This is a genomic window from Embleya sp. NPDC050493 (assembly GCF_044458105.1).
Taxonomy (GTDB): Bacteria; Actinomycetota; Actinomycetes; order Streptomycetales; family Streptomycetaceae; genus Embleya.
The window spans coordinates 533,423-589,010 of record NZ_JBITHP010000002.1; the positions used below are offsets into that span (position 1 = coordinate 533,423).

Here is a 55,588-nt window from a genome sequence, read left to right on the forward strand (position 1 = left end):
GCGGCGCCCCCGCCCCCCCCGCCCCCCCGCCCCCCCCCCCCCCCCCCCCCCCCCCCCCCCCCCCCCCCCCCCCCCCCCCCCGCTCTCGTGATCGGGTGGGGACGGGTGGTGCTGTTCGCGTCGCGTGGGGGGCGGGCCGCGAAGTGTCAGCCGCGCGGGCCGCGCGGCATGCGCGCGCCCTTCGGCATCGGGCCCTTGGGCACCGGCATGTTCTTCATCAGGTCGCCGACCGCGCGCAGGCGGTCGTTGACCACCGCGACCTCGGGCTTGGCCATGGTCGGCGTCAGCTTCATGATGTGCCGTTGCAGCTTGAGCAGCGGGACCTGACCCTCGTCGTTGCCGACGATGATCGTGTGCACCGTCGTGTTCGCCACCAGACGGGACATCCGCTTCTTCTCATCGGCCAGCAGTCGCGTGACGCGACCGGGCTGGCCCTCGCCCACCAGGATGATGCCGGGGCGACCCACGGCGCGGTGGACGACATCCTGCTGGCGGGTGATGGCCACGGTGGGGGTCACGACCCAGCCACGCTTGAGTGACTGCATGACCGCCAACGCGGCGCCGGGCTGGCCCTCCATCTGGCCGAGCACCGACTTCTCGGCCCGTCGTCCGAAGATGAAGGCCGCCGCGAGCAGACCCACGAGGGCACCGAAGATGCCCAGGTAGATCGGATGTCCCCACCAGAAGCCGATGGCCAGGAGTACTGCGAATACGCCCAGGCCCCAGGCCGCCACAATCAAGCCGACCCAGGGATCGGCCTTCTTCGTCTGCTGGTAGGCGAGCCGGATCTGCTTCAGCCGGCCGCTCTTCTCGGTTGGTTCCTTGCTCGCCATGTGAAAAGGATACTGGCGTGTCGTGCACCCCGGACAATGCCTGCCGACAGCTTGTCCGAACCTTCATGCGAGCGGCGCAGCGATACGGCCGTCCGGCCGGAGGTGAACCTCCGGTGAACGGCCGTACGGCGCAACGCGCGTCAGTGCGAGCCGGTGCCCGGGGCCGGGTTGACCGGGGCGAGCCGGGCCAGGATGTCGGAGGCCTCGGCGCGGGCGCGGGCCCGGTTGCGGTCGGCACACACGGCCGCCCACGCGTTGCGGCGCGCGGTGCGCTGACCGCCCTCGAACATCAGCACGGTCTCGACGGCCCGGAAGACCCGGCCCACGGTCGCCCTGCGGGCTGCGAAACCGCGATCGAACGCGCCTCGCAACACCGAGGCGTTGCCCTGCTGCGTGTCGTGCATGAACGTCGTTCCCCCTACCTGTTTTCGGTGCGAAGGTTCACCGCACTGCGGTCGACTCTCGCAACAATGTGTTACCAAACGATGACGTCCGGGTCAAACCGACGTGAAAGTCTGCATACCTTCGCCCGAAGCGGAGCGGGAGTCGCGCACGTCGAGAGCCTGGCGGTACAGCCGGCCCGCGCGGTACGAGGAGCGGACCAGGGGGCCGGAGAGCACACCCGCGAAGCCGATCTCCTCGGCTTCCTCGTTCAGCTCGACGAACTCCTCCGGGCGCACCCAGCGCTCGACGGGGTGGTGCCGCACGCTCGGCCGCAGGTATTGCGTGATGGTCAGCAGCTCGCAACCGGCGTCGTACAGGTCCTGCATGGCCTGGCTGATCTCGGCGCGTTCCTCGCCCATGCCCAGGATCAGGTTGGACTTGGTGACCAGGCCGTCCGCCCGGGCCTGGGTGATCACGTCGAGCGAGCGCTCGTACCGGAAACCCGGGCGGATGCGCTTGAAGATCCGCGGCACCGTCTCGATGTTGTGCGCGAGCACCTCGGGACGGGAGGAGAACACCTCGGCCAGCTGGTCCGGCTGCGCGGTGAAGTCCGGGATCAGCAGTTCCACGCCGGTGCCCGGGTTCAGCTGCTTGATCTGGCGGACCGTCTCCGCATACAGCCACGCACCGCCGTCGGGCAGGTCGTCGCGGGCGACGCCGGTGACGGTCGCGTACTTCAGGCCCATCGCCTGGACCGACTCCGCGACGCGGCGCGGCTCGTCACGGTCGAGCTCGGCCGGCTTGCCGGTGTCGATCTGGCAGAAGTCGCAGCGCCGGGTGCACTGGTCGCCGCCGATCAGGAAGGTCGCCTCGCGGTCTTCCCAGCATTCGTAGATGTTGGGACAACCGGCCTCCTCGCACACCGTGTGCAGCCCCTCGCGCTTCACGAGTTGCTTGAGCTCGGTGTACTCGGGGCCCATCTTCGCCCGGGTCTTGATCCACGAAGGCTTGCGCTCGATGGGAGTCTCCGCGTTGCGGACTTCCAGGCGAAGCAGCTTGCGGCCGTCGGGTGCGACAGCGGACACGCGCGACTCCCTTTGCTCGGGGCAGCCTGCGGGGCGGGACAGACTGCGGTGGGCCCGACTGGATGGTCCGGGCCCGTGGTGGGGCGGTACGTCCAGAGTACGCCGAGGGATTCGGGCCTCCGGACGGCCCATCCGGTGGCAACCGGGGCGAACCCGGGTGGATTCCCCGGATGCCGGATTCGGTACGAGGCGTGCGTCACGCGGCCGACGGACTCCGCGTCACGCCGAGCGGCGGCGGGCGTCACGCGGAGCACGATCCACGCCTCACACGGGCACGTGCGCGAACACGTCGGCCAGGTGCTTCTCGGCCAGCGGCAATACCTCGGCGACCGTCACCTCGCGGCCGAGTTCGCGGCTCAGCGAGGTGACGCCGGCGTCCTTGATGCCGCACGGCACGATCCGGTCGTAGTACGTCATGTCCGCGTCGCAGTTGATCGCGAAGCCGTGCATGGTCACCTTGCGCGAGACCCGGACGCCGATCGCCGCGAGCTTGCGGTCGTCGCCGCGCTGGCCCGCGTTGGAGGGCGCGTACTCCGGGCCGGCCAGGCGCGGGTCGAACTCCGGGTGCAGGCGCGGGTCGGGGCCGGCCGCCAGGCGGCTGTCCAGCCGCAGATCGAGCCCGCCGACCGGGGCCGGGCTCGGCGGCACCGCGTCGCCCAGGACCCAGACACCGCTGCGACCCTCGATCCGGGTGGTCTCCAGGCCCAGGTCGGCGCAGACCCGGATCAGCGCCTCCTCCATCCGGCGCACGTGCGCGACCACGTCGACCGGCTCGGGCAGCCGCACGATCGGGTAGCCGACGAGCTGCCCGGGGCCGTGCCAGGTGATCTTGCCGCCCCGGTCCACGTCGACCACGGGGGTGCCGTCCATCGGGCGCTCGGAGGGGTCCGTACGGCGGCCCGCGGTGTAGACAGCGGGGTGTTCCAAGAGCAGGCAGGTGTCCGGGGACTCGCCGCTCACCACCTGCTCGTGGACGCGGCGCTGCTCCTCCCAGGCGGCCTCGTACGGAACGGCGGCGGCGCCGAGGCCCAAGTGCACGAATCGCAAGAAGCTGGTCACGCCGACCAGCGTACGACGGGGGCGAACGTCACCGATGGCCGGCGTCGAGCCCGCGGACGGTGCAGGTGACGCCGGTGAAGGTGCAGCCGATCGCCTCGACCCGGCCGTACAGCCCGAACTCGATCACCGCACTGGCTCCGGGGGCCAGTGGGCCGTTGCCGCGCGCGGTCGCGATGCCGCGATCGGTGCTGGTGCGCATGCCCTCGCCCCAGAGCATGGTGAAGCCGCTCCCCCGGCCGGACGTGGTGAGGGTGAGGTCCCAGGCCGGGAGCGGGCGCGCGGTGCGGTTGGTGATGACCACCGTGCCGTCGGCGCCCCAGCCGGAGTCGGTCACCTTGGCGTCGACGGAGATGTCCTTGGGCCCGGTGGTGGCCGGCGGAGGCGGGACGGGCGGCGTGGTCGTCGCCGGCGGCGCGGTGGTGCGGGGCGCCGTGGGCCCGGTACTCGCGGTCGCGCTCGCCGAGGCGGAGGGGGAGCGGCCGGCCGATTTGGTCGGGCTCGCGGTCGTCGACGTGGTCGCCCCCGGGCTTGCCGAGCCGATGCCGGGCAGCGGGTACGCGGGTGCGGGCAGCGGCAGGTTCAGGTCGTTCGGGAGCGCGCGATGACGGCTCTTGTCGTCGTCCGAGCCGGAGAACAGGAAGACCCCACTGGTGAGCAGCAGGCACACGAGCGCGACCACGGCCAAGGGGATCACGATCCCACGAGCGGTGTCGTCGGGCTGGCGGGTCACGCGTGCGTTTCCTTCGAGTCGGGGCGAGCCGCAGGGGGCGGGCGGGTCGGCCGTGTGGTGCGGTTCGGGTTCCGCCACGTGGGTGTTGATCACCCCATCGGGTGAACTGACTCGCGCATGTTCCACCACGGCTCCGCGCACCGCAAGCGACGCACCGGTGGTGACGCCGCATCGGATCGGTCCCGAGGGTTCGGCAGGTTCTGCCGAACTCGGCCACCACGGACCGCCGTCGGGCCGGATTCGCCACTCGATTGGCCGGACTCGGACCGGTAACTCGAAAGGGTCATTGTTGCGAGCGTTCGGGTTGTAGCGCTCCAGAAATCGCTAGATTCTCGCGCGATCACCCACCCACACCGAACCACCGCACCAGCGGGAGGCGTTCATCTCCATGGCAGCCAGGGTCGAGCGGCGCCCCAATCACCGGCTGGCGGCGCTTGTCGAGGAAGCCGGCTTCTCGCATGCCGGTCTGGCCCGACGCGTTGACCAACTCGGTGCGGAACAGGGCATCGATCTCCGGTACGACAAGACCTCCGTGGCGCGCTGGCTGCGTGGCCAACATCCGCGCGGGATCGTCCCGATACTGCTTGCCGAGGTCTTCACCCAGCGACTCGGCCGCAAGCTCAGCGCCGAGGATCTGGGCATGGCCGGTTGCCGGCCGGACTATGCCGGGCTCGAATACGCGTCGGGGCCGCCCGAGGCGGTCGAGATCGTCACGGGCATGTGGCAGGCCGACTCGGCGCAGCGATCGGCGCTGGTGGAGGCCGCGTTCACGCCCGGGGCGCTGGTGGTGCCCAGCCGGGACTGGCTGATCGGCGCCGGCGACGAGCGGCCGGCCCGGCAGGACGGCGATCGGGTCGGGCTCGGCGACGTGGCCGCGGTGCGCGCGGTCGGCGAGGCGTTCCGGCGGTTGGACAACTCGTTCGGCGGCGGGCACGGCAGACAGGCGCTGGTGCGCTACCTCGACACGGAGGTGACCGCGATACTGCGCGGGACGTACGACTCGCGCACCGGCAGCGCGCTGTTCGGCGCGGCGGCCACGCTCACCCGGCTGGTCGGCTGGATGGCGTACGACGTGGGCGTGCACGGGATGGCGCAGCGCTACTTCGTCCAGGCGCTGCGGCTGGCCCAGGCGTCCGGGGATCGGGCGCTGGGCGGCTTCGTGTTGTCCACGATGAGCCGACAGGCGGTCTACCTCGGCCACGGGCGCGAGGCGGTGCAACTGGCGCGCGTGGCCCAGCAGGGCGCCTCGGTGGTGGCCACGCCCCGGGTCCGGGCGTTGTTCCACGCGGTCGAGGCGCGCGGGCACGGGCTGCTCGGGGACGCCCGGGCGTGCGGCGCGGCGCTGCTGCGTGCGGAGCAGGCGTTGGAGTGCGTCGCCCCGGGGGACCAGGAGCCGGAGTGGGTCGCGTTCATGGACGAGGCGCAGCTGACCGACGATCACGCGCACTGCTACCGGGACTTGGAGGACTACGACAAGGCCCGCGAATATGCCGAGCGGTCGCTGCTGTTGCGCGGCAGCGAGTACACCCGCAGCCGGCTGTTCTGCCAGACGATCCTGGCCACCGCGTTGTTGGAGTTGGGCGAGGTCGAACAGGCGTGCCGGATCGAGGCGGAGGCGACGGAGCAGGCGGAGGGCCTGCGCTCGTCGCGGGCGGTGGACTACGTGCGCGAGTTCACGCATCGGTTGGCGCCGTATCGGGATGTGCCGGCGGTGCGCGAGTTCGAGGCGCGATCGGGGTGCTTCGTCCACACGGCCTGAGGGCTTTCGTGCGGAACGTTGGAGCGCGAGTTGCGGGCGTCGTCCCGGTCGGCTCGCGCCGTCGGCGCCCACCCGTTGCCCAAGGCTCGGATGCCGCGGAATTCGGGCCTCGGGTGGGCGCGTTGGGGCTGCTCCTAGGCCGCCAGGACGCCCAGGTCGGCGAGGGCGGAGCGGGCGGCTCGGCGGCCGGAGGCCAGGGCGCCCTGGATGGAGCTGGAGTCGCGATGGTCGCCGCAGACGTACAGGCCGCCGATCAGGCGGACCGGGCGGCGGAAGTTGTGGCCGGGTTCGACCACGGGGACGGCGCGGGCGATGTGACAGGTGGTCAGGTGCGCCCACTCGGTGGTGGGCGTGTCGTACACGACGGCCAGCCGTTCGCGGACCCGCAGTTCGAGCTTGGCCGGCTCCGTGCCGTCGTGGCCCAGGACGGTCGTGGCGATCAGGGCCCGGCGGTCCGGCGCGTAGGTGGGCGCGACCTGGCTGACCACCGTGGTGTGGGTGAAGGGGCTGCGGGGGTCGGCGTCCAGGAGCAGTGACGGGTCGGGACGGGGGGCGCCGCGGGCCACGTGGTACAGCGTGGTCACCGGGTGGAACGCGGGCATCCGCAGGCCCGGCAGCAGCGCCACCGCCGTGGTCGGATCGGTGGCCACGATCACCGCGCCGGCGCGGATCTCGCCCGCCACGTCGGTGAGTACCCGGTCGGCCGAGACGGACAACACCCGCACGCCGTGGCGCACCACCCCGGCCGGCAGCCCGGCCGCGAGCTGCGCCGGCACGGCCGCCATGCCGCGGGCGGGCAGCGCCACCCGGCCGCGCAGGAACGAACGCAGCATCAACTCGGCGAACCGGCTGGACGAACACAGCGCGGGATCGTGCAACAGCATGGTCAGCAGCGGGCGCAGCGTACGACGGGCCAACTCGGGCGGCAGCGCGCGCATCGTCGGCGCGTCGGCGACGGCCAGTTCCGGAGCGCTCATCACCCGGGCCACCGGAGCGGACGCGGTCCGGGCAAGCAACGCGGCCACCCGGGCCCGCTCGGTGCCGCTGCCGTTGCGCAGCCCGCCGATCGCGTCCCGCACCCGGCGGACGTCGCCCAGCCGATGGATGCGGCCGTCGTCGTGAAGCAGTACACCGGCCTGGAACGGCCGCAACCCGAGTGCGGCGACGTCCAGTTGCCGGCTCACCTGCGGCCACGAGGTGGTCAGCGACTGGAAGCCGTGGTCGACCCGGAACCCGTCCACGAGATCGGTGCGCACCCGCCCTCCGGGTCGCTCCGCAGCCTCCAGAACGGTCACCGGAACCCCCGCCGCGGCCACGCTCCGTGCCGCACTCAGACCGGCCAGACCGGCCCCCACCACGATCACCTCGGTTCGACGCACGTCGACCACGGTCGTCCTCCCGTCCCCCTGCCCACGGCCGCAGGCGCCGCGGAGTCGGTTTCGTCGCCTACAGGTCATACCCAGGGAAATTGCCGTAATCGCCCTGTCACGCACGGGAGTTGACCCAAAAGAACCCAATCACGAACCACCCGCCCCCGGCACCCCCCGCCAACCCGATCCACACCGCCCGAGCCCGAGCAACGCCTCACGGACCCGGGAGACCCCGAGGCCGCGTCTCGGGGCCGCCCGCTGTGCTGCGGGACCGTGAATCTCCGTCCACGGGTGTGGCACCCGAGCCTGCCCCGCTGTAAGACTCGGTCGATGAAGATCGGGGAACTGACTCGCGATGCCGTGCTGGAGGCCTTGGCGGAATGCGATCGCCTCGGAACCGCGGAGTTTCTGAAGACATACGGCTTCAAACCGGCCGTGAAGTACGTGCTCGTGCACGAGGGCAAGGAGTACGACTCGAAGGCAATAGCGGGCGTGGCCCACTGGTACTGCCAGGGCAGGGCCTTGACGTCCGACGAGTTCAGTGGGGGCAAGGCCGCTGCGGCCGGTTGGTTGCTGAAGCTCGGATTCGACGTGCGGACGCCGAAACGGAACCCGGACTGGGTCTGGGACGAATTGGTGCTTGCGTGCGCTCTCCTGGCGGAGAACGGATGGGCACAGCTCGATGCGGGCGACAAGCAGGTCGTCGAGCTGTCCCGGCTGTTGCAGAAGCTTCCGTTTCATGACAAGGCCACCCGAGGCGACACGTTCCGCAATGCCAACGGCGTCGCCCGCAAGATCGTCGACATCCGGACCTGCCATCCGGACAACATCGGCAGGTTGACGCGAACCAACGGCAACAGGCTCGACTACGAGGTCCTGGCCGCTTTTCTGGCAGCACCTGCGCGGATGGCTGCGGCTGCGGCGCGCATCAAGGCCGGGCTGCGTTCGGGCGAACTGCTCAAGCTTCCCAAGGCGCCCCTGGAAGAACTCGAGGAATACAGCGCTCCCGAAGGTCGCATTCTCGCTCGACGACACCTCTATCGCGAGCGCAACCAGAGCTTGCGAGAACGCAAGCTCGCCGAGGTTCTCGGTGAGCGAGGGCATCTGGGCTGTGCGGTGTGCGACTTCGACTTCGAGGCGAAATACGGCGCGCACGGGGCCGGGTACATCGAGTGCCACCACGTCGTTCCGCTGCATGTGGCCGGAGAGGGTGAAACCAGGCTGTCCGATCTTGCGCTTGTTTGTGCCAACTGCCACCGCATGGTGCATCGCACGAATCCGTGGTTGACCATCGACGAACTCCGGGCCCTGCTGGCTCGGTAGTCGGCGCCGGGTTGGGGTCGGTGGTGGGTCAGGGGGTCAGGGCGGCGGTGAGGGTGGATTCGATGGTGGGGTGTTCGAAGGTGAAGCCCGAGGTGAGGAGGGCCTTGGGGAGGACGCGTTGGCCGGTGAGGATCTCGTTGCCGAAGTCGCCGAGGACGGTGCGGAGGGCGAAGGCGGGGACGGGCAGGGCGGTTGGGCGGTGCAAGGCCTTGCCCAGGGCCCTGGTCGCCTCGGCGTTGGTGACCGGGTGCGGTGCGGTCAGGTTGACCGGGCCGGCGAGGTCGGGGTGGTCCAGGGCGTGCCGGATCGCGGCCACCTCGTCGGTGAGCGAGATGAAGCTCCAGTATTGCCGGCCCGAGCCGAGCCGGCCGCCCAGACCGGCCTTGACCAGCGGGATCATTCGGCGCAGCGTGCCGCCGGAGCGGTCCAGCACCAGGCCGGTGCGCAGGTGGGCGACCCGGATGCCGGCCTCCAGGGCGGGTGCGGTGGCGGCCTCCCACTCGGTGCACAGGTCGGCCAGGAAGCCGCGGCCGGGCGGGGCGGACTCGTCCACCTCGCGGTCGCCGGTGTCGCCGTAGAAGCCCATCGCGGAACCGGACAGCAGTACCCGCGGCGCCGGTTCGAGGGCCGCCAGCGCGCGCGAGACGGCCGCGGTGCCCAGGACCCGGCTGTCGCGCAGTTCGCGCTTGTACGCGGCCGTCCAGCGCTTGTCGCCGATGCCCGCGCCGGCCAGGTGCACCGCCGCGTCCACCGGGCCGAGGGCGGCGGTGTCCACGGTGCCCGCGTGCGGGTCCCAGCGGACCTCGTCCGGTCTGCCGGGAGCCCGGCGGACCAGCCGGACCACCTCGTGGCCGTCGGCGGCCAGCGAGCGGACGAGAGCGGAACCCACGAGGCCGGACGAACCGGTGACGGCGATGCGCATGCCGCCATCCTTGCCCACCGGACGCCGGACATGCCGAAGGCGGCCCGGACGAGGTGTCCGAACCGCCCTCGGGACGTGCCCACCGTTGCGGAACGGGTCCGCCGCGGCATGTCCTACAGGCCGAGGTCGCCTTCGAAGGCGCCTTCCTCCAGGCGGGTCTTCACCGTCTGCAGGAAGCGGGCCGCGTCCGCGCCGTCCACCAGGCGGTGGTCGTAGGACAGGGCCAGGTACACCATCGAACGAACCGCGATGACCTCGCCGAGCGTCGGGTCGTTGACCACGACCGGGCGCTTGACGACCGCGCCCGTGCCGAGCATCGCGACCTGCGGCTGCGGGAAGATCGGCGTGTCGAACAGCGCGCCGCGCGAACCGGTGTTGGTCAGCGTGAACGTGCCGCCGGCCAGCTCGTCCGGGCTCACCTTGTTGGTGCGGGTGCGCTCGGCCAGGTCGGAGATCTTGCGCGAGAGGCCCGCGATGTTCAGGTCACCCGCGTTGTGGATGACCGGGACCATCAGGCCGCGGTCGGTGTCCACCGCGATCACCAGGTGCTCGGCGTCGTGGTAGGTCACGGTGCCGGCGGCCAGGTCCATCGACGCGTTCAGGACCGGGTGGATCTTGAGCGCCTCGACGGCCGCCTTCGCGAAGAACGGCATGAACGACAGCTTGACGCCCTCGCGCGCCACGAAGTCGTTCTTGGCCCGGTCGCGCAGGCGGGCGATGTTGGTGACGTCCACCTCCACGACCGTGGTCAGCTGGGCCGAGGTCTGCAGCGACTCGACCATGCGCTTGGCGATCACCGTGCGCATGCGCGAGAGCTTCTCGGTCCGACCGCGCAGCGGCGACGGCTCGACCGGGGCCGGGGCCTTGGCGGCGGACGCGGCCGGGGCGGCGGCCGGAGCCGATGCCGCGGCGGCGGCCTGGGCCGCCTGCTGCTTGCGGGCCGTCTCCAGGACGTCCTGCTTGCGGATCCGGCCACCGATGCCGGTGCCCGCGATCGAGCCCAGGTCCACGTTGTGCTCGGCGGCCAGCTTGCGCACGAGCGGCGTGACGTACGCGCCGTCCGCCTCGGCCGGCGGGGTGAGCTGCGGGGCGGCCGGGGCTGCCTGCTGCGCGGCCGGTGCCGGGGCAGGGGCGGGAGCGGGCGCCGGAGCGGGCTTGGGCGCAGGTGCCGGGGCCGGAGCCGCCGGTGCCTGCGGAGCCGGTGCGGGAGCCGCCGGAGCCGGTGCCTGCTGCGCCGGTGCCTGCTGCGCCGGAGCGGGAGCCGCCGGAGCGGGAGCCGCGGCCGGTGCGGAACCGGGCGCGCCGATGACGGCCAGCTCGGCGCCGACCTCCACCGTCTCGTCCTCGGCGACGCTGATCTTCAGCAGCACGCCACCGATCGGCGCCGGGATCTCGGTGTCGACCTTGTCGGTCGAGACCTCCAGGAGCGGCTCGTCGGCCTCGACCGTGTCACCCTCCTGCTTGAGCCAGCGGGTGATGGTGCCTTCCTGCACGCTCTCGCCGAGCCCGGGCAGCAGCACCGGGGTGCCCTGCACGTCGCCGGCGGGGGCGGCCGGAGCCGCGGCCGGCTCGGCGGGGGCGGCCTGAGCGGCCTGGGCCTGCGCGGGCTCCGCCTGTGCGGGCTCCGCCTGCGCGGGCTCGGCCGGGGCGGCCTGAGCGGCCGGCGCGGCAGTCTCCTGCGCCGGCGAGCCGGCCGTGGCCGGTGCCTCGGCACCGGTGCCGTCGTCGATCACGGCCAGTTCGGCGCCGACATCGACCGTGTCGTCTTCCTGGGCCTTGATGGACACCAGAATGCCGGCGGCGGGGGAGGGGATCTCGGTGTCGACCTTGTCGGTCGAGACCTCGAGCAGGGGCTCGTCCAGCTCGACGCGCTCACCCTCCTGCTTGAGCCAGCGGGTGATGGTGCCCTCCTGCACGCTCTCGCCGAGCGCGGGCAGTGTTACGGAGACCGGCATGGGTCAATGACTCCTTCTCAACGCTTCAAGGCGTGTGTCTTGGATGACGGTGCGCGATTGGGGGCGCGTCGTCAGTCGTGGACGTGCAGCGGCTTGCCCGCCAACGCGAGGTGGGCCTCGCCAAGCGCCTCGGACTGCGTCGGGTGCGGGTGGATGAGCTGGGCGACCTCGGCCGGGAGGGCCTCCCAGTTGTAGATCAGCTGGGCCTCCGAGGTCAGTTCACCCATGCGGGCGCCGACCATGTGGATGCCGACGACCGGGCCGTCCTTGACCGAGACGACCTTGACCTGGCCGGTCGTCTTGAGGATCTGGCTCTTGCCGTTGCCGCCGAGGCTGTAGCTGATCGTGGCGAGCTTGTCCGAGCCGTAGCGCTCGACCGCCTGCGCCTCGGTGAGGCCGACCGAGGCCACCTCCGGGTCGCAGTAGGTCACGCGCGGCACGCCCGCGTAGTCGATCGGCACCGGGTTCAGCCCGGCGATCCGCTCGGCGACCAGGATGCCCTCGCCGAAACCGACGTGGGCGAGCTGGAGGGTGGGGATGAGGTCGCCCACGGCCGAGATCGTCGGCACGTTGGTGGCGCAGTACTCGTCGACCAGGACGTAGCCGCGGTCCATCGCGACGCCGGCCTCCTCGTAGCCCAGCCCCGCCGAGACCGGGCCGCGACCGACGGCGACGAGCAGCAGCTCGGCCTCGATCTGCTTGCCGTTCTCCAGCGAGACCCGGACGCCCGCGTCGGTGTACTCGACACCGGCGAAGCGCGCACCGAGCTCGAACTTGATCCCGCGCCGGCGGAAGGCCCGCTCCAAAAGCTTGCTGGACGCCTCGTCCTCCAGGGCCACCAGGTGCGGCAGCGCCTCGACGATGGTCACGTCCACACCGAAGGACTTCCAGGCACTGGCGAACTCGACGCCGATCACGCCGCCGCCCAGGACCACCGCGGACTGCGGGACCCGGTCGAGCACGAGCGCGTGGTCGCTGTTGATCACCCGGTTGCCGTCGATCTCCAGGCCGGGGAGCGACTTGGGCACGGAGCCGGTCGCGAGCACCACGTGTCGACCCTCGTAGCGCTGCCCGTTCACCTCGACCGAGGTCGGCGACACGAGCTTGCCGGCGCCTTCGACGACGGTGATCTTCCGGCTGTTGATCAGCCCGGTCAGACCCTTGAACAGGCGCGAGATGACGCCGTCCTTGTATGCGTGCACGGCCGAGATGTCGATGCCGTCGAACGTCGACTTGACGCCGAACTGCTCGCTCTCACGGGTCTGGTCCGCGACCTCGCCCGCGTGGAGCAGCGCCTTGGTCGGGATGCAGCCGTTGTGCAGACACGTGCCGCCGAGCTTGCCCTTTTCGATGAGGACGACCCGCATACCGAGTTCGGCCGCGCGAAGGGCGCACGCATAGCCGCCGCTCCCGCCTCCGAGAATGACTACATCGAAAACGGCTCCGGCGTCGTTCGCCACGTCACGTCCTCCTGTGATTGCGATGCCCACCCGCGCGGGACGCGGCGGGTAGCACCCCCTTCTTGTGGAAGGTCTCAAGTGCCGGTACAACATCCTCCCACTTGTCGGGAGCGACCGAGCACTCCGCCCCGGTGTTGCCTGTCCCACAAGGGCCGCGCCGAAATGGCGGATCGGGGGCACAACGTGCCGTTGCGACTCGTTGTTCCGACACGATCACGACCTCCGCGCGGCGGACCGACGCGGATGACATGCGCGTATGACAGGAAGGAAATCCCCGTGGGGTTGTTCCGACGCAAACGCGGTGCCGGCGCGGATGCGCCCGATCGCAGGCAGGCCGCCGCCGCGGCGGCGCACCTGAGCGAGTTCGCGCGCAGCCGCAACGGAGTCGAGGCCTACATCGAACCGGTGACCACGCTGAGCGGGACGACGGTGGTGTTCATCGCCGACACCGGCGAGTGGACCCGCCGTCGGGTCGCCGATCCCGGTGCCGCGCGCACGCTCGCGCGCAAGCTGGGCATCCCGGTGTACGAGGCGGCCCTGGTGGGCTACCCCAAGCGCATGCGCGAGTGGACCCGCCGGCAGTCCGCCGACGGATCCTGACGCACTGCGGTCGAACGGGACCCGAGCGACCGGGGCCGAACAGGCCCCGACCGACCGGGTCGTACGGATGGCGACCGACCCGGATGCAACCGCCGGCTCGGCCGGGGCGCGAGGGCGCCCCGGCCGAGCCGGACCGAACCGTGCCGAGCGGATACCGGGAATCGGGTCGGCAACGCCCCGGTTCCCGACCGCGGCACCGGTCCGGGGATCAGATCCGGTTGTCCGCCACGTCCTGCGCGACCTGGAGCAGCGAGCGCACGGCCACACCGGTGCCGCCCTTGGGCCGGTAGCCGCCGGCCTCGCCCTCGTGGAACGCCGGGCCGGCGATGTCCAGGTGCGCCCAGCTGACGCCGTCGGCCACGAACTCCTGGAGGAAGATGCCGGCGAGCAGGCCGCCGCCCATCCGCGAGTTGCCCATGTTCTTCAGATCCGCGATCGGCGAGTCCATCTGCTTGCGCATGTCCGCCGGCAGCGGCATCGGCCAGGCCTGCTCGCCCGCCCGCGTCGCGGCGTCGTACACCGCGTCGCGGAAGGTGTCGTCGTTGGCCATGATCCCGTACATGTCGTTGCCCAGGGCGACCATCATCGCGCCGGTCAGCGTCGCGACGTCGATCAGCATCTGCGGCGACTCCTCGCACGCACGGGTGATCGCGTCGGCCAGGACCAGCCGGCCCTCGGCGTCGGTGTTGAGCACCTCGACCGTGCGGCCGCCGTACATCCGCAGCACGTCACCGGGGCGGGTCGCGGTGCCGGAGGGCATGTTCTCGGCCAGCGCGAGCCAGCCGGTCACGTTGACCTCCAGGCCCAGCCGGGCCACGGCCGCGACCGCGCCCAGGACGGCCGCCGCGCCGCCCATGTCCATCTTCATCGTCTCGTTGGCACCTGCCGGCTTGAGCGAGATGCCGCCCGAGTCGTAGGTGATGCCCTTGCCGACCAGCGCGATGGTGCGCTTGGCCTTGGGGTGCGTGTAGCCCAGCCGGACCAGGCGCGGCTTGTTGGCCGAGCCCTGGCCGACGCCCAGGATGCCGCCGAAGCCGCCCTTGGCGAGCGCCTTGTCGTCGAGCACCTCGACCTTGAAGCCGGCGTTCTTGCCGGTGTCCACCGCGATCGCGGCGAAGTCCTTCGGGGTCAGGTCGTTCGGCGGGGTGTTGACCAGGTCGCGGGCCTGGTTCACGCTCTGCGCGGTGATCGCGGCGCGCTCCACGGCGGCCTTGGCGGCCTTGTCCCGGCCCTTGATGCCGAGCAGCACGACGTCCTTGACCGCGTCCTTGCGGCCCTCGCGCGACTTCTCCCGGTAGGCCTCGAACGAGTACGCGCCGAGCAGTACGCCCTCCCCGAACGCACCCACCGCCTCCGCACCGGCCAGAGGCAGGGCCACGCCCGCCTTCTTGACACCCGCGAGCGCCCGGGCCACGGTGCCGCCGGCCCGCCGCAGCGTCTCGTGCGTGAAGCCGTCGGCGGGCCGCTCGCCGAGGCCGATCACCAGCACGAGCGGGGCCTTGGCCGCGCCGAAGGTCGGGACGCGGTGTAGTTCGCCCTCGGCGCCCGTGGCGTCGAGCGCGGACAGAGTGTCGGTGAGTCGGCCGTCGAACGCCGCGGCGATGCTTTCGCTGCCCTCGGCGACGACGGCGCCGTTCTCACCCTTGACGGCGCCGATCACGAGAACGTCGGCGCGCAGGGAAAGGGCCGCGGTGGAGCCGATACTCAGTGTGGTCACGAGTGTCCTGTCTCTCATCTCTCGGGGGTGCTGAATGCCCGCACGATCGGTGGGGCACCGACGCGGCGATCCTTGCTCGGGATGCCTCGTCGAGCGGTGACGAGCCGTATGGAAGATACGTTCGCGGTCAGCATTTCACGCCTTCCCGGCAAACGTCTCAGCCAGTGGACACGACCAGCAGCGCGACGCACCCCGAGATCTCCACGACGGCGCCCAGCACGTCGCCGGTGATCCCGCCGAATCGGCGGACGGTGTGCCGCAACAGCAGGGCGCCGGCGGCGAGTCCGGCGGCTGCCGCGCCGAGTGCGCGCAGTCCTTCGGCGGGACCCTGGATCGCGCCGTACAGCCCGGCGGCCGCGAGCAGGACCAGCGACCAGGCCAGGAGCACACCGCGCCCGACGGTGCCGGCGACCATCGCGCCGAGCCCGTCCGGCCGGGCCGAGGGCACCCCCGGGCCGCAGGCGAGCGACAGCGCGGTGCGGCCGGTCACCACGGCCAGCACCAGGCCCGCCGCGGCCGGGGCCGAGCCGTGCTGCTGGAGCCGGACCAGCGCACCGATCTCGATCGACACCAGGAACAGCAGGCTCAGGACACCGAACGGGCCGATGTCGGACGCCTTCATGATCCGCAGCGCGTCCGGTGCGGGCTTGGCCGAGCCGAGGCCGTCGGCGGTGTCGGCCAGACCGTCCAGGTGCAGCCCGCGGGTGAGCAGCGCCAGGGTGCCGACCGCGAGTGCCGCGGCGGTGAACGCGCCGGTGCCGGTCCACGCGGCGAGCGCCAGCACACCGGCCGCCAGGCCGCCCAGGACCAGGCCGACCAGCGGTGCGCAGGCCATCGCCCGGCCGGCCACCGGGCGGTCCACCCGATCGACCCGGACCGGGATCACCGACAGGATGCCGAACGCCAGGCGCAGACCGGCCGAGGTGGTACCCGCGCTCACGGGGCGGGGTGCACCCGGGCCACCAGGTCGACCGCGGCGCGCAGCACCGGCAGCGCGAGCAGTGCGCCGACCGCCTCGCCGTCCCTGACCCGGTAGTCCAGGACGGGTTCCAGGGCCAGCCGGTCCAGCGCCTTGACGTGCCCCGGCTCGGGGGTGACGTGGCCGGCCAGCCACCAGTCGGGGGAGCGGTACGAGATGCGCTGCGCGACCAGCGCGGACGCGGCGGTGGCCACGTCGTCCAGCAGCACGGGGGTACGCCGGATCGAGCACTGGAGCAGGAATCCGGTCATCGCCGCGAAGTCGGCCCCGCCGGAGACGCCGAGCAGGCGCATCGGGTCGCCCAGCACCGGCCGGGCCCGGCGCAGCGCGTCGCGGATGGTGGCGCACTTGCGGATCCAGGTCGCGTCGTCGATGCCGGAGCCGCGACCGATCACGGCCGCCGCGTCCATGCCGGTCAGCGCACCGATCAGGACGGCCGCCGGCGTGGTCGCGGCAGCGCCCAACGAGCCGAGCAGCAACATGTCGGCGCCGGAGTCGATCTCCGCGTCGGCGGTGGCCATGCCGATCCCGAACGCCCGCTCGGCCTCGCCGGGGGCGAGCGCGTCGGCGGTGTCCACGGGCGCGGACGCGCGGCGGATCCGGTCCCGCGAGACATGTTCGGGGAACGCGTCGGGTTCGGCGTCGACGGCGATGTCGACGATCCGGACCGGCGCGCCGACGGCCGCCGCGAAGGTGGCCGCGGCCGAGGTGCCGTCGAGGGTGGCCAAGACCTCGCGCGCGGTCCAGCCCGGACGGCGGACCGACACGTCGTGGGCGGCGACGCCGTGGTCGGCGGCGAACAGCACCACGCGGGGTGCGCCGATGGGCGCGGTGGTCTTGCCGCCCTGGACCGAGGCGAACCAGATCGCGAGATCTTCGAGTCGGCCGTAGGCATTCGGCGCGCCCGTCACGGCGATGAGGTGTTCGCGCACGCGGGCACGGGCGTCGTCGTCGGGGCGCTCCACCTGTGCGGCCAGGGAGTCGAGGTCGATTGTCACCCGGTCAGGGTAGTTGTGCGGTCGGGCGGGCGGCGACGGGTCCGGCGCCGCAGTCCCGGCCCGGTGGGTCCGAGTCGTGGCCCCCCGGCCGCTCCGGCCGCTTCGGCGCCGTTGGCCCCTCGGCCCGCACCGCCCGCGGCGTGCGATGGGTGCGCGGGCAGCGGTTGCGCCCGGTGGGGGAGCCGACCGGGCCTTCGGGTCGGTCTCGGGAGTGCCTGCCGGCTACGACGCCGCGTGCCTTGCCCTGCGGGGGAGGCTGCGCAGGGTGAGGACCTGACCGGCGACGACCAGCAGCACCTCGTCGGATTCGCCGGCGATGGTGGCGTTGAGTCGGCCGAGTTCGTCGCGGAAGCGGCGGCCGGCCGAGGTCGGGGGCACCACGCCGCTGCCGACCTCGTTGCTGACGCCGACCACCGGGACCCGGCAGGCCCGCCAGGCGGCGGCCAATGCGGTGATGTCGGCCCGTACCGCCTCGCGCGCCCCCGCCGCCCACCGGGCGTCGTCCCACGCGCCGTGCGTGTCCATCACCGCGGTCAGCCACAACGACAGGCAGTCCACCAGGAGCGGTTGTCGGGCCTCGGCGAGCAGCCGGGTCAGCTCGACCGTCTCGGCGGTGCTCCAGGTGTCCGGGCGCCGATCGCGGTGCAGCGCGACCCGCTCGGCCCATTCGGCATCGCCCTCGCGGGTGCCGCCGGTGGCCACGTAGAGCACGTCCGGGCAGGCCGCCAGGCGGCGTTCGGCCTCCGCCGACTTGCCCGAGCGGGCGCCGCCCAGGACCAGGGTGCGATGCGGACGCGGCGCGGGCGAGGCGTCCGCGCCGACCCGGACCAGGCCGCCGTCGGGTACCGCGCGGGCCCCCCACGCGGCCAGCCGACGATGCAGTTCCTCGCCCGGCGGCGACTCGTGCGACAGGTGTATCGCCAGCACGTCGGTGTCCTCGGTGACCGCACCGTCGCGGCGCAGCGTGGCCAGTCGCTCCGGCCACGAGACCACGTCCAGGAGCACCACGTCGTAGTGCCCGCCCTCGCGCGTCCAGGCCCGGGTCGCCTCCGCCTCGGGCGGCAGCGCGGAGGGCGGCGCGTACAGCAGCCGGGTTCCGTCGGTGCCGGTCACCTCGTAGGCGACACGCCCGGGGGTACCCCCCGGCAACACCCGTATGCGGTGCCCGTCCAGGTCGAATGTGTCCTCCTCGGCGACCTGTCGCCAGTGCGGTCCGCCCGCCGGGGGCGCGGGCAGCCAGGCCGGCGGCCCGGACGGCGCGACCACCTCGACCAGCCCGGCCGCGGGCAACCAGGCCAGCGGCGCGGACTCGGCCGGACCGCTCAGGAGCAGTCGCCGCACCCCGGTCAGCGGGTGTCCGGTCCGCGCGGCCGCGTGCGCGGGCTCGGGCCCGCAGTCGAGCAGCAGCGTGCCGTCGAGCAGCACGCAGGCGGGCCCGCGCACCACCGGACCGGTGCACCCCAGACAGGAGGCACAGGTGCAGAACGGCTGGGGCCAGCCCTTGGGACCGGCCGTGCCGAGCAGCGTCAGCTCCATGGGTGTCGTCGTGCTCCTGGCTATGAGGTGGTCGGGCTTGATCTACTGTGCAGGTCTTTTGACGGTCCGAGATCCCGAGGTGAGGAGCCCGACATGTCGTGGGTGTGGCGGTATGAGGACGCGGACGGTGCCCCGGTCGACGGACCGCAGGCGGAGGACTTCACGAACCAGTCGGACGCGGAGAGCTGGCTCGGCGAGACCTGGAAGGACCTGCTCGAGGCCGGCATCGAACAGGTGAGCCTGCTGGAGGACGATGCCGTGGTCTACGAGCACATGAGCCTGCGCGCCGCCGAGGGCTGATCCCTCCCGCGACCGAGCATGCGAGAGGCGCGGCCGAGCCGTGTCCGGCGGAGGCCGCGCCTCTCATCATCCCAAGCGAGTGCTACGGGCGCGTCGTCGGGCTCAGGGTGAGCGCCGGGTCCCGGCTGACCACCGGGTCCAGGATCACGTCGATCTTGGTCAGCAGCCCCTCGTCGAGCGTGACGCCGGCCGCCTTGACGTTCTCGTGCACCTGCTCCGGACGGGACGCGCCGATGATCGCCGCGGACACGTTCGGGTTCTGCAGCACCCACGCGACGGCGAGCTGGGCGAGCGAGAGCCCGGCCTCGTCGGCCAGCGGGCGCAACTGCTGCACCCGGGTGAGCACGTCGTCGGTGAGCATCCGGGACACGAAGTCCTGGCCGCCCTTGTCGTCGGTGGCGCGCGATCCGGCCGGCGGCGGTCGGCCCGGCAGGTACTTGCCGGTGAGCACGCCCTGCGCGATCGGCGACCAGACGATCTGGCCCAGTCCCAGCTCCTCGGAGGTCGGCACCACCTCGGCCTCGATCACCCGCCACAACATCGAGTACTGCGGCTGGTTGGAGATCAGCGGCACCCGCAGCTCGCGGGCGAGTTCGGCGCCCGCGCGAATCTGCTCGGCATTCCACTCGGAGACGCCGATGTACAGCGCCTTGCCCGAGCGGACCACGTCGGCGAAGGCCGACATGGTCTCTTCCAGCGGCGTCGCGTAGTCGAAGCGGTGCGCCTGGTAGAGGTCGACGTAGTCGGTGCCGAGTCGGGACAGCGAACCGTCGATCGACTCCAGGATGTGCTTGCGCGACAGACCCCGGTCGTTGCGACCGGGGCCGGTGGGCCAGTAGACCTTGGTGAAGATCTCCAGGCCCTCGCGGCGCTCGCCCTTCAGCGCCCGTCCCAGCACCGATTCCGCGCGCGTCTCCGCGTACACGTCCGCGGTGTCGAACGTGGTGATCCCGCAGTCGAGCGCGGCCCGCACACAGGCGAGCGCCGCGTCCTCTTCCACCTGGGAGCCGTGGGTGAGCCAGTTGCCGTAGGCGATCTCGCTGATTTCGAGACCGCTGCGGCCGAGGTGTCGGAATTCCATGCGAACACCCTATGTCGGCCCCCCACGCGGCCACGGCCGCACCACCGCCCACAACACTCCCACCGACCCCGGGCGCCACCGGTCGGCCCGGGGCGCCGTCACCGGCGAGGACCGTTGCTCAGCGCACGGTCTTCTCGCCGACCAGGTGCAGGATCGGCGCGATCGACCGATACGGGTCGCGGCGGGACGCGTCCTCCTCGCAGGCGAGCAGGTTCGTCCAGGCCTTCTGGCCGCGCGGCGGCTCGGCGTCGTCCGGCTGGAGACCACTGAAGACGCCCACTCCGTACCAGTCCAGCACCGGCGCGCCCAGGTCGGCGAGCACCGTGCACAGGCCCTCGACGGTGTCCGCCCGCAACGTGCCGCCGGCCGGGTTGGGGTACGTGGTCGCGGACAGGCCCTTGAGCGTCGCGGTCCACTGGGCCGCGGCGCCCGCGCGCATCGCCAACGAGCCGGCATTGCGCGAGGTGACCGAGATCAGCCCGCCCTGGGTCATCATCCGGGCCAGCGCGGCGAGCATGCCGTCCGGTTCGGGCTGGGCCTCCAGCACGTCGTGGCAGATGGCCAGGTCGAAGCTGCCCGGCGGGAAGTGCCGGCCGGCCTCGGCGCCGTCACCCTCGACCAGGCGCATCCGGCCCTGGACGTCGGTGCCCTCGTGGACCAGGTCCTCGTGCAGCTGGGTGAGCACGTCGGTGTCGGTGTTCACCGACGTGACGATGTGTCCGGCGCGGGCGAGCAGGATGCCGGGCGAGGCCGGTCCGCAGCCGACGTCCAGGACCCGCAGCGGGCCCCGGTCGCGCAGTCGCGTCATGTGTTCGGCCAACTGGCGGGCCACCAATTCGCGACGGACCTGGGTGTGCAGGTCGCCGGTCAGCCCGGTGATCGTGGTCATGTGACCTTCTCGCCTCGTTTGACCTGCGGCTTGGGCAGCCGCAGCCGACGGAGCTGGAGACTGCGCATCAGTGCGTAGGGCGTGACGCCCTTGAGGTTCTCCTTGGGGAACTTCGCCCGCAGGGCCTTCTTCAAGCCCAGGTTGACCCGGATGGAGTCGAGGATGATCAGCAGGATCACCGCGATCCACAGGAAGAGCGAGAAGTTCTTCACCGCGAGGCTGGGCAGGATGCTCAGGATCAGGATGATCACGGCCGAGGGCAGGAAGAACTCGCCGACCGTGTAGCGCGCGTCGACGTAGTTGCGGGCGAACCGGCGCAGCGGTCCCCGGTCCCGAGCCGGCAGCGCCCGCTCGTCGCCGGTCAGCAGCGCCTGGCGCTGCGCCTCGCGCTCCTCGCGCATCCGCATCCGCGCCTGCTTACGCGCCTGCTTGGGGTCCTTGGCGACGGACACCTTGGTCCTGCGGTTGGCCTGGGCGTCGCTGCGCTTGGGCGTGGGCCGGCCCTTGGGGGCCTGGGGGTCCCGGACGGCCTGCGAACCCTGGAGACGCTCCAGGGACTGCTCGGCGGTCTCGGGCTCTGCGTGGGAACGTCGTCGGAACACGCTCAAAGCCTACGTGTTGGAGCCGGCCGACATTTCAAGGCTCCCCGGATCCGGTGCGAGAGGGATGCGGAACTCTCACGGGCGGGAACACGTCAAGTGAGGCAAAGCCCTGCTGCCACAAGGTCGCTTGGGCATTTAGGCTTCAGGGAGCAGCACGGGTTGCCTACGAAGGGGGCACGCGAGGCCCATGAGCGGTGTAATGAAGCGAATGGCGATGATCTTCCGTGCGAAGGCCAACAAGGCCCTCGACAAGGCCGAGGATCCACGCGAGATGCTCGACTACTCGTACCAGAAGCAACTTGAGCTGTTGCAGAAGGTGCGCCGGGGCGTGGCCGATGTGGCGACCTCCCGCAAGCGGCTCGAATTGCAGATGACCGGTCTGCAGCAGCAGTCGGGCAAGCTCGAGGACCAGGGCCGCAAGGCGCTGGCGCTCGGTCGCGAGGATCTGGCCCGCGAGGCGCTCATGCGCCGCTCGGGTGTGCAGCAGCAGATCTCGGACCTCGGTACCCAACACCAGAACCTCCAGGCGGAGGAGGAGAAGCTCGTCCTGGCCTCGCAGCGACTGCAGGCCAAGGTGGACGCGTTCCGTACCCGCAAGGAGACGATCAAGGCGACCTACACGGCCGCCGAGGCCCAGGCGCGGATCGGCGGCGCGGTCGCCGGCATCTCCGAGGAGATGGGCGACGTCGGGCTCGCGATCCAGCGGGCCGAGGACAAGACCGCGCAGATGCAGGCCCGGGCGGGCGCGATCGACGAGCTGCTCGCCTCCGGTGCGCTCGACGACCCGACCGGGATGGCGAAGGACGACATCACCGCGGAGCTGGAGCGTTTGTCCAGCACGTCGGACGTGGAACTGGAGCTGGAGCGGATGAAGGCCGAGCTCTCCGGTGGCACCCCGCCGCCGGCGATCGGCCCCGGACAGCCCCGGCCGCGTTTCGACAAGCAGGGAGACGGCACATGATCGTGCGGATCGTGGGTGAGGGCCAGCTCGACGTCGCGGCGGAGCACCTGGATGTGCTCAACCGGTTCGACGACGAGCTTCAGGTCGCGCTGGAGAGCGGCGAGGACGCCGCCTTCCGCGCGGCGTTGACCGCGCTCCTGTCCAAGGTCCGCGAGGTCGGCACCGCGGTGCCGGATGACGAGATCGTGCCCTCGGACCTGCTGTTGCCGGCCGAGGACGCACATGTGGACGAGGTCAGGAAGATGCTGAGCGCGGACGGTCTGATCCCGGGCTGACGCGACTACCGCTCCTCCGTGCTGCGTGTGGGCGGGGGGGGGGGGGGGGGCGCCCCCCCCCCCCGCCCCCCCCCCCCCCCCCCCCCCCCCCCGCTCATGCGTCACGGCAGCGCCGCCGGCGGCTACGGCAGGGCCAACATGCGGTCGAGCGCGACCTTGGCGAACTTCTCGGTCTCCGCGTCCACCCGGATCCGGTTGACCACGTTGCCCTCGACCAGCGACTCCAGCGTCCACACCAGGTGCGGCAGGTCGATCCGGTTCATCGTCGAGCAGAAGCACACCGTCTTGTCCAGGAAGACGACCTGCTTGTCGGGGTGCGCCGCGGCCACCCGGCGGACCAGGTTGAGCTCGGTGCCGATCGCCCACGCCGAACCCGGCTCGGCCGCGTCCAGCGTGTTGATGATGTATTCGGTCGAGCCGACGTAGTCGGCCGCGGTGACCACCTCGTGCCGGCACTCCGGGTGCACGAGCACGTTGACCCCGGGGATCCGGGCGCGCACCTCCTCGACGGAGCTCACGTCGAACCGCCCGTGCACCGAGCAGTGTCCGCGCCACAGGATCATCTTGGCCGCGCGCAGCTGCTCACGGGTGAGGCCGCCGCCCGGCTTGTGCGGGTTGTACAGCACGCAGTCGTCCAGGCTCAGCCCCATCTCCAGCACCGCGGTGTTGCGGCCCAGGTGCTGGTCGGGCAGGAAAAGCACCTTCTCGCCCTGCTCGAAGGCCCAGTCCAGGGCCCGCCGGGCATTGGAGGACGTGCATATCGTGCCGCCGTTGCGGCCGGTGAACGCCTTGATGTCGGCCGACGAGTTCATGTACGACACCGGCACGGTGACGTCGGCGATGCCCGCGTCGGCGAGCACGTCCCAGCACTCCTCGACCTGCTCCGAGGTGGCCATGTCGGCCATCGAGCAGCCCGCGGCCAGGTCCGGCAGGATCACCTGCTGCTCGTCGGAGGTGAGGATGTCGGCGCTCTCGGCCATGAAGTGCACACCGCAGAAGACGATGTACGGCGCGTCCGGACGGGCCGCCGCCTCGCGTGCGAGCTTGAAGGAGTCGCCGGTCACGTCGGCGAATTCGATCACCTCGTCGCGCTGGTAGTGGTGCCCCAGGATGAACACCTTGTCGCCGAGCCGCTCCTTCGCCGCCCGGGCCCGGGCCACCAGGTCCGGGTCGGAGGGCGAGGGCAGGTCACCGGGACACTCGACGCCCCGTTCGCTGCGCGGGTCGGCGGCGCGCCCGAGCATCAGCAGCGCGAGCGGCGTCGGCTGCACCCCGGGCGGCAGGTCCAGATCGTGTGTCGCGGTCACGGCGCGCACCTCTTCTCGTCTAATTGACACTAATAATCCTATCCTGTTCGTGTCAGGCTGACGAGAGTGGGGGTGTGCGACCATGAGTAAAACGCGAGGGCCCGAAGCATGATGTGGGAATAGGGCCGAGCCACCGTCGGTTGCCGAGGGTGGAAGTGGCGTACGACTGACGAACCACCACGTGGGAGCTTGCAGATGACTGTCCAGGACGAGACCACCAAGACCGGTGGCATCCTCCTCAGCGATGAGGCGGCGGCCAAGGTCAAGACTCTGCTGGAGCAAGAGGGTCGCGACGATCTCGCGCTGCGCGTGGCCGTCCAGCCCGGCGGTTGTTCCGGCATGCGGTACCAGCTGTTCTTCGACGAGCGTTCGCTCGACGGCGACGTCGTGGCCGACTTCAACGGTGTCTCGGTCGTCACGGACCGGATGAGCTCGCCGTATCTGAGCGGCGCCACGATCGACTTCGTGGACACCATCGAGAAGCAGGGCTTCACGATCGACAACCCGAACGCGGCCGGCTCCTGCGCGTGTGGCGACTCGTTCCACTGATTCGCCGCCTCGCACCCCGCTGAACTCCGACGCCGCGTCGACCCGAAAGGGTCGGCGCGGCGTCGTCGTGCGTGGGCTCGGTCGGGCGCCGGTCTCAACCGGCCGAGAAGGGGTTGCCGCCCGGTGTGATGCGGGCGCCGGTCTCGGCGTCGACGAGCGTGCGGGTGCCCAGGGGTGTGGGAAGCGTCACGTCGGCTTTGTTCTCCACGGCCATCTCCGTGCACACGTCGCCGGTGCGGGTGACCTCCACGCGGATGGCGACCTGCGTCGCCGACTCGCTCGCGACCAGGAGGCGGTTGGTCTCGCACTGACCGCCCCACAGCCAGGCGGTCAGCGTGCGGCCGTCGGGGGCCACCGTGTAGCGGCTGAACCGGGTGTCCTGCTGGGCCGGGTAATAGGTGTGCGGGGTGCCCGGCGACAGGTTCGGGGACGACGTCGAGGTGTCCGGGCCCGCGCCGTTGGCGGATGCGGGCGCACTCGGTCGGTCCTGCGCGGGGTCGGCGGATGGTGCGGCCGGCCGGGTCGCCGCGGAGCCGGCCCGGTCGGCGGTATCGGAACGGGGCGACCCGTCGTCGCCGAGCACCGCCCAGGTGCCGCCGCCGATGCCGAGCACCGCGACGATCGCGAGCCCGACGACCAACGGCCGCCGGCGTGCGGTGGGTTCGGGTCGAATTCCTTCGTCGTGCTCACCGTGGGTACGCATGACGATTCGACGCGGGTCGAGCCGGCGCGGTTCCCCCGGGCGGTGGTCAGTCGCCGTATTCGGACATGCCGGCCACGAGCGTCGCGCCGTGCGCGGGAACGTCGGTGGCGGGGGCGTGCGAACCGGCGGGCGCGGCCTTGATGGGCATGCGTTCCGGGCCCGGAGTGGTCCACGACGCGTCGATGTGACGGCAGTCACCGCGCAGGTCGTCGAGCGTCTCGGGCTCGGCCTGGGACGGCATCACGGGCATCGGGGACATTTCACGACTCCTTGTACCGGGGATCTTCAGCGTAAGTCGCACGGAGCGTGACGGCACGGTCTACCGACCGGTAGTTTTCGAGGGAGACACGACCGAGGTGGGATAACGTGTGCGAGTTTTCCCTTTCTCGTACCTCCCGTACGCCACTCTCCCCGTCCTCCACATAGGAGACACGCGCCATGCGCATTGCCGTGACCGGGTCGATCGCCACCGACCACCTCATGACATTTCCCGGTCGGTTCTCCGACCAGCTCGTCTCGGACAAGCTGCACGTGGTCTCGTTGTCCTTCCTCGTCGACAAGCTGGACATCCGGCGTGGCGGTGTCGCGCCGAACATCTGCTTCGGGATGGGGTGCCTGGGGTTGTCGCCGATCCTGGTCGGCGCCGCCGGGGCGGACTTCGTCGACTATCGCTCGTGGTTGGACCGCCACCACGTGGACACCGAGTCCGTGCACATCTCGCCGACCCACCACACCGCTCGGTTCGTCTGCACGACGGACGAGGAGCACAACCAGATCGCGTCCTTCTATACCGGCGCGATGAGCGAGGCCCGCGAGATCGAACTGCGGCCGGTGGCCGACCGGGTCGGCGGCCTGGACCTGGTCGTGATCGGCGCGAACGACCCCGAGGCGATGTTGCGGCACAGCGACGAGTGCCGCGATCGCGGCTACCCGTTCGCGGCCGACCCCTCGCAGCAGCTCGCCCGGATGGAGGGCGAGGACATCCGTCGGCTCATCGACGGCGCCGCGTACCTGCTCACCAACGAGTACGAGAGCGCGCTGATCGTGCAGAAGACCGGCTGGTCCGAGGCCGACATCCTGAAGAAGGTCGGCGTGCGGGTCACCACGCTGGGCCCGAGCGGGGTCAAGGTCGAGCAGGAGGGCGCGGAGCCCATCGTCGTGCCGTGCCCCGCGGAGGACGCCAAGGTCGATCCGACGGGTGTGGGCGACGGGTTCCGGGCCGGGTTCCTGTCCGGGATCTCGTGGGGGCTGTCGCTGGAGCGGTCGGCGCAGGTCGGCAACATGCTGGCGACGCTGGTCATCGAGACGGTCGGGACGCAGGAGTATTCGCTGCGGCGGACCTCGTTCCTGGGGCGGTTCGCGCGCGCGTACGGGGATGCGGCGGCCTCCGAGGTTGCGGCGCACATTCCGACCTGACCTCGGGCCCGGCGGCACTCGGGCAGGGGGCGCGAGGTTGGCCTCGAGCGCCGGCCGGGCCGGACCCCACCGGCCCGGCCGGCGCTCGGGGGTCAGGTTCGGCGGCGGACCACGTAGGCGTGGCCCCGGGGGCGGGGGTCGGTGCGGATGAATTCGTGGCCGGTCATTTCGCACCATGCGGGGATGTCGAGGGCCGAGGCTTCGTCGTCGGAGAGGACCGTGACCAGCGTGCCGTCCTCGACGTCGAGGATGCGTTTGGCCAATTCGATCACCGGGATCGGGCAGCGGCGGCCAAGGGCGTCGACGATCACGCCGGTCTCGGTCGCCGTCGGCGCGGATGCGGGGGTGTGCGCGACCACCGCGCGGAGCCGGGCGACCAGGCCCGGGAGGAGGGCCAGGAAGCGGTCCACCTCGGCCTCGGCCGTGCCCCGCGGCAGCGACACGCGGATGTTGCCGTGGGACAACACGCCCATCGCCTCCAGGACATGGCTGGGGGTCAGCGTCGAGGACGTGCACGAGGAACCCGACGACACCGCGAAGCCCGCCTTGTCCAACTCGGTCAACAGGGCCTCGCCGTCGACGTACAGACAGGAGAACGTGACGATGTGCGGGAGTCGGTGGAGCGGATCGCCGACCACCTCGACATCGGGCACGGTCTCCCGAACGCGGGTGCGGATGCGATCGACCAGCGCGGACAACCGCCGATCCTCGTCGGCCGACTCGGTGCTCACCGCGCCCAGCGCGACCGCCGCCGCGACGATCGCCGGCACGTTCTCGAAGCCGGGCACCCGCCGCGCCTCGCGCTCGTCGTAGGGCAGCGCCGACGCGTAGCGGGTGCCCTTGCGCACCACGAGCAGGCCGACCCCCGCCGGACCGCCCCACTTGTGCGCACTCGCGGTCAACACCGACCAACCGTCCGGCACCGACATCCGGCCCACCGACTGCGCGGCGTCCACGAGCAGGGGCACGCCCGCCTCCTGACACGCCGTCACCACCTCGGCGATCGGCTGCACCGTACCCACCTCGTGGTTGGCGCTTTGCACGCACGCGAGTGCGGTATCCGAACGAAGTGCCGAGGCGAACGCCGACATGTCGAGTCGGCCCGTACGGTCCACCCCCGTCCGGGTGATTTCCGCGACCGTTCCGCGCTGCTCCGAACGGGCCGCGTGGGCATCCGCGGTGTGCAGTACACAAGAGTGTTCGACCGCGCCGACGACCAGATGCGCGCCCACCCGGCGGCGGCCGGCGAGCACGCCGAGCATGCCCAACTGCACCGCCTGTGTCCCGGATGTGGTGAATGACACTTCGTCGGATCGGGCGCCCAACACGGAAGCCACGGTCTCCCGCGCGGCGTCGAGCAGCATTCGGGCTCGTCGACCGTCGTAATAGCCGCGTGCCGGATCGGCCCAGCCTTCGTCGAGGGTGCTCAGGAAGGCCGCTTTCGCAGCCGGGTGCAGTGGTTCGGTGGAGGCCGCGTCGAAATACGCCATGGGTCGGACGGTAGCCAATACCGGAATCCCGGGCTCGTTCGGGCCGTTCGCCCGAACGGACGCACCGGTACATCTACCCGGCCCGCCACACCAGACCTCCGCGCGCGACCCGAATAGGGCTGGAGTAGGGTTTGGCCCGCAGAAACATCCATACCTGTCCGCGCAACGGGTCGCCAGGGAAGAAAAGTTCCCCACCTCGACTCGCGCGCGGGCGAGACATTCGGGAAGGCGCTACGTGAGTCCCTACGGCTCCGACCGCTCGCCGCGGCGCTGGATGCGGCGCAGGGTGCCGCAGCTGCTGGCTCTGGGCCTCGTCATTGCGACCGCCACCGGCTGCTCCGTCGATTCCAAGGACCTGCCGAGACTCGGCCTGCCCAACCCTGTCACCGAGCAGGGTCCGCGAGTCCTGTCGCTCTGGCAGGGCGCCTGGATTGCAGCGCTGATCGTCGGGGCCGTGGTGTGGGGGCTCATCCTGTGGAGCGTCGCGTTCCACCGCCGGTCGCGCACCAAGATCGAGATCCCGCCGCAGACGCGGTACAACCTCCCCATCGAGGTTCTGTACACGGTCATCCCCGGCATCATGATCGCGGTCTTCTTCTACTTCACCGCGCGTGACGAGACCAAGCTCGAAGAACTCTCCAAGAATCCCGACAACGTGATCAACGTGGTCGGCGTGCAGTGGAGCTGGTCCTTCAACTACAAGGGCGACCCGGCCGACGGCACGGTCGACGTCTACGAGCAGGGCACGCCCGGCAAGCCGCCGACGCTCTACCTGCCCGTGAAGGAGTCCGTCCGGTTCGACCTGACCTCGCCGGACGTCATCCACTCGTTCTGGGTCCCGAACTTCCTGTACAAGAAGGACATCATCCCGGGCCGAACGAACAAGTTCGAGGTCGTCCCGACGAAGAAGGGCACGTACGGCGGCAAGTGCGCCGAACTGTGCGGTGTGGACCACTCGCGCATGCTCTTCAACGTGAAGATCGTGGACAAGGCCGCATACGTCCAGCACCTGAAGGAGCTGGCCGCGAAGGGCCAGACCGGCGAGCTGCGCAGCAAGATCAACGAGCCGGCCCCCGTTGAAGCGCACGGGAAGAAGTGACGAGTGACAATCCTCAGTGAGCCACAGACCGTGGCCCCGGACGGACCCCCGCCGGTCCGCCGCAAGGAGCCCGGGAACATCGTCATCAAGTGGATGACGACCACGGACCACAAGACGATCGGGTCGATGTACCTGATCACCTCCTTCGTCTTCTTCTGCATCGGTGGTGTGCTCGCGCTGCTCATGCGCGCGGAGCTGGCCCGCCCCGGTACGCAGTTCATGTCGAACGAGCAGTTCAACCAGTCGTTCACGATGCACGGCACGATCATGCTGCTGATGTTCGCGACGCCGCTGTTCGCGGGCTTCACGAACTGGATCATGCCGCTGCAGATCGGCGCGCCCGACGTCGCGTTCCCGCGCCTGAACATGTTCGCCTACTGGCTCTACCTGTTCGGCTCGATCATCGCGGTGGCCGGCTTCATCACCCCGCAGGGTGCCGCCGACTTCGGCTGGTTCGCGTACGCGCCGCTGTCCGACTCGGTCCGCTCGCCGGGCATCGGCGGCGACATGTGGATCATGGGTCTGGCGATGTCGGGCTTCGGCACCATCCTCGGCGCCGTCAACTTCATCACCACGATCATCTGCATGCGCGCGCCCGGTCTGACCATGTTCCGGATGTCGATCTTCTGCTGGAACGTGCTGCTGACCTCGGTCCTGGTCCTGATGGCGTTCCCGGTCCTGGCCGCGGCGCTGTTCGCGCTGGAAGCCGACCGCAAGTTCGGTACCCACATCTTCGATCCGGCCAACGGCGGACCGATCCTGTGGCAGCACCTCTTCTGGTTCTTCGGCCATCCCGAGGTGTACATCATCGCGTTGCCGTTCTTCGGCATCGTGTCGGAGATCATCCCGGTCTTCTCGCGCAAGCCGATGTTCGGTTACAAGAGCCTGATCGCCGCGACCATCTCGATCGCGGGCCTGTCGGTCACCGTGTGGGCGCACCACATGTTCCCGACCGGCGCGGTCATGTTGCCGTTCTTCTCCTTCATGACGTTCCTGATCGCCGTACCGACCGGCGTGAAGTTCTTCAACTGGATCGGCACCATGTGGCGCGGCTCGTTGTCCTTCGAGACACCGATGTTGTGGACCGTCGGCTTCCTGGTGACCTTCGCGTTCGGTGGCCTCACCGGCGTCATCCTGGCCTCGCCGCCGCTGGACTTCCACGTCTCCGACACCTACTTCGTGGTGGCGCACTTCCACTACGTGGTGTTCGGCACCGTGGTGTTCGCGATGTTCGCGGGCTTCCACTTCTGGTGGCCCAAGTTCACCGGCAAGATGCTCGACGAGCGGCTGGGCAAGATCACCTTCTGGACGCTGTTCATCGGCTTCCACACCACGTTCCTGGTGCAGCACTGGCTGGGTGCCGAGGGCATGGCCCGCCGGTACGCGGACTACCTGGACAAGGAAGGCTTCACCACGCTGAACACGATCTCGACCCTGGGCTCGTTCCTGCTGGGTCTGTCGATCCTGCCGTTCTTCTACAACATCTGGAAGACGCACAAGTACGGCAAGAAGATCACCGTGGACGACCCGTGGGGCTACGGCCGTTCGCTGGAGTGGGCGACCTCCTGTCCGCCGCCTCGGCACAACTTCACGAGCATTCCGCGGATCCGTTCCGAGGCCCCCGCGTTCGACCTCCACCACCCGGAGATCGCCGCGCTGGAGTACCTCACCGACGAGCGTTCCGAGGCATCGCCCGAGCTGGCGAAGGGAGCCGAGAAGTGAAGTTCAACGGTGTCCTGTTCGCCGTCCTGGCCGTGTTCCTGCTGCCGGTGACGATCATCTACTGGGTGCTCTCCGAGGACCCGACCGGCACCACCGCGCTGTCGCTGACCTTCGGTCTGTCGCTGATGATCGGGTTCTACCTGATCTTCACCGCGCGCCGGATGGACCTGCTCGCGCAGGACAACGAAGAGGGCGAGATCGCCGACGACGCCGGCGAGCTGGGCTTCTTCGCCCCGCACAGCTGGCAGCCGCTGATGCTGGGGGTCGGCTCGGCCCTGCTGTTCCTGGGCGTCATCTTCGGCTGGTGGCTGGCGATGTTCGCCGCGCCGATCGTCGCGATCGGTGTCTGGGGCTGGGTCTTCGAGTTCTACCGGGGTGCGGACCAGCGCTACTAGCGCTACCGATTCGCAACCTTCGCAATACGGTTTCGCCACAAGGCCGATCACCCGAATGGGTGGTCGGCCTTGTGTGATATCTACAGAGGACTCCTCGACGACCCTCGATTGTCACCGGTGTGTGACCGTTCGCCGGTTGTGGCAACCCGGACCGGGGGTCGGCGCGTCAAATGGACGCAAGGGAGTTCAGGACGAGGGAGGAACACGCGTGCCCCGGATACACGGAGCATCGCGCACGGGGGCAGCGGGCGGCGGTATACGCCTCTTCGCGGGACTCATGGTGGCGCCGCTCATATTCATCGCAGGCTGCTCGTCCGACGGCGGCAAGACCGGACCCGGCGGGACCGGAGGCAACTCCGGCGGTTCCGGCGGTGGTTCGAACAAGAAGGCGGCGGCCGCACCCGCCACCATCGCGATCACGCCCGCCGACGGCACCAAGAGCGTGGAGACGGACGGCGTCCTCAAGGTCGACGCGACCGGCGGCAAGCTCACCTCGGTCGTGGTCACCGACGCCAAGGGCAAGACGGTGGACGGGCAGATCAGCCCCGACGGCATCGGCTGGAAGCCGGCCGCACCGCTGGCCAACGGCGGTGCCTACACGGTGGCGGCCAAGGCCGCGAACGCCGACGGCGCCGAGGTCACCGCGCAGAGCAAGTTCAACACCAAGGCCGCCGACGACACGTTCGTGGCCGACTTCAACATCGAGCCGGACAGCACGTGGGGTGTCGGCGCGATCATCTCGCTCAAGTTCAACGAGCCGATCAAGGACAAGGCCGCGATCGAGCGCAACCTCAAGGTGGTCTCCGAGCCCGCGGTGCAGGGCTCCTGGTCCTGGCTCAAGGACCTCGACGGCAGCGACCGGATCGACTACCGCCCGGAGAAGTACTGGGCGAGTGGCACGAAGGTCAACCTCAAGGCGAACCTGACCGGCGCGAAGGCGGCGCCGGGCGTCTACGGCAAGCAGACCAAGGACATCAAGTTCACCATCGGGCGCTCGATGGTGGCCACCGCCGACCTCAAGTCCAAGCACATGGTGGTCACCAAGGACGGGGCCCAGGTCGAGGACCTGCCGATCTCGGCCGGCGGCCCCAACTACCCGACCTGGGGCGGCACGATGGTCGTCCTGGACAAGGTGGACGGCATCACGATGGACTCCGAGACCGTCGGCCTGGGCGACGCCTACAACATGAAGAACGTCCGCCACGCGGTGCACCTGACCGCGTCCGGCACGTATGCGCACGGCGCGCCCTGGAACGAGGGCAAGTTCGGTCGGCAGAACGACAGCCACGGCTGCATCGGGCTGGGCGCCTCGAACGCCAAGACCTTCTTCGATCTGGTCACCCAGGGTGACCCGGTCGAGGTGGTCAACAGCACCGACAAGACCGTCAAGCCCGGCAACGGCCTCGGCGGCTGGAACGTCGACTGGGCGACCTGGGTCAAGGGCAGCGCGCTGGGCGCCGGGGCGACCGGCACTCCGGCCGGCTGAGGCTCCACACAAGAGGGTTCCGGTAAGAGGTTCCCCGCACGAAGTTTCACACGGTAGGGCGAACCGCCCGATCGCGCGATCCGACCGGTGGTCGGCATCACGCGATCGGGCGGTTTGTGCGTTTGTATGAATAAAGCGGGATGCTCCCGGCCACTCTCGATGCAACAACTCCGCGCCGCCCGTGCTCGACGAGCACGGGCAGACCGCGTTCGTTGAGCACGGCTGGAGGTCGAGAGTGAATCGGGACAGGACTGTTCGCCTCCGCTGGATCTGCCGGGCGCTCACACCGGCACTGCCGCTCGCCTTCGTCACCGGATGCGGGACCTGGGAGAAGCAGCGGAGCGCCGAGATCGAGCGGCCCGCCAAGAGCGTGGCCCGGCTCGCGGTGGACGTGCGCCCGGACCGACCCGCGCAGCCGGGCAGGCCGATCACCGTCACCGCGAGCGAGGGGCGGCTGTACGCGGTGAGCCTGACCGGCCCCGACGGGAAGCCGGTGGCCGGCGGCAACGCGGCCGGTGACGCATCGTGGTCGAACTCCGAACCGCTGGCGTACAGCACCACCTACCGGTTGACCGCGCTGGCGGTCGACGCGTTCGGGCTGACCGCCACCCGCACCGAGACGTTCACCACGCTCGCGCCGGACGCCGAGCGGCGGGTGGACTCGGTGTTGCCGGAGGCCGACACCACGGTGGGGATCGGCATGCCGATCTCCGTCACACTGGAGAAGCCGGTCACCGATCCCGCGCAGCGCGCCGAGGTGGAGAAGCGACTCCAGGTGTCCGCCTCCACGCCGGTCGAGGGCGCCTGGGGCTGGGTGGACGACAAGACCGTGCGTTATCGGCCCAGGGACTACTGGCCGGTGGGCACCAGGGTCTCGGTCACCACCAGCCTGCTCGGCGTCGACTTCGGCAACGGCGTGTTCGGCGGCCCGGGCGCGGCGGTCGGCTTCGTGGTCGGCGACTCCGTGGTCGCGACCGTGGACGCCGCGGCGCACACGATGACGGTCAGGCGCAACGGCACCGACATCAAGACGGTGCCGGTGACCACCGGCAAGCCCGGCTTCACCACCCGCTCGGGCACCAAGGTGGTGCTCGGCAAGGCCCCGCACGTGCTGATGGACGGCACCACCGTGGGCATCTCCGCGGACAGCAGCGACGGCTACCGGCTGGACGTCTCGTGGGCCACCCGGGTCACCTGGAGCGGTGAGTTCCTGCACGCCGCGCCATGGTCGGTGGGCGCGCAGGGCAGCGAGAACGTGAGCCACGGCTGCGTCGGGATGAGCGACCAGAACGCCAAGTGGTTCTACGACCAGGTCAAGGTCGGCGACGTGGTCACCGTGGTGAACACGGGGGATGCCAAGACCATGGAGCCGATCGGCAACGGCTACGGCGAGTGGAATCTGGACTGGGCGCAGTGGCTGACCCACAGCGTGGCCGGCCCGTCCACCGCCCGGCCGCTCTGAGCCCGCCGACCGCCGCCCGCACGAAAGCGCTGTACGGCCGTCTGCGGGGCGCAACGCGAAGGGCCCCACCGGGAAGATCCGGTGGGGCCCTTCGGCGTTCCTGCGCGTCCTACGGGTCGTGCCGATGTGGCGTCAGCAGCCCGGCCCCGGTCGCGTCAGTGGTGACCGTGTCCGCTGGTCAGTTCCTTGTACTCCTCGGCCGTCGGCTTCTCGATCGGCTCGGCGAAGTACCAGTGCGACATCCTCGAACGCAGCTTCTGCGAACGCTTGACCTTGCGGGCCACGCCGTTCTCGTCCTCGGCCGGCTCCAGCTCGTACGGCTTCGGCTGCTCGTGGGCGGTGAGCGTGTGCCGCACCCCGGCGTCCAGCGGTTCGTGGATCTCGATGAACTCGCCGTGCGGGAGCTTCTTGATCACGCCGGTCTCGCGACCGTGCAGGACCTTGTCCCGGTCGCGCCGCTGCAGACCCTTGCAGATCCGCACCGTGGCCAGGTAGGCCAGCACGGGCGCGATGAAGAACGCGAAGCGGCCGACCCAGGTGATCGTGTTGATCGACAGGTGGAAGTGCGTCGCGATGATGTCGTTGCCACCGCAGACCCACAGCACGCCGTAACACACGATCCAGGCGACGCCCAGACCGGTGCGGACCGGCATGTTGCGCGGGCGGTCCAGCAGGTGGTGCTCGCGCTTGTCACCGGTGATCCAGCCTTCGACCCACGGGTACATCGCGAGGAACGTGAACAGCACGCCCGGCACGATCAGGGACGGGATCAGCACGTTGAAGCTGAGCGTGTGGCCCCAGATGTTCCATTCCCAGTTCGGCATGATGCGCAGGGAACCTTCGAGGAACCCGATGTACCAGTCCGGTTGGGAACCCGCCGTGATCTGACCCGGGTTGTAGGGACCGTAGGCCCAGATCGGGTTGATCTGCACCATGCCGCCGAGGGCGGCGGTGATGCCGAACACGATGAAGAAGAAGCCACCGGCCTTGGCCGCGTAGACCGGCAGCAGCGGCAGGCCGACCACGTTCTTCTCGGTCTTGCCCGGGCCGGGGAACTGGGTGTGCTTCTGGTAGAAGACCAGGATCAGGTGCACGGTGACCAGGCCGACCATGATCGCCGGGACGAGCAGCACGTGGATGGTGAACAGGCGGGGCACGATGTCCTCGCCCGGGAACTCCCCGCCGAACAGGAAGAACTGCAGGTAGGTGCCGACCAGCGGGATGGCCAGGACGACACCCTCGGCGATCCGCAGACCGGTACCGGAGAGCAGGTCGTCCGGGAGCGAGTAGCCGGTGAAGCCGTTCACCATGGCCAGCACCAGCAGCAGGAAGCCGAACAGCCAGTTCATCTCGCGCGGCTTGCGGAACGCTCCGGTGAAGAAGATCCGGAACATGTGCACGAACAGCGACGAGACGAAGATCAGCGCGGCCCAGTGGTGGATCTGGCGCATCGCCAGGCCACCGCGGATGTCGAAGCTGATGTCCAGCGTCGACGCGTACGCCTGGGACATGTGGATGCCCTGCAGCGGCACGTAGGAGCCGTCGTAGACGACCTCCTGCATGCTCGGCTTGAAGAACAGCGTCAGGAAGACACCGGTCAGCAGCAGGATGATGAAGCTGTACAGCGCCACTTCACCGAGCATGAAGGACCAGTGGTCCGGAAAGACCTTGCGCAGGTTCTTCTTCGCCGCGCCGTAGATGCCCAGCCGACCGTCCAGCGCGTCGGCCGCGCGCACGGCGGCGTTGTCGGGAATCGGGGTGCTCTTGTTCGCCCCGCCCTTGGGTTGTTCGCTCGACATCAGCCACGCTCCCAGAAGCTCGCGCCGACCGGTTCGGCGAAGTCCTGTGTCGCGGCGAGGTTACCCGCCTCGTTCACATGGATCTTCAGCTGCGGCAGCGAGCGCGCGGCCGGGCCGAACACGACCTTGCCGTCGTCCGCCAGGTCGAAGGTGGACTGGTGACACGGACACAGCAGGTGGTGCGTCTGCTGCTCGTACAGGCCGATCGGGCAACCCACGTGGGTGCAGATCTTCGAGTACGCCACGATGCCCTCGTAGCCCCAGTCCAGTTCCTTCTTGGACTTGATGTCCTCCGGCTCCAGCCGGACCACCAGGACCGCGGACATGCCCGCCTTCTCCAACCAGCCGTGCGAGAGTTCCTCCTTCTCGCCGGCCGGGCCGTACTTCTCGACCAGGCCGTCGGGCAGCACCATGGTCAGCGAGCCCTTGACGATGTCGTCCGGCTTGATCGGCAGGCCGGTCGCCTCGTTGATGAGCTCCACGCCCGGCTTCCACTCGGTGTGCCGCAGCTTGGTGCCGGGCATCGGACCGAGGTCGCGCAGCAGCACCACGCCGGACAGTGGCACCAGGGCCATCGCGCCGATCATCGTGCGCCGGATCAGCGGCCGGCGACCGATCACCGAGTCCGCGGCACCCTGGGCGAACTCGCGGATCGCGTACTCGCGGACCTCGGGGTCCGAGGCCAGCTCGTGCCGCTCCTGGACGATCTCCTCGTCCGTCATCAGCGTGCGCGCCCAGTGGATCGCGCCGGCGCCGATGCAGAACAGCGCGAGGCCGAGGAAGCCGCCGAGCGCGAGGTTCTGGGCACCGATCTTCCCGAAGAAGAAGATGTCGATGATGCGGTGCTTGTCGATGCCGACGTACGCCCAGATGAAACCGATCGTGGACAACATCGAGATCACGAACAGGAACGCGACCTGACGTTCGGCACGCTTGGCGGCCCGCTCGTCGATGTCGGTGACGCGCGGCTCGTGAGCCGGCAGGCCGGGGTCGGCGAACGGGTCGCCTTCCGCCGGAACATGTGCCGAGGTGTGTACCTCGGGCAGGTGCTCTTCAGGCACTTCAGACTTGTCCTGGCTACTCATTTGGTCCTGGCCTTGGGGGTCCGGGCGGCAATCCAGATCGCGCATCCGATGAGCAGACCGAGCGCGATGATCCAGCCGAACAGGCCTTCGGAGACCGGGCCGAGGCGGCCGAGACCCAGGCCGCCGGGGTTCGGCTCCTTCTTGGTCGTCTCGTGGACGTACGTGACGATGTCCTTCTTCTGCTGCTCGGGCATCGTGCTGTCCGGGAACGAAGGCATGTTCTGCGGGCCGGAGAGCATGGCCTCGTAGATGTGCTTCGGGTCCACGTCCTTCAGCGGCGGGGCGTACTTGCCCTCGGTCAGGGCGCCGCCCTCACCGGAGAAGTTGTGGCACTGCGAGCAGTTCGTGCGGAACAGCTCGGCGCCGTTGACGATGTCGCCGTCGGGCGCGTACATGTTCGCCGTCGGGATCTTGGGCCCGACGCCGAGGGAGGCCACGTACGCGGACAGCTGTTGGATCTGCGCCGGGGTGTAGACCTCGGGCTTGCGCGGCGCCTGCGCGCCGGGCTGCTGAAGCGGCATTCGACCCGTCGACACCTGGAAGTCGACGGCGGCCGCGCCGACGCCGATCAGGGAGGGACCGTCGGTGGAACCCTGGGCGTCCAGCCCATGGCACGTCGAACATCCGCTCAGGTAGAGCTTCTTGCCCGCCTCGACCGCGATGGAGGCGGAGTCGTCGGCCTCCGCCTTCTTGGCAGGCGCGAACGCGGCGTACAGCCCCCCGGTAGCCGCGAGCGCGAAGATGAGTACGACGATCGCCGCCAAGGGGTGGCGTCGCCGCGCGGAGAGCTTTTTCACGGAAAACCCCGGTCCAATGTCGTCTGCGTAGTGAGTGTCGGGACGTCTACCTGATGACGTAGATCGTGAAGAACAGACCGATCCAGACCACGTCGACGAAGTGCCAGTAGTACGAGACGACGATTGCGGCCGTGGCCTGCTCGTGTGTGAACCGTCGGGCCGCATAGGTGCGTCCGAGGACCAACAGGAAGGCGATCAGGCCACCTGTCACGTGCATGCCGTGGAAGCCGGTGGTCAGGTAGAAGACCGAACCGTAAGCCGACGACGAAAGCGTCGTTCCGTCCTTGACCAGGGCGGTGTACTCCATCACCTGGCCGCCGACGAAGACGGCGCCCATCACGAAGGTGATGACGAACCACATTCTGAGCTTCTTGACGTCACCGCGTTCGGCCGCGAAGACGCCGAGCTGGCAGGTGAGCGAGGACAGCACGAGGATCGTCGTGTTGCCCGTCGAGAACGGGATGTTCAGCTCACCGGCATGCTCACGCCAAGCGTCCGCCCCGGTGACGGAGCGGATCGTGAAATACATCGCGAACAGAGCCGCGAAGAACATCAGCTCGGACGCCAACCAGACGATCGTGCCGATGCTGACCAAGTTGGGACGGTTGAGTGTCCCGTGTGTCCCGTGTGAGGGGGGCCCGGTTTCTAGTGAAGTTGCTGTCGCCACGGCGGCCATTATTGCGGTCGCCGGATCTGCCCACACTTCGGGGGGTAACCCTTGTAGAACGTGTCGGGGTTAGGCTCTGGTTCCGTGAGTGGCTCTACAGGCGATGCCGGGATGTTTCTGGCACACGCGACCCCTGGGAACGTACCGCCGGAACTGACCCCCATTCGGCTCCTGACCGGGTGGGTGTTCGAGCCGATCCCGATTCTGGTCGCGATGCTCTTCGGCGGCCTCTATCTGTACGGGGTGCACAAGCTCAGGGCCCGCGGCGACTCGTGGTCGCGGTGGCGGAGCTTTTCCTTCCTGGGACTGGGGCTGGGCACGTTCCTGCTGGCGACCGAGTCCGCGCTGGCCGCGTACGACACCGTGCTGCTGAGCGTGCACATGGTGCAGCACATGGTGCTGGCGATGATCACGCCGATCTTCCTGGCGCTCGGCGCACCGATTACCCTCGCTCTGCGCACGTTGCCGGCCAAGTGGCGCAATCGACTCAACGCCCTGCTGCACAGCAGATACGCGAAGGTGGTCACCTTCCCGGCGTTCGCCGGTTTCGTCTTCGTGCTCAATCCGTTCGCCCTGTACTTCACCCCCTGGTACGAGCTGACCTTGCGAAACACCTTCATGCACGACATGAATCACGTGCACTTCGTGATCATCGGCTGCATGTGGTTCTGGCCACTGCTGGGTCTGGATCCGATGCCGCGGGCGAGCTATCCGATGCGATTGCTCGCGGTGTTCGCGACGCTGCCGTTCCACGCGTGGCTGGGCATCGCGATCATGAGCTCGTCCAATGTCCTGGCCGGTGACTGGTACGACGACCTCGGTCGGGACTGGGGTGCGAGTCCGCTCTCGGACCAGGGCACGGCGGGCGGGATCCTGTGGGGCAGCGGCGACATCGTCGGACTGTTGGTCTTCCTGGTGCTGTTCGTGCAGTGGGCTCGCGCATCGGAGCGCGAGGCGGTGCGGGAGGACCGGCGGCTGGACCGGCTCGAACTGATCGAGGCGGGCCGCAAGGCGCGCGAGGAGCGACTGGCGCGCGAGGCGGCCGAGGCCGGCGGCGGTGTGGAGCCGGGCCTCGAAGCCGTCGGAAAATCCGTGCCGAAGAGCACTCTTCCGGGTGACTCTGCCCGAACGGAGGACGCCGACTCGGCTGTGCGAGTGGCCTCGGGTCCCGAACCGCGGTCGGCCGACGCGGCCGAGTAGCGTCGCGGCATGATCCTCGAACGTTTCCTCCGTCGCCGGCGATCGGAGCCTGTTCCCGTGCTCGTCGACGACGGCACGCTCACCGTCGTCGGTTCGTGCTTCGATCCGGCTCGGGCCGATTCGGCGGTGGTCGCGGAGATGCGGGCGGCCGGAGTGCCGGTGGAGACCGGTGTGTTCGTGATGCGGCACGTGCTCACGCTGCCGGACCTGGCCGCGGCCGACGAGGCGGCCCGGATTCTGACGCCGGACGGCTGGAGGGTGGTGACGCCGGCCCCCGACGAGCGACCGATGCGGGTGCTGATCTCCCGTCAGCAGGTGCTCACCGGCCTGGAGCCGGCCCGGGAGCGGACCCGGATGGCGGGCCTGGCCCAGCGGCTGGGCGGGAACGCCGAGGGCTACGAGGTGCTCGCGCGCGAGTGAGCGCGGGGCGCTCCCGCGGCGCCGGCTCGCCGGTGGATGGGCGCTCGGGGCGGACCGGGGCGTGACGAGGCACACATATCGCTGCGGAAAAGCGCTAACATCCGGGGCGATCCGAGTGTTGCCCCGTACTTGCATACGCAGCCCTGAACATGCGCAGCCCCGAAGACACGCAGCCCAGACACAGGCAGGTGGACATGACGCGCGGCGAGACCATGACCGTCCTCGTGTACAGCGACGACCGCAACACCCGTCGGAAGGTCACCCTCGCGCTCGGGCGCAGGCCCGCCGTCGACGTGCCGTTCGTGGAATACCTGGAATGCGCCACCGAGCCCGCCGTGATCGAGGCGATGGACAAGGGCGGCATCGATCTGGTGATCCTGGACGGGGAGACCGCCCCCGCCGGCGGCATGGGCGTGTGCCGTCAGCTCAAGGACGAGATCTACAACTGCCCGCCGGTGCTGACCCTGGTCGGTCGGCCGCAGGACGCGTGGCTGGCCACGTGGTGTCGCGCCGACGCGGTGGTCGCCCACCCGCTGGACCCGCGCACGCTCGCGGACGCCGCCGCCGACCTGATTCGGGGCCGGATCGCGGGACGCCAGCCGGCCTGACCGCATCCCGGATAACCGCCCGGCCGGGACGGGTGCGGTGGGTACGCTGTCGCGGACTTATCCGATGACACAGCGGGAGCGGACCATGGGCGCCTCGACCTCTACGAACAAGAGCGGCGGCAACCCGGCGGCCCGTTCCTGGCGGGACCTCCTGGCGGCGCTCATGCGGGGCGACGACCTGCCCGCCGATGCGACCGCGTGGGCCATGGACCACATCATGACCGGCGAGGCGACGCCGGTGCAGGTGGCCGGTTTCGTGATCGCGCTGCGCGCCAAGGGCGAGACGGTGGACGAGGTCTCCGGCCTGGTGCAGGCGATGTACGCGCACGCGTCGACCATCGACGTGCCCGGCCGCACCGTCGACATCGTCGGCACCGGTGGGGACCTGGCCCGGACCGTGAACATCTCGACGATGTCCGCGATCGTGGTCGCGGGCACGGGCGAGACGGTGGTCAAGCACGGCAACCGGGCGGCGTCCTCGGCGAGTGGGGCCGCGGATGTCCTCGAAGCGCTCGGCGTGGTGCTGGATCTGACTCCGGAGCAGGTGGCCCGCACGGCCGAGGAGGCGGGCATCACGCTGTGCTTCGCACAGCGCTTCCACCCGTCGCTGCGGCATGCCGCGCAGGCGCGCCGTGAGCTGGGCGTGCCGACCACGTTCAACTTCCTCGGGCCGTTGACCAATCCGGCCCGGGTGCGGTTCCACGCGATCGGGGTCGCGGACCTGCGGATGGCGCCGATCGTGGCCGGTGTGCTGGCCGACCGCGGGGCGACCGCGCTGGTGTTCCGCGGCGACGACGGGCTGGACGAGTTGACCGTCACCACCACGTCGCAGGTGTGGATCGTGCGGGACGGCGACGTGCGCGAGGACCGGGTGGATCCGCGCGACCTGGGGATCGCGCTGAACGGGATCGAGTCGCTGCGCGGTGGTGACGCGGCGTTCAACGCGGAGGTCGCCCGCAGGCTCCTCGCGGGGGAGAAGGGCGCCGTGCGGGACGCGGTGCTGTTGAACTCGGCCGCGGCGCTGGCCGCGCTGGGCTCGGGTGAAGGGTCGCTGACCCAGCAGTTGGCGGCCGGCATCGATCGGGCCGCGGACGCCATCGACTCCGGGGCCGCGCAGGCCGCGCTCGATCGGTGGGTGGCCACGACGCGTTCGTTCGCGCGGGGGTAGTCGGGCTCTTGCGCCGGCGGGTCGGGCCGTCGTGCTCGACCCGCGCGGCGTGGTGCCGCCTGTGTCGGTCGTGTGGGTTGCCGCTGGTTGTCGCCGGGTGGGCTTGCCCGTGCCGGTCGGGCCGGTACCGCAGGTCGGGCCGTCCAGGATGTGGGAACCGTGGGGTGGTCGTTGCGCGTGACGTTCCATCCGGTAATAATTCTGCTCAGGTCACGAGTGACAGTGGAAAGCCCCGGCTTGCTGTCCGGCAACCCTCGCTCCGCGGTGGGGTGCCCCGGGTGATGACACGGTCAGGCGTCGTAAGGCGTCCTGGCAAGCGCGGACCCCTTGCATGACGGCAGCCGATGCTCCATGTGACCCGGGGGTCCTGTACCTGGGGAGCATGTGATGGCGTGAAATCTCTTTCTCGAAACGGGCGAATCGCCCTATTCCGTACGCGCTGAGTCCTCGCGCGTCGCCCCGGGCCGCCCGTAGCCGCGGCTTACGAGACCACATTTCATCAGCGGATCATTCGGTGCGTTTCGATGTCGATCAATCGACATCCGCGGCGATGTTCCGTGCCTGCCGAGGAGTTTCGCCATGACCGTCGATACCGCTTCCACCACCGCCCTCGACTGTGACGTCGCCATCGCCGCCCCGCTGCCCGTGGTCGGGCGGGACGTGCTCGTTCCGCTGGTGACCGGTGGGGAGGTCGAATACGCCGCGCTCGACTACGGGGCGAGTGCGCCGTGTCTGCAGCGGGTGTGGGACGACGTGTCCGCGTATCTGCCCTACTACGGCAGCGTGCACCGGGGCGCCGGTTACCTGTCCCAGCTGTCCACCGACCTGTACGAGCAGAGCCGGGCCACGGTCGCGAGCTTCCTGGGGCTGCGGACCGACGACACGCTGCTGTTCACCCGCGGGACCACCGACTCGCTCAACCTGCTCGCGTCCGTACTGCCGCGCGGTACCCGGGTGTTCGTCTTCGAGACCGAACACCACGCGGCGCTGCTGCCGTGGCGACGGCATGCGGGGGTGACCCAACTGGCCGCGCCCGGATCGCCGGAGCAGGCGGTCGCGTCGCTGGAGGCCGCACTCGCCGGGTCCGGCGACGGGCCTCGGCTGGTGTGCGTGACCGGCGCCTCGAACGTGACCGGTGAACTCTTCCCGGTCGCCGAGCTGGCCGAGGTCGCGCATCGGCACGGCGCGCGGATCGTGCTGGACGCGGCGCAACTGGCGCCGCATCACCCGGTGTCGGTGGCCGACCTGGACGTGGACTGGATCGCGCTGTCGGCGCACAAGCTGTACGCGCCGTTCGGCTCGGGCGTCTTGGCGGGGCGGGGCGACTGGCTGGACGCGGCCGAGCCGTACCTGGCCGGGGGCGGGGCGAGCAAGACGGTCAGCCGGGACCACGTGGAGTGGCACGGCGGTGCGGCTCGGCACGAGGCGGGGTCGCCGAATGTGATCGGTGCCTATGCGTTGGCGTCCGCGTGCCGGGCGATCACCGAGGCGGGGCCGGCGGCGCTGGTCGCGCGCGAGGAGGCGTTGCTGACGCGCCTTCGGGCGAAGTTGGCGCAGATTCCGGCGGTGCGGACGCTGGAGCTGTTCGGGCCGGAGTCGGCGCGGGTGGGAGTGCTCTCGTTCGTGGTCGAGGGGTGGAACAGTTCGCGGTTCGCCGCGGTGTTGTCGGCGGAGTACGGGATCGGGGTGCGGGACGGGTTGTTCTGCGCTCATCCGCTGGTGCGGCACCTGTTGGGCGGGCGGGCCGATCAGCCGACCGAGTGTGGATCCCCGGACGCGCCCGAGGGTGAGCAGAACCTCAACGCGATCCGGGTCAGCTTCGGAGTGGGGACGCCCGTGGAGCACCTGGACCGCTTTGCGGCGGCGGTGCGGGAGTTGGTGGAGCGCGGGGCGGTGTGGAGCTACACGGTCGATGGGGGCCGGTGCGTTCCGGATGCGGATCCGCGGGGCGTGCGGGAATTGCCTGCGGCGTAGGGTTTTTGGCCTTGCCGGCCGGGGCGTCCTCAAGCGCCGGACGGGCTGCCGGTTTGGGTTGCCCGGGTGGGGTGTTGCGGTGGTGCATGGGCCCTGGTGGGCTGTGCGCGGCCTTGCCGGGGGTGTCCTCAAGCGCCGGACGGGCTGAATTGGGTTGCCTGGGTGGGGATGTTGCGGTGGTGCATGGGCCCTGGTGGGCTGTGCGCGGCCTTGCCGGGGGTGTCCTCAAGCGCCGGACGGGCTGAAATTGGTTGCCCGGGTGGGGGTGTTGCGGTGTTGCTTGGGCGGGCCCGGCTGGGGCGGCCTTGCCGGGTGTCCTCAAGCGCCGAACGGGCTGGTTTGGGTTGCCTGAGTGAGGGTGCTGCGGCGGTGCTTGGGCTTGTTCGGCGGAGGGCGGCCCGGGCGGGGCGTTGTGGCTTGTATGGGCCCGGCCCGGCTGGGAGCGGCCTTGGCGGGGGTCCTCGCGCGCCTTGGTGGAGGGGAGGGGTGGCCCTGCCGGGGGTTGGAGGTCCGGCAGGGCTGTGGGGTTACTCCAGGCCGATGGCGAAGGCCGCTTCGAGGTCGTGGTGGGAGTAGGTGCGGAAGGCGATGTGGGTCGTGGTGGCTTCCACGCCGGGGACCTTGTTGAGGCGGCCCGGGATGACGTCGGCCAGGTCGTCGTGGGCGCGGACGCGCACCATGGCGATCAGGTCGAACTCACCGGTCACCGAGTAGACCTCGCTCACGCCCTCGATCGCGGCGATCGCCTCCGCGATTTCCGGGGTCTGGTCCACACGCGTCTTGACCTGCACGATCGCGGTGATCACGGGGTAGTCCTCCGGCTCTCGACGACAAGATGCCCGAGCTTAGTCGGCGCGCGACCCGCGCGGGCAGCCGCAGCGGGAGGAAGGACCGCGCGGTCGACACTCCCGGACGTCACCCGATCGAGGTGGTTTGCCCCGGACAGACCCTGGGTGCCGGCGGTCGGCCGAGGGCGAGCAGGTCGGCCAACTCGTGCCGTCCGCTCTCGTGCATCCGGCCGATGAACGCGCGCAGGACGTGTGCGGTGGCCCGGGCGTCGGCCAAGGCTCGGTGGGTCGGGTCGGTGGGCGCGTCGAAGTACCGTGCGAGGGTGCCCAGGCGCATGTTCGGCACCGTCCCCGGGGGCAGCAGCGCGCGGGCCAGCGCGAGTGTGTCCACCACCTGGAGGTCGGGCCAGGGCCGATCGCACGCGAGGCTCGCCGCATGCAGAAACCCCACGTCGAAGGGGGCGTTGTGGGCGACCAGGATGGCGTCCTCGGCGAAGCGGGTGAACGCCGGCAGCACCAGGTGCAGCGGCGGCGCGTCGGCCACCAGGTCGTCGGATATCCCGGTCAGGTCGGTGATGAACTCGGGGATCGGTACACCGGGCGCGACCAGGGTCGCGAACTCGCCCAAGCGGTCCGATCCGCGCACCCGGACCGCGGCGATCTCGGTGATCCGGGCCTCCAGCGGATCCAGGCCGGTCGTCTCCAGATCGACGACCGTGAACACCTGTCGTTCCACCTCGTCACGAATCGCTCGTGACCCGGGCATGGTTCGCAACTCGTGGCCCGGGGCGATACTGTCCGGCGGGCGGGAACGCCGCGGCGAGTCGGCCGCCGGCAAGCCCTGATTCGCCGAACCTCGTGACCGGCAATCCCGGTGCGCGGTGCTGCTCATGTACCGGACGGTACGTTTCCGGCCCGACACGGCCGCGCCCAGGTACCTCTCGCCGCCCGGCATCATGGGTGTACGCGGACCCACTCGCGATCCGGAAAAGGCTCGCAAACGCGAAACAGGAAGGGAACACGCATGTCGATCCAGGCCCCCACCGAGGACACCCGGTGGCGTTGCTCGCTCTGCGGCAACCTGACCCGGTTCGACGTGACGCGGACCACCAAGGCGGTCGAGTTCACCCACCTCGACCTCGCGGGCGTCGCCCGGGTCGAGGAGCGGGAGATCGTTTCCGACGAGATCGAGTCGGTGCGGTGCCGCTGGTGCAACGCGACCGACTCCGTCGAACTTGTGGCGCGACCCGACGCGAGCTGAGTGCCGAAAGCGTGCGGCGACAATGGGACTGTGCATCGTTTCGGCATCGGGGCGGCCCGGCGTGGCCGTCCCCGGTCCGGAACGCGCCATGATCAAGGCGTCGGCGTCCCGGCAACGGTGACGCGGGGAGGGGCCTCAAGGGAACGGGAAGGACCGGAGGAGCAGTGAGCGGACCGGATACCCGCGCGGACGCGGTCACGCCTGCGCACGCCACCGAAGCCGCCGAGGCGGTGCCGGCTGCCGAGCCCGACCCCGACCCGCAGTCCCGGACCGAGGCGGGGACCGACCTGCCCGGCGCTCTCGACGAGCCCGAGGCTCCCGTCGACCACGCGGTCGACCCGGAGCCGGACGGCCCCGGCCCCACCGATTCGGCGGCCCACGCGCACCCGCCCGGGCCGGCGGATGCGGAGATCGAGGCCCGGTCCCGGGCCGCGGTCGCGGAATCCGATGCCGCCGCGGAATGCGACGCCCCCGCCGAGCCGGAAGCCGAGTCGGCGCCGGGGCCCGCATCGGACGCCGCCGAGCCTGTTGCCGACCCGGGAGCCGGTGCCCAGACCGACCCGGAGCGGGAGGACCCGCCGCCCGCCGAGCCCGAGACCCTGTCCGGGCCGCTGCCCGAGGCGGTTCGGGTGCGGGTGATCTCGGTGGCCGCCGACGCGCTCGGCACGATGACCGCGGACGAGGTGCCCGGCCCGCTGCGCCGGTTCGCCCGCTTCACCCACCAGCGCCGGGCCAAGTTCGCCGCGACACCGCTGGCCGCCGCGCTGGAGAACGATCCGGTGTTCCGGCAGCGCATAGCGGAGCGCTTCCGCAAGGGCCTGCCGGAGATCTCCGAGGCTCTCGAAGCCGGCAAGGTGCCCGCGGCGGCCGACCCGCTCGACGTGGCCGCCGCCGCATACCTGCTGCGTCCGCGCGGCTGGGTCCGGCTGATCGAGACCGCCGGCGACGCGGCCAAGGAGGCCGCCGCCGACCGTGCCGAGGCCGAGGCCGCCGAGACGTTGTCCCGCCTGGAGCACGAGGTCGGCGTACTGCGCGCGGCCTCCAAGACCGAGCACGAACGGCTGCGCGCGGAGTTGGAGACGGCCCGCAAGGAAGCCGACCACCTGCGCCGCCAGGTGCGCGGGCTCCAGGGCAGCGCCAAGCACGAGGAGAAGGAGGCCCGCCGGGCCCGCTCCGAGCTGGACGCGGTGCGGGTCGAGGCGCAGGCCGCGATCGCCGCCGCGGAGAAGGAGGCCCGCCGGCTGCGCGGTCGGGTCGCCGAGGTCGAATCGGCCCTGGAGGCCAGCCGCCGGGCCGCCCGGGAGGGACGCAGCATGGAGGACACCCGGGTCCGGCTGCTCCTGGACACCGTCCTGGAGGCCGCGCAGGGGCTGCGCCGCGAACTCGCGCTGCCGCCGGTGGGCATCCGGCCCGCCGACATGGTGGACGCGGTGGTGCCGGGCGCGTCCGGGATAAAGGACATCGCCCAGCGCGCGTTGGAGGGCGACGACCCGGCCCTGCTCGACCAGCTGCTCGCGCTGCCACAGGCGCACCTGGTGATCGACGGCTACAACGTGACCAAGACCGGCTATCCCACGCTCGCGCTGAACAAGCAGCGTGATCGGCTGGTCGGCGGTCTGACCGGGCTCGCCGCGCAGACCGGCTGCGAGGTGACCTGCGTGTTCGACGGCGCACAACTGGATGCGCCGGTGCTGTTGGCTCCCGCTCGTGGGGTGCGGGTGATGTTCAGCAAGCCGGGCGAGACGGCCGACGAGCTGATCCGCCGGCTGGTCCGGGCCGAGCCGCCGGGCCGCCCGGTCGTGGTGGTCTCCACCGACCGCGAGGTGGCCGAGGGCGTGCGCAAGGCCGGTGCGCGACCGGTGCCCTCCACCATGCTGCTGCGCCGGCTGACCCGCGGCTGAGCACAGGCGTCGAAGGCGCACGGGCGCCGTTCGCACCATGTGTCGGTGCCGCTCCCTACCGTTGACGGGGAAAGTCGACGAAAGGGGAGAAGCCACATGCGCATCGCCTGTCGTACGCACCGAGGCCGCGGGCGCACCGGCGCCGGCTGCGCGATACCGGCCTCGATCGGGCCGGCGCTGATCAGCGCTCGATCGATCGACTCCGACATATCATCCGAATTATCCGGCGCCTCCTCGTATGCCGACTCCGGGGAATACGGCGAGCGCGCCGACCACCCCGACTACGCCGAGCTGGACGAGGAAACCCTGAGCGCGCTGCGGCTGTTCGCAGCCGAGGGCATGCTCGCGGCGGCCGGTGCGCAGCTGCGCGAAAACGGCGAAATGATGAGCGCCCGCCGATCGCTCGATCGTAAAACATGACCCTTTTCCACTGAATTGATGGCCCAAGCCATGAAATTCGCGGATTGATTTGAAGCGATCGTGTTTGGGTGGCTAGGGTCACCGGTCGAGCGCCCGCGCACTCGACCGTCCGATCCGGACGGCGGGTAGCCGGGCCCGGAGAAGGAGCCCGCCGGTGGCGTCCCATCGCAGGTCGAAAAGGGCCGGCAATACCCGGATCAGCGTGCTGACCGTCGCCGCCGTCACGGCGGTGGCGTTCGGGCCGAACGTCTCGCACGCCGACCCGGCGCCGACCGCGGAGCAGGTGCGGCAGCAGGTCGGCGAGCTGTACCGGCAGGCCGAGGTGACCACCGAGGAGTACAACGGCGTCGCCGAGCGGCAGTCCCGACTGCGCGAGCGGGTGGTCCGCGCGCAGGAGCGGATCGCCGACACGCAGGCCGAACTGGTGGCATTGCAGGGCGGCATGGGTTCGATGGCCGCGGCCCACTACCGCGCCGGTGGCATCGACCCCACGCTCGCGCTGCTGATGTCGGAGAGTCCGGACGAGTACCTGTCCCGCGCCGTCACCCTGGACCGGCTGGCCGACCGGCAGCGGCACGTGGTGGCGCGCGTGCAGTCCACCCGGCGCGCGCTGGAGCAGGAGCGCCGCGAGGCCACCGACACGCTCGCCGCCCTGGAGGCCGGGCGCAGGGAGCTCGCGGCGGCGAAGGCCGCGGTCGAGAGCAGGCTGGCCCGCGCCCGGGTACTGCTGAACACACTGGACGCGGCGGACCGCGCGGCGTTCCTGGCCGGGGACGGGCCCGCCCGGGACGGCACCGGCCCCGACCGCGCCGCACGCGAGGACGTCCGGTCGCCGGCGGCCGTCGTGGAAACCGCGAAGTCCTCGATCGGAGGCCGGGCGGCGATCGCCGTGGCCGCCGCGACGAGGGCGCTGGGCAAACCGTACGTCTGGGGCGCCACCGGGCCCGACGCGTTCGACTGCTCCGGTCTCACCGGCTGGGCGTGGCGACAGGCCGGCGTCGCACTGCCGCGGACCTCGCAGGGGCAGGCCGGTGCGGGGCGGGCGGTCCCGCTCGCCGAGATCCAGCCGGGTGACCTGGTCGCCTACTACGGCGGCGCCGGGCATGTGGGCATCTACGTCGGCGCCGGACGCATCATCCACGCCCCCAAGCCGGGAACCAACGTGCGCTACGCGCCGCTGAAGTCGATGCCGATCGCCAAGGTCGTCCGACCCTCCTGACCGGCCCCGCCCCGATCGGCGGCCCCGGTCGGGGCGCCGGCCCGGTCCGGTTCGGCCGGCCGTTCGCCGCGCCCACGTTACGATCGACGACGTGGATGACCCGAATCGGGCCGCGCGCCGGATCCGCAGCCTGCTGCCCGTCCTGGTCGTGTTGTGCGCACTCGCCCAGCTCGGGGCCGTCCTCGGGGTCACCCGGCTCGTCTCGGACACGGTGACCGACGCGCCGTCGCGACCGCGCGCCGGCGTCTTCGCCGGTCCCGGTCGGCCGTCCGCGGACGGCGGCGAACAACACGCCAACGCGCGCCGGATAGCGGTCGGCGCACTTCTGGAGCGGCGCTCGGCCGCGTTCCTCTCCCGCGACCGCGAAGCGTTCGGTGCCACCCTCGATCCGCAGGACGCCGCGTTCCGGCAGTCCCAGATCGGTGTTTTCGACAACATCGCCGAGGTGCCGTTCGCGGGGTGGGAGTACGAGATCGTCACCTCCGACGCGTTCGACCTCTCCGCCGCGCGCAAGAGCGCACTCGGCGCGCCCACCTTCACCGCGCAGGTCGACCTGCTCTACCGGATCACCGGACACGACGTCGCCCCGGTCCGGGTGCCGCAGTACCTGACCTTCGTGCTGCGCTCGGGCACCTGGTACCTCGCGGGCGACACCGACGGCGCCGCGGCCGGGATGCGCACCCCCACCCAGGTGTGGGACCTGGGCCCGATCACCGTCGTACAGGGCACGCACAGCACGGTGCTCGGCATCGGCACCCGGGCCGCGCTGCGCGAGTTCGCCGACACGGCGGACAAGGCGGTACCCCAGGTCAGCGCGGTCTGGGGGGAGTCCTGGCCGGGACGGGCGGTGGTCGTGGTGCCCGGTACCCAGGCGCAGATGGCCCGGCTGCTCGGCGCCGAACCGAGCAAATACCTCAAGATCGCGGCGGTGACCACCGGCGAACGCGGCGCGGCCTCGGACGCGGCCGCCGCCGACCGGGTGGTCGTCAACCCGGACGCCTTCCGCGAACTGGGCGACCTGGAGCGGCGGGTGGTGATGGCACACGAGATCACCCACGTGGCGAGCCGGGCGTTCACCCGGGCCTGGACGCCGACCTGGCTGTCCGAGGGCTTCGCGGATTACATCGGCTACCTCGAATCGGCGCAGACGATGCGCACGGCCGCGCCCGAGCTGCGGCGGGACGTGAAGGCGGGCAAGGTGCCCACGCAGCTGCCGGCCGACCCGAGCTTCGAGACCACGCAGGAAGACCTGCCCCAGGCGTACGAGATGGGCTGGCTGGCGTGCAAACTGATCGCCGAGCGGTGGGGGCAGGCCAAACTGGTCGAGCTGTACCGTACGGTCGGCGCCGAACGGCCGCCCGGCGTCAACGCGCCCGACGCGGCCTCGGCGCTCGCGTCGGCGATGGTGTCCGTCCTGGGCACCAACCCCGACGCCTTCACCAGGACCTGGCTCGACTACCTGCGGACGCAGGCCGGATGACGGGGGCACGGCGGGCATGTCGGTCCAGAGGTTGTTGCTGATCTGCCTGGTCTGCACGGGCGTGGTGCTGCTGGTCGCGATCGTGGTGACCACACCGTGGCGCCCACTGGCGGAGCCGCCCGGCGGTTTCACCCACCCGGATGCGGCCCGGGACTTCACCGCCGCCGAGATCGCCCGGGGCCGCTCGCTGGCCGAGGCCGCCCGGCCACCCGCGTACCTGTCCATGGTGCTCTCGCTGGTGGTCTCGCTCGTGCTCGGGCTCACGCCGGTCGGCGCACGCCTGATCGAGGCGGTGGCCCGGCCGGTGGGCGGGGGATGGGTGTGGCGGATCCTGCTCGGCGGCCTGGCGCTGGCGCTGATCGGGCGGCTGGCCACGCTTCCGTTCGCGGCCCGCTCCGAGGTGGTTCGGCGACGGTACGGGTTGTCCGTGCAGTCGTGGGGGAGCTGGTGGCTGGACCTGGCCAAGACCTTCGCGATGTCCACCGGGCTGCTCCTGCTGGTCGTGCTCGGGCTGTACGCGCTGATCCGCGCCTTGCCTCGGGCCGGCTGGCTGATCGCGGCGGGCGCCGGCGCGCTGCTCGTGGTGGCGATCTCGTTCCTGTACCCGCTGGTGGTGGAACCCGCGTTCAACAAGTTCCACTCGATGCCGGAGGGGCAGCTGCGCACGTCGCTGATGGAGCTGGCCGAGCGGGACGGAGTGCCGGTACGGGACGTCCTGGTCGCGGACGCGTCCAAGCGGACCACCGCGCTCAACGCGTACGTGTCCGGGTTCGGCTCGACCCGGCGGATCGTGGTCTACGACACGACCGTGCGGGACGCGGACCCGCGCGAGGTGGAGCTGATCGCCGCGCACGAGTTGGGCCACGCCAAGCGCAACGACGTGCTGCACGGGACGCTGATCGGCGCGGCGGCGCTCGCGGCCGGCGTGTGTGCGCTGGGCCTGCTGATGACGTGCGCGCCGCTGCTGCGTCGGGTGGGCGCGGACGGTGCGGGCGACCCGCGCTCGCTGGCCCTGCTGCTCGCGGTCGTCGCGGTGATCGGCACGGTGGCCGGGCCCGGCGAGATGTTGATCAGCCGCCGCCTGGAGGCCCGAGCCGACGTGCACGCGCTCGACCTGACCCGCGACCCGGACGCCTTCATCCGGATGCAGCACAATCTGGCCGTGGCCAACCGCTCCAACGTCACCCCGAACCCGATCCTGCAAGTCCTGTTCGCCTCCCACCCGTCCGCTCCCGAACGCATCGCGCTGGCGCGCGACTGGGAGAAGCTGCACGGGAAGCGGTAGGGCGGGGGCACCGGGAGCTGCACACGAAGACCGGGGCGTCCGCTACGGGCCGGCCTGGATGCGGACGACGGTCACGAGCAGTTGCCCGGACGATACCTGGTAGACGACGAAGATGCTGCGTCCGAGGGTTGCCTCGCGCCGGTCCCTCGAGTAGGTCGCGCTCGATCCGCACCCATACGGGTCGTTGGCGATCGCCGCCATGCCCGAGTCGAGGTCGGTACGTTGCGCCGGAGTGAGCTGTGAACGGACCTTGGCACAGTCGTGGGTGTAGTCGATGCGAAAGCTCATCCGGATTCACCCTTTTCGGCTTCCCGGCGCTTCTCCTCGATGAACTCCCGCTCGCGGCGCTCCAGCATCTCGAACACGGCCCGGTCCTCCTCCTCGCCTGTCGTGGGCTTGAGCGCCCACTTCGCGAGCAGCGCGAACAGTTCGTTCGCCGGGCAGTCCTCGACAGCCTCGTTGAACTCCTTGCGCAAGTCCTCGGGCAGCGACTCCCGGATGGTCCGCACGGTCGCGGGCAGTTCGACAATGGCCCCACCGATGTGTGTCTTGAATGTCGCCGCCATGGGGCGCACCTCCGTTGCGATCGTGTTGTCTCAGTGTGCTTCGACGCCAACTGCTCGTACAGGAGCGCATCGGGTGCGTCGGGGGCTCACGTCGTCGTGGCGCGCTCCGCGGTGCAGCAATCGCACCTGCGCGGCGGGTCGTTCGTCGGATGGGCCGGACGCGGGTCGTCGGCGTGCACCCGGGCGGCTCTCGTTGCGTCGCCGAAGCGCCGCTGAGCCTGCCTGCCGGACAGGAAACGGCCCGGGGGCGCACGAGTGCGCTCCGGGCCGTTGTCGTGTCGTCGGCCGCCGTGCTACTGCGGCGGGCGCATCCATACTGCCGGGTCCGGGACGAATCGGATGCGGAGGACGCCGTCCCGCAGGCCCGCGCCCTCGATGACGCAGCGGCGCAGGGCCGACGGGAGTTTGAACAGGCGGCGGTTGGGGCCGACCGTTATCACGAGTTCGTCGCCGCGGCGCAGCAGGTCCAGGTCGTCGCGGTCGGTGCCCGGCAGGGGCAGCAGCAGCGACAGGCGCTCGCCGTCGCGTTCGATCAGGTGCTCGTCGTCGATGGTGCCGCCCGGGCCGACCGGTGCGAAGTGGGCCGCCACGTCCGCGAGTTCGGTCGCGCCCAGTGGCTCGGCGGGCAGCATCGGGATCTGTGCCAGCGGCACCCGGGGGAACAGTGCGCACAGCGCGTCCACCGTCTCCCGTGCCACCTCGGCCCGGGAACGCACCGCCGGATCGGGCGAGTCGGCCGCGCTCACCCCGTTCACGATCACGTCCTCGATCCGGTGGCCGTACAGCGCGAGCGCCGCCGCGGCCCGCCGTGCCGCCGCCAGCGCGACCGTGCCGGGCCGGACCACCACGCGTACCGTCGTCGTCGGCGCGCTCACCAGCGACCGCAGCACCTCCAACTCGGTGCTCACCCGCCGCGCCGTGTCGTAGACCCAGTCCTCGGGCATCGGCACCCCCGCGACCGCGGCCAGCACCGGCCGCAGTGCCCGGGCCGCCTGGCGCTCGACCGGCAACAACCGGTCCAGGTAACGCGCCAGCCCCTCCGGCAGCGCAAGTGCCGGCACCGCGCGTTCGACGGCGGGCAGATCAACCACGATCAAGTCGTAGCGCCGCGCGTTCACCGCCCGCGCGAGCACCCGCAGCGCCAGCACGTCGCCGGCGCCGGGCAGCACGGTGATCTCCTCGGGATCCAGCGGATCCACCCCGACCACCGCGAGCGCCGCGCCCAACTGGCCCTGGACCAGCAGGAACTCGCGTTCGAACTCGGCCCGCGCGGCGACCCGCTGCACGGTCAGGTCGGGCAGGGCGTCGAACGGGTCCGTGCCCACCGGCACGTCGAGCACCGCGTCCACATCCCGCGTGCCGTCGGCCGCGAGCAGCAGCGTGCGTCGCCCGGCCCGTGCCGAGGCCACCGCGGTCGCCGCCGCGACGGTCGTACGTCCGGCCCCCGGAAGACCGGTGACCAGCAAAACCCGCGTCACCGCCGGATCAGCTCTCGACGCGCTTCTTGAGCCCGGTCAGGGCGCGGTCGATGATGACCTTCTCCGCCTTGCGCTTGAGCATGCCCAGCATCGGGATCTTGACGTCCACGGTGAGTTCGTAGGTGACGTCGGTGCCGCCGCTGATCGGGCTCAGCGCGTAGCGTCCGTCGAGTGCCTTGAGCATCTGGCTGGTCACCAGGGTCCAGCGCACCTCGCGGTCGCCGTCCCACGTGTAACCCAGCACGTGCTCGTCGCTGATCACGCCGGCGTCGAGCTTGAACCGCACGCGCATCGCGCGTCCGGTCGCCTTGTCGACCTCGAGGACCTCGGTCTCCTTGACTTCGCCGGTCCACTCGGGATAGCCCTCGAACCCCGCGATGACGGCCATGACCTCGGCCGGCGTGGCGTCGATCGTGATGGTCGAGCTGGTCCGTTCAGCCATCGTGAGGAGTCCTCCGGAAGCTCGCGTAGCTGTTATGGCTGTCCTGGACAGACATCACCGGATGTCTGCGTACAACCGATCCGCTCGAAGGCTATCGTGCCCGACCTGCGCGTACGCGGCACCGGCTCACCAGCTGAGGACGTACGGTTTCCCGGTGGCCTGGAAATGCCCCACGTTGACGCATTCGGTGCGTCCGATCCGCATCCGTGCCCGCAGCGGCTGGTGCACGTGACCGAACAGCACCAGATCGGGTCGGGTCTCGTGGATGGCCCGCAACACCGCCTCGCTGCCGCGCTCGAACCGGCGGGCCACCACGTCGTAGGTCAGGTCCGGCACGGCGGGCGGGATGTGGCAGCACAGCACGTCGACCCGACCGACCGCGGCGACCTTGGCCGCGTACTCCTCGTCGGAGATCTCGTACGGCGTGTGCATCGGCGTGCGCAGCCCGCCGCCGACGAAGCCGAAGGTCCGGCCGCCGATCTCGACGACCTGGCCGTCGAGCACGGTGACCCCTTCACGCGCGTAGTCCGGCCACAGGTCGGGCACGTCGACGTTGCCGTAGGTGACGTAGGTCGGCGTCGGG

55 protein-coding genes and 1 riboswitch (1 of these 56 only partly in view) are annotated in these 55,588 nt (G+C 70.7%); of the genes, 24 read left to right on the plus strand and 31 right to left on the minus strand.

Translation table 11 applies throughout. The annotated features are described in order from the left end of the window. Positions 1 to 146 precede the first annotated feature (146 nt). The 5 genes from ACIBM5_RS05585 to ACIBM5_RS05605 form a co-directional block, all read right to left on the minus strand. Entirely contained in the window at positions 147 to 833 is a 687-nt protein-coding gene (locus ACIBM5_RS05585; protein WP_391582723.1) for a DUF4191 domain-containing protein, read from the minus strand. Between the two features lie 140 nt (positions 834 to 973). Then, positions 974 to 1,237 carry a hypothetical protein gene (locus tag ACIBM5_RS05590; protein WP_396005543.1) on the minus strand — a complete coding sequence of 88 codons (264 nt, stop codon included), beginning with the start codon at positions 1,235 to 1,237 and terminating at the stop codon, positions 974 to 976. 93 nt (positions 1,238 to 1,330) lie between these two features. After that, positions 1,331 to 2,302 (minus strand): lipoyl synthase, encoded by a 972-nt coding sequence (gene lipA / locus ACIBM5_RS05595; protein WP_396005545.1) that lies wholly within the window; start codon positions 2,300 to 2,302, stop codon positions 1,331 to 1,333. A 264-nt stretch (positions 2,303 to 2,566) separates the two neighbouring features. After that, positions 2,567 to 3,361: a lipoyl(octanoyl) transferase LipB gene (gene lipB, locus ACIBM5_RS05600; protein ID WP_391582720.1), complete on the minus strand. Its 795-nt coding sequence runs from the start codon at positions 3,359 to 3,361 to the stop codon at positions 2,567 to 2,569. A 28-nt stretch (positions 3,362 to 3,389) separates the two neighbouring features. Then, positions 3,390 to 4,091 (minus strand): hypothetical protein, encoded by a 702-nt coding sequence (locus ACIBM5_RS05605; protein ID WP_396005547.1) that lies wholly within the window; start codon positions 4,089 to 4,091, stop codon positions 3,390 to 3,392. A 388-nt stretch (positions 4,092 to 4,479) separates the two neighbouring features. Between ACIBM5_RS05605 and ACIBM5_RS05610 the strand changes: the two genes are divergently transcribed. After that, on the plus strand, positions 4,480 to 5,850 hold the full coding sequence (locus ACIBM5_RS05610) for a regulator (protein WP_391582718.1): 1,371 nt from the start codon (positions 4,480 to 4,482) through the stop codon (positions 5,848 to 5,850). A 134-nt stretch (positions 5,851 to 5,984) separates the two neighbouring features. Here the strand turns inward: ACIBM5_RS05610 and ACIBM5_RS05615 are convergent, their stop codons facing one another. Continuing rightward, positions 5,985 to 7,229, minus strand: coding sequence for an NAD(P)/FAD-dependent oxidoreductase (locus ACIBM5_RS05615; protein WP_396005549.1), 1,245 nt, complete (start codon positions 7,227 to 7,229; stop codon positions 5,985 to 5,987). Positions 7,230 to 7,550: 321 nt separating this feature from the next. On the opposite strand from ACIBM5_RS05615, the gene ACIBM5_RS05620 reads away from it, so the two are divergent. Then, the gene (locus ACIBM5_RS05620) at positions 7,551 to 8,543 is read left to right on the plus strand and encodes an HNH endonuclease (protein ID WP_396005550.1); all 993 of its coding nucleotides are present in this window, start codon (positions 7,551 to 7,553) and stop codon (positions 8,541 to 8,543) included. A gap of 28 nt (positions 8,544 to 8,571) precedes the next feature. On the opposite strand, the gene ACIBM5_RS05625 is transcribed toward ACIBM5_RS05620, so the two are convergent. The 3 genes from ACIBM5_RS05625 to lpdA form a co-directional block, all read right to left on the minus strand. Next, a complete protein-coding gene (locus ACIBM5_RS05625; protein WP_396005551.1) occupies positions 8,572 to 9,465 on the minus strand; it encodes a TIGR01777 family oxidoreductase in 894 nt (297 codons plus the stop codon). A 113-nt stretch (positions 9,466 to 9,578) separates the two neighbouring features. After that, complete coding sequence (gene sucB, locus ACIBM5_RS05630) at positions 9,579 to 11,420, minus strand: 2-oxoglutarate dehydrogenase, E2 component, dihydrolipoamide succinyltransferase (protein ID WP_396005552.1); 1,842 nt, start codon at positions 11,418 to 11,420, stop codon at positions 9,579 to 9,581. 71 nt (positions 11,421 to 11,491) lie between these two features. Continuing rightward, positions 11,492 to 12,880, minus strand: a complete 1,389-nt coding sequence (lpdA, locus tag ACIBM5_RS05635) for a dihydrolipoyl dehydrogenase (RefSeq protein ID WP_396005553.1) — start codon at positions 12,878 to 12,880, stop codon at positions 11,492 to 11,494. 276 nt (positions 12,881 to 13,156) lie between these two features. Between lpdA and ACIBM5_RS05640 the strand changes: the two genes are divergently transcribed. Continuing rightward, positions 13,157 to 13,480, plus strand: coding sequence for a hypothetical protein (locus ACIBM5_RS05640; protein WP_391582712.1), 324 nt, complete (start codon positions 13,157 to 13,159; stop codon positions 13,478 to 13,480). A gap of 208 nt (positions 13,481 to 13,688) precedes the next feature. Here ACIBM5_RS05640 and ACIBM5_RS05645 read toward each other — a convergent pair whose 3' ends face one another. The 4 genes from ACIBM5_RS05645 to ACIBM5_RS05660 form a co-directional block, all read right to left on the minus strand. Then, positions 13,689 to 15,197 (minus strand): leucyl aminopeptidase, encoded by a 1,509-nt coding sequence (locus ACIBM5_RS05645; RefSeq protein WP_396005554.1) that lies wholly within the window; start codon positions 15,195 to 15,197, stop codon positions 13,689 to 13,691. 157 nt (positions 15,198 to 15,354) lie between these two features. Continuing rightward, positions 15,355 to 16,137 (minus strand): adenosylcobinamide-GDP ribazoletransferase, encoded by a 783-nt coding sequence (locus ACIBM5_RS05650; RefSeq protein WP_396005555.1) that lies wholly within the window; start codon positions 16,135 to 16,137, stop codon positions 15,355 to 15,357. Continuing rightward, complete coding sequence (locus ACIBM5_RS05655) at positions 16,134 to 17,174, minus strand: nicotinate-nucleotide--dimethylbenzimidazole phosphoribosyltransferase (protein ID WP_396005556.1); 1,041 nt, start codon at positions 17,172 to 17,174, stop codon at positions 16,134 to 16,136. Before ACIBM5_RS05655 ends, ACIBM5_RS05650 begins: the two co-directional genes overlap by 4 nt. Before the next feature lie 222 nt (positions 17,175 to 17,396). Then, positions 17,397 to 18,710, minus strand: a complete 1,314-nt coding sequence (locus tag ACIBM5_RS05660) for a bifunctional adenosylcobinamide kinase/adenosylcobinamide-phosphate guanylyltransferase (RefSeq protein ID WP_396005557.1) — start codon at positions 18,708 to 18,710, stop codon at positions 17,397 to 17,399. A gap of 93 nt (positions 18,711 to 18,803) precedes the next feature. On the opposite strand from ACIBM5_RS05660, the gene ACIBM5_RS05665 reads away from it, so the two are divergent. Beyond that, positions 18,804 to 19,010 carry a hypothetical protein gene (locus tag ACIBM5_RS05665; RefSeq protein ID WP_391582707.1) on the plus strand — a complete coding sequence of 69 codons (207 nt, stop codon included), beginning with the start codon at positions 18,804 to 18,806 and terminating at the stop codon, positions 19,008 to 19,010. A gap of 82 nt (positions 19,011 to 19,092) precedes the next feature. Here the strand turns inward: ACIBM5_RS05665 and ACIBM5_RS05670 are convergent, their stop codons facing one another. From ACIBM5_RS05670 to ACIBM5_RS05680, 3 genes are all read right to left on the minus strand, one after another. Continuing rightward, entirely contained in the window at positions 19,093 to 20,091 is a 999-nt protein-coding gene (locus ACIBM5_RS05670; RefSeq protein ID WP_391582706.1) for an aldo/keto reductase family protein, read from the minus strand. A gap of 118 nt (positions 20,092 to 20,209) precedes the next feature. Beyond that, positions 20,210 to 20,980 (minus strand): class I SAM-dependent methyltransferase, encoded by a 771-nt coding sequence (locus ACIBM5_RS05675; protein WP_396005558.1) that lies wholly within the window; start codon positions 20,978 to 20,980, stop codon positions 20,210 to 20,212. After that, entirely contained in the window at positions 20,977 to 21,582 is a 606-nt protein-coding gene (locus tag ACIBM5_RS05680) for a DUF3043 domain-containing protein (protein ID WP_391582704.1), read from the minus strand. The genes ACIBM5_RS05675 and ACIBM5_RS05680 overlap by 4 nt, the downstream gene beginning before the upstream one ends. A gap of 187 nt (positions 21,583 to 21,769) precedes the next feature. On the opposite strand from ACIBM5_RS05680, the gene ACIBM5_RS05685 reads away from it, so the two are divergent. Together ACIBM5_RS05685 and ACIBM5_RS05690 are read left to right on the plus strand one after the other, a co-directional pair. Further along, complete coding sequence (locus ACIBM5_RS05685) at positions 21,770 to 22,543, plus strand: PspA/IM30 family protein (RefSeq protein ID WP_079026675.1); 774 nt, start codon at positions 21,770 to 21,772, stop codon at positions 22,541 to 22,543. Next, positions 22,540 to 22,818 (plus strand): hypothetical protein, encoded by a 279-nt coding sequence (locus ACIBM5_RS05690; protein ID WP_391582703.1) that lies wholly within the window; start codon positions 22,540 to 22,542, stop codon positions 22,816 to 22,818. The genes ACIBM5_RS05685 and ACIBM5_RS05690 overlap by 4 nt, the downstream gene beginning before the upstream one ends. Positions 22,819 to 22,940: 122 nt before the next feature. On the opposite strand, the gene nadA is transcribed toward ACIBM5_RS05690, so the two are convergent. Beyond that, positions 22,941 to 24,125 carry a quinolinate synthase NadA gene (gene nadA / locus ACIBM5_RS05695; RefSeq protein ID WP_396005559.1) on the minus strand — a complete coding sequence of 395 codons (1,185 nt, stop codon included), beginning with the start codon at positions 24,123 to 24,125 and terminating at the stop codon, positions 22,941 to 22,943. 195 nt (positions 24,126 to 24,320) lie between these two features. Here nadA and ACIBM5_RS05700 point away from each other — a divergent pair, with 195 nt between their 5' ends. After that, positions 24,321 to 24,674 carry an iron-sulfur cluster assembly accessory protein gene (locus ACIBM5_RS05700; protein ID WP_020553010.1) on the plus strand — a complete coding sequence of 118 codons (354 nt, stop codon included), beginning with the start codon at positions 24,321 to 24,323 and terminating at the stop codon, positions 24,672 to 24,674. Between the two features lie 94 nt (positions 24,675 to 24,768). On the opposite strand, the gene ACIBM5_RS05705 is transcribed toward ACIBM5_RS05700, so the two are convergent. After that, positions 24,769 to 25,377, minus strand: a complete 609-nt coding sequence (locus ACIBM5_RS05705) for a hypothetical protein (protein ID WP_396005560.1) — start codon at positions 25,375 to 25,377, stop codon at positions 24,769 to 24,771. Between the two features lie 46 nt (positions 25,378 to 25,423). Further along, on the minus strand, positions 25,424 to 25,636 hold the full coding sequence (locus ACIBM5_RS05710; RefSeq protein WP_396005561.1) for a hypothetical protein: 213 nt from the start codon (positions 25,634 to 25,636) through the stop codon (positions 25,424 to 25,426). Positions 25,637 to 25,815: 179 nt separating this feature from the next. On the opposite strand from ACIBM5_RS05710, the gene ACIBM5_RS05715 reads away from it, so the two are divergent. Next, positions 25,816 to 26,793, plus strand: a complete 978-nt coding sequence (locus ACIBM5_RS05715) for a carbohydrate kinase family protein (RefSeq protein WP_396005562.1) — start codon at positions 25,816 to 25,818, stop codon at positions 26,791 to 26,793. Between the two features lie 92 nt (positions 26,794 to 26,885). On the opposite strand, the gene ACIBM5_RS05720 is transcribed toward ACIBM5_RS05715, so the two are convergent. Continuing rightward, entirely contained in the window at positions 26,886 to 28,283 is a 1,398-nt protein-coding gene (locus tag ACIBM5_RS05720; RefSeq protein WP_396005564.1) for a cysteine desulfurase/sulfurtransferase TusA family protein, read from the minus strand. A 235-nt stretch (positions 28,284 to 28,518) separates the two neighbouring features. On the opposite strand from ACIBM5_RS05720, the gene coxB reads away from it, so the two are divergent. From coxB to ACIBM5_RS05745, 5 genes are all read left to right on the plus strand, one after another. Beyond that, complete coding sequence (gene coxB, locus ACIBM5_RS05725; RefSeq protein ID WP_396005565.1) at positions 28,519 to 29,382, plus strand: cytochrome c oxidase subunit II; 864 nt, start codon at positions 28,519 to 28,521, stop codon at positions 29,380 to 29,382. A gap of 3 nt (positions 29,383 to 29,385) precedes the next feature. Next, positions 29,386 to 31,104 carry a cytochrome c oxidase subunit I gene (gene ctaD, locus ACIBM5_RS05730; protein WP_391582697.1) on the plus strand — a complete coding sequence of 573 codons (1,719 nt, stop codon included), beginning with the start codon at positions 29,386 to 29,388 and terminating at the stop codon, positions 31,102 to 31,104. After that, entirely contained in the window at positions 31,101 to 31,499 is a 399-nt protein-coding gene (locus ACIBM5_RS05735) for a cytochrome c oxidase subunit 4 (protein WP_020553003.1), read from the plus strand. The genes ctaD and ACIBM5_RS05735 overlap by 4 nt, the downstream gene beginning before the upstream one ends. Positions 31,500 to 31,779: 280 nt before the next feature. After that, on the plus strand, positions 31,780 to 32,985 hold the full coding sequence (locus tag ACIBM5_RS05740) for an Ig-like domain-containing protein (protein ID WP_391582696.1): 1,206 nt from the start codon (positions 31,780 to 31,782) through the stop codon (positions 32,983 to 32,985). Positions 32,986 to 33,220: 235 nt separating this feature from the next. Continuing rightward, positions 33,221 to 34,447, plus strand: a complete 1,227-nt coding sequence (locus ACIBM5_RS05745) for an Ig-like domain-containing protein (RefSeq protein WP_396005566.1) — start codon at positions 33,221 to 33,223, stop codon at positions 34,445 to 34,447. 155 nt (positions 34,448 to 34,602) lie between these two features. Here the strand turns inward: ACIBM5_RS05745 and ACIBM5_RS05750 are convergent, their stop codons facing one another. Genes ACIBM5_RS05750 through ACIBM5_RS05765 form a run of 4 tightly spaced genes read right to left on the minus strand, consistent with a single transcriptional unit; the run spans position 34,603 to position 38,804 of the window. Next, positions 34,603 to 36,246: a cytochrome bc complex cytochrome b subunit gene (locus ACIBM5_RS05750; protein ID WP_396005567.1), complete on the minus strand. Its 1,644-nt coding sequence runs from the start codon at positions 36,244 to 36,246 to the stop codon at positions 34,603 to 34,605. Continuing rightward, the gene (locus ACIBM5_RS05755; protein WP_391582693.1) at positions 36,246 to 37,331 is read right to left on the minus strand and encodes a Rieske 2Fe-2S domain-containing protein; all 1,086 of its coding nucleotides are present in this window, start codon (positions 37,329 to 37,331) and stop codon (positions 36,246 to 36,248) included. The genes ACIBM5_RS05750 and ACIBM5_RS05755 overlap by 1 nt, the downstream gene beginning before the upstream one ends. After that, the gene (locus ACIBM5_RS05760) at positions 37,328 to 38,128 is read right to left on the minus strand and encodes a cytochrome c (RefSeq protein WP_355542237.1); all 801 of its coding nucleotides are present in this window, start codon (positions 38,126 to 38,128) and stop codon (positions 37,328 to 37,330) included. The genes ACIBM5_RS05755 and ACIBM5_RS05760 overlap by 4 nt, the downstream gene beginning before the upstream one ends. A 46-nt stretch (positions 38,129 to 38,174) precedes the next feature. Beyond that, positions 38,175 to 38,804 carry a heme-copper oxidase subunit III gene (locus ACIBM5_RS05765; RefSeq protein WP_391582692.1) on the minus strand — a complete coding sequence of 210 codons (630 nt, stop codon included), beginning with the start codon at positions 38,802 to 38,804 and terminating at the stop codon, positions 38,175 to 38,177. A gap of 75 nt (positions 38,805 to 38,879) precedes the next feature. On the opposite strand from ACIBM5_RS05765, the gene ACIBM5_RS05770 reads away from it, so the two are divergent. The 5 genes from ACIBM5_RS05770 (at position 38,880) to ACIBM5_RS05790 (ending at position 44,165) form a co-directional block, all read left to right on the plus strand. Beyond that, positions 38,880 to 39,995, plus strand: a complete 1,116-nt coding sequence (locus tag ACIBM5_RS05770) for a cytochrome c oxidase assembly protein (RefSeq protein WP_396005569.1) — start codon at positions 38,880 to 38,882, stop codon at positions 39,993 to 39,995. Positions 39,996 to 40,052: 57 nt separating this feature from the next. Next, positions 40,053 to 40,415: a hypothetical protein gene (locus ACIBM5_RS05775; protein ID WP_396005570.1), complete on the plus strand. Its 363-nt coding sequence runs from the start codon at positions 40,053 to 40,055 to the stop codon at positions 40,413 to 40,415. Between the two features lie 194 nt (positions 40,416 to 40,609). Beyond that, positions 40,610 to 41,023 carry a response regulator transcription factor gene (locus ACIBM5_RS05780; RefSeq protein WP_020552994.1) on the plus strand — a complete coding sequence of 138 codons (414 nt, stop codon included), beginning with the start codon at positions 40,610 to 40,612 and terminating at the stop codon, positions 41,021 to 41,023. A gap of 85 nt (positions 41,024 to 41,108) precedes the next feature. After that, positions 41,109 to 42,191 carry an anthranilate phosphoribosyltransferase gene (gene trpD, locus ACIBM5_RS05785; RefSeq protein ID WP_396005735.1) on the plus strand — a complete coding sequence of 361 codons (1,083 nt, stop codon included), beginning with the start codon at positions 41,109 to 41,111 and terminating at the stop codon, positions 42,189 to 42,191. Positions 42,192 to 42,399: 208 nt separating this feature from the next. After that, positions 42,400 to 42,516: riboswitch (SAM riboswitch) on the plus strand. 254 nt (positions 42,517 to 42,770) lie between these two features. Further along, positions 42,771 to 44,165, plus strand: coding sequence for an aminotransferase class V-fold PLP-dependent enzyme (locus ACIBM5_RS05790; protein WP_396005571.1), 1,395 nt, complete (start codon positions 42,771 to 42,773; stop codon positions 44,163 to 44,165). A gap of 527 nt (positions 44,166 to 44,692) precedes the next feature. On the opposite strand, the gene ACIBM5_RS05795 is transcribed toward ACIBM5_RS05790, so the two are convergent. Beyond that, positions 44,693 to 44,971, minus strand: coding sequence for an Lrp/AsnC ligand binding domain-containing protein (locus ACIBM5_RS05795; protein WP_360304948.1), 279 nt, complete (start codon positions 44,969 to 44,971; stop codon positions 44,693 to 44,695). A gap of 109 nt (positions 44,972 to 45,080) precedes the next feature. Then, positions 45,081 to 45,677 (minus strand): exonuclease domain-containing protein, encoded by a 597-nt coding sequence (locus ACIBM5_RS05800; protein ID WP_396005572.1) that lies wholly within the window; start codon positions 45,675 to 45,677, stop codon positions 45,081 to 45,083. 300 nt (positions 45,678 to 45,977) lie between these two features. Between ACIBM5_RS05800 and ACIBM5_RS05805 the strand changes: the two genes are divergently transcribed. From ACIBM5_RS05805 to ACIBM5_RS05830, 6 genes are all read left to right on the plus strand, one after another. Next, positions 45,978 to 46,214, plus strand: a complete 237-nt coding sequence (locus tag ACIBM5_RS05805) for a hypothetical protein (protein ID WP_020552989.1) — start codon at positions 45,978 to 45,980, stop codon at positions 46,212 to 46,214. Positions 46,215 to 46,813: 599 nt separating this feature from the next. Next, positions 46,814 to 48,115, plus strand: a complete 1,302-nt coding sequence (locus tag ACIBM5_RS05810) for an NYN domain-containing protein (protein ID WP_391583071.1) — start codon at positions 46,814 to 46,816, stop codon at positions 48,113 to 48,115. 96 nt (positions 48,116 to 48,211) lie between these two features. Next, the gene (locus ACIBM5_RS05815; RefSeq protein ID WP_396005573.1) at positions 48,212 to 48,535 is read left to right on the plus strand and encodes a hypothetical protein; all 324 of its coding nucleotides are present in this window, start codon (positions 48,212 to 48,214) and stop codon (positions 48,533 to 48,535) included. Positions 48,536 to 48,689: 154 nt separating this feature from the next. After that, complete coding sequence (locus ACIBM5_RS05820; protein WP_396005574.1) at positions 48,690 to 49,754, plus strand: NlpC/P60 family protein; 1,065 nt, start codon at positions 48,690 to 48,692, stop codon at positions 49,752 to 49,754. 91 nt (positions 49,755 to 49,845) lie between these two features. After that, positions 49,846 to 51,234, plus strand: coding sequence for a hypothetical protein (locus tag ACIBM5_RS05825; protein ID WP_396005575.1), 1,389 nt, complete (start codon positions 49,846 to 49,848; stop codon positions 51,232 to 51,234). A gap of 16 nt (positions 51,235 to 51,250) precedes the next feature. After that, entirely contained in the window at positions 51,251 to 52,519 is a 1,269-nt protein-coding gene (locus ACIBM5_RS05830) for a M48 family metallopeptidase (RefSeq protein ID WP_396005576.1), read from the plus strand. A gap of 42 nt (positions 52,520 to 52,561) precedes the next feature. Here ACIBM5_RS05830 and ACIBM5_RS05835 read toward each other — a convergent pair whose 3' ends face one another. The 5 genes from ACIBM5_RS05835 to ACIBM5_RS05855 all read right to left on the minus strand — a co-directional run. Beyond that, positions 52,562 to 52,807 (minus strand): hypothetical protein, encoded by a 246-nt coding sequence (locus ACIBM5_RS05835; protein WP_396005577.1) that lies wholly within the window; start codon positions 52,805 to 52,807, stop codon positions 52,562 to 52,564. After that, entirely contained in the window at positions 52,804 to 53,085 is a 282-nt protein-coding gene (locus ACIBM5_RS05840) for a hypothetical protein (protein ID WP_396005579.1), read from the minus strand. Before ACIBM5_RS05840 ends, ACIBM5_RS05835 begins: the two co-directional genes overlap by 4 nt. A 293-nt stretch (positions 53,086 to 53,378) precedes the next feature. Then, entirely contained in the window at positions 53,379 to 54,563 is a 1,185-nt protein-coding gene (locus tag ACIBM5_RS05845) for an ArsA family ATPase (RefSeq protein ID WP_396005580.1), read from the minus strand. Between the two features lie 7 nt (positions 54,564 to 54,570). Then, the gene (locus tag ACIBM5_RS05850) at positions 54,571 to 55,005 is read right to left on the minus strand and encodes an SRPBCC family protein (RefSeq protein WP_396005581.1); all 435 of its coding nucleotides are present in this window, start codon (positions 55,003 to 55,005) and stop codon (positions 54,571 to 54,573) included. A gap of 126 nt (positions 55,006 to 55,131) precedes the next feature. Next, positions 55,132 to 55,588 carry the 3' portion of a metallophosphoesterase gene (locus ACIBM5_RS05855; RefSeq protein ID WP_391582679.1) on the minus strand. 311 nt of this gene lie beyond the right edge of the window, so only the last 457 of its 768 coding nucleotides appear in the window; its start codon lies beyond the right edge, outside the window; the stop codon is at positions 55,132 to 55,134.

Excerpts from the sequence above, each read along its gene's own strand:
- ACIBM5_RS05585 (WP_391582723.1), bottom strand. The coding sequence starts at position 833 with ATGGCGAGCAAGGAACCAACCGAGAAGAGCGGCCGGCTGAAGCAGATC.
- ACIBM5_RS05590 (WP_396005543.1), bottom strand. The coding sequence starts at position 1,237 with ATGCACGACACGCAGCAGGGCAACGCCTCGGTGTTGCGAGGCGCGTTC.
- ACIBM5_RS05610 (WP_391582718.1), top strand. The coding sequence starts at position 4,480 with ATGGCAGCCAGGGTCGAGCGGCGCCCCAATCACCGGCTGGCGGCGCTT.
- ACIBM5_RS05620 (WP_396005550.1), top strand. The coding sequence starts at position 7,551 with ATGAAGATCGGGGAACTGACTCGCGATGCCGTGCTGGAGGCCTTGGCG.
- ACIBM5_RS05625 (WP_396005551.1), bottom strand. The coding sequence starts at position 9,465 with ATGCGCATCGCCGTCACCGGTTCGTCCGGCCTCGTGGGTTCCGCTCTC.
- sucB (WP_396005552.1), bottom strand. The coding sequence starts at position 11,420 with ATGCCGGTCTCCGTAACACTGCCCGCGCTCGGCGAGAGCGTGCAGGAG.
- ACIBM5_RS05660 (WP_396005557.1), bottom strand. The coding sequence starts at position 18,710 with ATGGAGCTGACGCTGCTCGGCACGGCCGGTCCCAAGGGCTGGCCCCAG.
- ACIBM5_RS05665 (WP_391582707.1), top strand. The coding sequence starts at position 18,804 with ATGTCGTGGGTGTGGCGGTATGAGGACGCGGACGGTGCCCCGGTCGAC.
- ACIBM5_RS05670 (WP_391582706.1), bottom strand. The coding sequence starts at position 20,091 with ATGGAATTCCGACACCTCGGCCGCAGCGGTCTCGAAATCAGCGAGATC.
- ACIBM5_RS05675 (WP_396005558.1), bottom strand. The coding sequence starts at position 20,980 with ATGACCACGATCACCGGGCTGACCGGCGACCTGCACACCCAGGTCCGT.
- ACIBM5_RS05685 (WP_079026675.1), top strand. The coding sequence starts at position 21,770 with ATGAGCGGTGTAATGAAGCGAATGGCGATGATCTTCCGTGCGAAGGCC.
- ACIBM5_RS05690 (WP_391582703.1), top strand. The coding sequence starts at position 22,540 with ATGATCGTGCGGATCGTGGGTGAGGGCCAGCTCGACGTCGCGGCGGAG.
- ACIBM5_RS05700 (WP_020553010.1), top strand. The coding sequence starts at position 24,321 with ATGACTGTCCAGGACGAGACCACCAAGACCGGTGGCATCCTCCTCAGC.
- ACIBM5_RS05705 (WP_396005560.1), bottom strand. The coding sequence starts at position 25,377 with ATGCGTACCCACGGTGAGCACGACGAAGGAATTCGACCCGAACCCACC.
- ACIBM5_RS05710 (WP_396005561.1), bottom strand. The coding sequence starts at position 25,636 with ATGTCCCCGATGCCCGTGATGCCGTCCCAGGCCGAGCCCGAGACGCTC.
- ACIBM5_RS05715 (WP_396005562.1), top strand. The coding sequence starts at position 25,816 with ATGCGCATTGCCGTGACCGGGTCGATCGCCACCGACCACCTCATGACA.
- ACIBM5_RS05720 (WP_396005564.1), bottom strand. The coding sequence starts at position 28,283 with ATGGCGTATTTCGACGCGGCCTCCACCGAACCACTGCACCCGGCTGCG.
- ACIBM5_RS05750 (WP_396005567.1), bottom strand. The coding sequence starts at position 36,246 with ATGTCGAGCGAACAACCCAAGGGCGGGGCGAACAAGAGCACCCCGATT.
- ACIBM5_RS05755 (WP_391582693.1), bottom strand. The coding sequence starts at position 37,331 with ATGAGTAGCCAGGACAAGTCTGAAGTGCCTGAAGAGCACCTGCCCGAG.
- ACIBM5_RS05765 (WP_391582692.1), bottom strand. The coding sequence starts at position 38,804 with ATGGCCGCCGTGGCGACAGCAACTTCACTAGAAACCGGGCCCCCCTCA.
- ACIBM5_RS05780 (WP_020552994.1), top strand. The coding sequence starts at position 40,610 with ATGACGCGCGGCGAGACCATGACCGTCCTCGTGTACAGCGACGACCGC.
- trpD (WP_396005735.1), top strand. The coding sequence starts at position 41,109 with ATGGGCGCCTCGACCTCTACGAACAAGAGCGGCGGCAACCCGGCGGCC.
- ACIBM5_RS05790 (WP_396005571.1), top strand. The coding sequence starts at position 42,771 with ATGACCGTCGATACCGCTTCCACCACCGCCCTCGACTGTGACGTCGCC.
- ACIBM5_RS05805 (WP_020552989.1), top strand. The coding sequence starts at position 45,978 with ATGTCGATCCAGGCCCCCACCGAGGACACCCGGTGGCGTTGCTCGCTC.
- ACIBM5_RS05815 (WP_396005573.1), top strand. The coding sequence starts at position 48,212 with ATGCGCATCGCCTGTCGTACGCACCGAGGCCGCGGGCGCACCGGCGCC.
- ACIBM5_RS05830 (WP_396005576.1), top strand. The coding sequence starts at position 51,251 with ATGTCGGTCCAGAGGTTGTTGCTGATCTGCCTGGTCTGCACGGGCGTG.
- ACIBM5_RS05835 (WP_396005577.1), bottom strand. The coding sequence starts at position 52,807 with ATGAGCTTTCGCATCGACTACACCCACGACTGTGCCAAGGTCCGTTCA.
- ACIBM5_RS05840 (WP_396005579.1), bottom strand. The coding sequence starts at position 53,085 with ATGGCGGCGACATTCAAGACACACATCGGTGGGGCCATTGTCGAACTG.
- ACIBM5_RS05850 (WP_396005581.1), bottom strand. The coding sequence starts at position 55,005 with ATGGCTGAACGGACCAGCTCGACCATCACGATCGACGCCACGCCGGCC.